Source organism: Kocuria tytonis (genome assembly GCF_003226895.2).
Classification (GTDB): Bacteria; Actinomycetota; Actinomycetes; order Actinomycetales; family Micrococcaceae; genus Kocuria; species Kocuria tytonis.
Genome location: NZ_PNJG02000005.1, coordinates 57672 through 113461, shown reverse-complemented (window position 1 = coordinate 113461; position 55790 = coordinate 57672). Strand labels below are relative to the sequence as shown.

General features: G+C 70.9%; 56 protein-coding genes, 2 tRNA genes and 1 riboswitch (1 of these 59 only partly in view). Of the genes, 49 read left to right on the top strand and 9 right to left on the bottom strand.

Annotation, left to right across the window (positions count from 1 at the left end; genetic code table 11):
• The 10 genes from C1C97_RS11750 to C1C97_RS11710 form a co-directional block, all read left to right on the top strand.
• Positions 1-11 carry the 3' portion of a sugar porter family MFS transporter gene (locus tag C1C97_RS11750; protein WP_233542920.1) on the top strand. The gene continues 1429 nt to the left of window position 1, outside the view, so the window shows 11 of its 1440 coding nt (coding positions 1430-1440); its start codon lies beyond the left edge, outside the window; its stop codon occupies positions 9-11.
• Between the two features lie 93 nt (positions 12-104).
• Positions 105-1469: a galactokinase gene (locus C1C97_RS11745; RefSeq protein ID WP_121032010.1), complete on the top strand. Its 1365-nt coding sequence runs from the start codon at positions 105-107 to the stop codon at positions 1467-1469.
• 421 nt (positions 1470-1890) lie between these two features.
• Positions 1891-2202 carry a hypothetical protein gene (locus tag C1C97_RS12220; RefSeq protein WP_147406081.1) on the top strand — a complete coding sequence of 104 codons (312 nt, stop codon included), beginning with the start codon at positions 1891-1893 and terminating at the stop codon, positions 2200-2202.
• Positions 2203-2477: 275 nt separating this feature from the next.
• Positions 2478-3179 (top strand): ABC transporter ATP-binding protein, encoded by a 702-nt coding sequence (locus C1C97_RS11740; protein WP_121032008.1) that lies wholly within the window; start codon positions 2478-2480, stop codon positions 3177-3179.
• A gap of 64 nt (positions 3180-3243) precedes the next feature.
• Positions 3244-4584 carry a hypothetical protein gene (locus tag C1C97_RS12215; RefSeq protein WP_158591156.1) on the top strand — a complete coding sequence of 447 codons (1341 nt, stop codon included), beginning with the start codon at positions 3244-3246 and terminating at the stop codon, positions 4582-4584.
• A gap of 23 nt (positions 4585-4607) precedes the next feature.
• Positions 4608-5432, top strand: coding sequence for a hypothetical protein (locus tag C1C97_RS11730; RefSeq protein ID WP_121032006.1), 825 nt, complete (start codon positions 4608-4610; stop codon positions 5430-5432).
• Between the two features lie 14 nt (positions 5433-5446).
• Positions 5447-6631 (top strand): tRNA dihydrouridine synthase DusB, encoded by a 1185-nt coding sequence (dusB, locus tag C1C97_RS11725; RefSeq protein WP_121032004.1) that lies wholly within the window; start codon positions 5447-5449, stop codon positions 6629-6631.
• A 5-nt stretch (positions 6632-6636) separates the two neighbouring features.
• A complete protein-coding gene (locus C1C97_RS11720) occupies positions 6637-7956 on the top strand; it encodes a deoxyguanosinetriphosphate triphosphohydrolase (protein ID WP_121032002.1) in 1320 nt (439 codons plus the stop codon).
• Between the two features lie 92 nt (positions 7957-8048).
• Positions 8049-10100: a DNA primase gene (gene dnaG / locus C1C97_RS11715; protein ID WP_121032000.1), complete on the top strand. Its 2052-nt coding sequence runs from the start codon at positions 8049-8051 to the stop codon at positions 10098-10100.
• A 120-nt stretch (positions 10101-10220) separates the two neighbouring features.
• Positions 10221-10296 (top strand) — tRNA-Asn (locus C1C97_RS11710).
• A gap of 231 nt (positions 10297-10527) precedes the next feature.
• On the opposite strand, the gene C1C97_RS11705 is transcribed toward C1C97_RS11710, so the two are convergent.
• From C1C97_RS11705 to C1C97_RS12365, 3 genes are all read right to left on the bottom strand, one after another.
• Positions 10528-10905, bottom strand: coding sequence for a hypothetical protein (locus C1C97_RS11705; protein ID WP_147406079.1), 378 nt, complete (start codon positions 10903-10905; stop codon positions 10528-10530).
• Positions 10906-11539: 634 nt separating this feature from the next.
• Positions 11540-12268, bottom strand: coding sequence for a nucleotidyl transferase AbiEii/AbiGii toxin family protein (locus tag C1C97_RS11700; RefSeq protein ID WP_158591155.1), 729 nt, complete (start codon positions 12266-12268; stop codon positions 11540-11542).
• Entirely contained in the window at positions 12261-12599 is a 339-nt protein-coding gene (locus C1C97_RS12365; RefSeq protein ID WP_158591154.1) for a transcriptional regulator, read from the bottom strand. Before C1C97_RS12365 ends, C1C97_RS11700 begins: the two co-directional genes overlap by 8 nt.
• A 488-nt stretch (positions 12600-13087) precedes the next feature.
• Here C1C97_RS12365 and C1C97_RS11690 point away from each other — a divergent pair, with 488 nt between their 5' ends.
• The 8 genes from C1C97_RS11690 (at position 13088) to C1C97_RS11660 (ending at position 18898) form a co-directional block, all read left to right on the top strand.
• A complete protein-coding gene (locus C1C97_RS11690) occupies positions 13088-14179 on the top strand; it encodes an AI-2E family transporter (protein ID WP_121031996.1) in 1092 nt (363 codons plus the stop codon).
• Between the two features lie 188 nt (positions 14180-14367).
• Positions 14368-14712 carry a zinc-binding metallopeptidase family protein gene (locus tag C1C97_RS11685; protein ID WP_199712259.1) on the top strand — a complete coding sequence of 115 codons (345 nt, stop codon included), beginning with the start codon at positions 14368-14370 and terminating at the stop codon, positions 14710-14712.
• A gap of 204 nt (positions 14713-14916) precedes the next feature.
• Positions 14917-15636 (top strand): DUF998 domain-containing protein, encoded by a 720-nt coding sequence (locus C1C97_RS11680; protein WP_121031994.1) that lies wholly within the window; start codon positions 14917-14919, stop codon positions 15634-15636.
• On the top strand, positions 15633-16304 hold the full coding sequence (locus tag C1C97_RS11675) for an alpha/beta fold hydrolase (protein WP_233542919.1): 672 nt from the start codon (positions 15633-15635) through the stop codon (positions 16302-16304). The genes C1C97_RS11680 and C1C97_RS11675 overlap by 4 nt, the downstream gene beginning before the upstream one ends.
• Positions 16288-16539 (top strand): hypothetical protein, encoded by a 252-nt coding sequence (locus C1C97_RS12650; protein WP_233542918.1) that lies wholly within the window; start codon positions 16288-16290, stop codon positions 16537-16539. The genes C1C97_RS11675 and C1C97_RS12650 overlap by 17 nt, the downstream gene beginning before the upstream one ends.
• Before the next feature lie 231 nt (positions 16540-16770).
• Positions 16771-17967 carry a FecCD family ABC transporter permease gene (locus tag C1C97_RS11670; RefSeq protein ID WP_233542917.1) on the top strand — a complete coding sequence of 399 codons (1197 nt, stop codon included), beginning with the start codon at positions 16771-16773 and terminating at the stop codon, positions 17965-17967.
• Entirely contained in the window at positions 17922-18599 is a 678-nt protein-coding gene (locus C1C97_RS11665) for an ABC transporter ATP-binding protein (protein ID WP_233542916.1), read from the top strand. Before C1C97_RS11670 ends, C1C97_RS11665 begins: the two co-directional genes overlap by 46 nt.
• Entirely contained in the window at positions 18596-18898 is a 303-nt protein-coding gene (locus C1C97_RS11660) for a hypothetical protein (RefSeq protein ID WP_147406078.1), read from the top strand. Before C1C97_RS11665 ends, C1C97_RS11660 begins: the two co-directional genes overlap by 4 nt.
• Positions 18899-18935: 37 nt before the next feature.
• Here the strand turns inward: C1C97_RS11660 and C1C97_RS11655 are convergent, their stop codons facing one another.
• Both C1C97_RS11655 and C1C97_RS11650 read right to left on the bottom strand, forming a co-directional pair.
• Entirely contained in the window at positions 18936-19559 is a 624-nt protein-coding gene (locus C1C97_RS11655; RefSeq protein ID WP_110920217.1) for a response regulator, read from the bottom strand.
• On the bottom strand, positions 19556-20917 hold the full coding sequence (locus C1C97_RS11650) for a sensor histidine kinase (RefSeq protein ID WP_121031990.1): 1362 nt from the start codon (positions 20915-20917) through the stop codon (positions 19556-19558). The genes C1C97_RS11655 and C1C97_RS11650 overlap by 4 nt, the downstream gene beginning before the upstream one ends.
• A 228-nt stretch (positions 20918-21145) precedes the next feature.
• On the opposite strand from C1C97_RS11650, the gene C1C97_RS11645 reads away from it, so the two are divergent.
• The 5 genes from C1C97_RS11645 to C1C97_RS11625 all read left to right on the top strand — a co-directional run bounded on the left by C1C97_RS11645 (position 21146) and on the right by C1C97_RS11625 (position 25869).
• A complete protein-coding gene (locus C1C97_RS11645; protein ID WP_121031988.1) occupies positions 21146-22270 on the top strand; it encodes an ABC transporter permease in 1125 nt (374 codons plus the stop codon).
• A 2-nt stretch (positions 22271-22272) separates the two neighbouring features.
• Positions 22273-23124, top strand: a complete 852-nt coding sequence (locus tag C1C97_RS11640; protein ID WP_110920220.1) for an ABC transporter ATP-binding protein — start codon at positions 22273-22275, stop codon at positions 23122-23124.
• A gap of 109 nt (positions 23125-23233) precedes the next feature.
• Complete coding sequence (locus C1C97_RS11635) at positions 23234-24106, top strand: phage holin family protein (protein ID WP_121031986.1); 873 nt, start codon at positions 23234-23236, stop codon at positions 24104-24106.
• Between the two features lie 376 nt (positions 24107-24482).
• Complete coding sequence (locus tag C1C97_RS11630) at positions 24483-25637, top strand: glycosyltransferase (RefSeq protein ID WP_121031985.1); 1155 nt, start codon at positions 24483-24485, stop codon at positions 25635-25637.
• Between the two features lie 158 nt (positions 25638-25795).
• Positions 25796-25869, top strand: a tRNA-Ile gene (locus C1C97_RS11625).
• 156 nt (positions 25870-26025) lie between these two features.
• Here the strand turns inward: C1C97_RS11625 and C1C97_RS11620 are convergent.
• On the bottom strand, positions 26026-26595 hold the full coding sequence (locus tag C1C97_RS11620) for a M23 family metallopeptidase (protein WP_110920224.1): 570 nt from the start codon (positions 26593-26595) through the stop codon (positions 26026-26028).
• Positions 26596-26957: 362 nt separating this feature from the next.
• On the opposite strand from C1C97_RS11620, the gene rpsB reads away from it, so the two are divergent.
• The 17 genes from rpsB (at position 26958) to C1C97_RS11535 (ending at position 44132) form a co-directional block, all read left to right on the top strand.
• Positions 26958-27833 carry a 30S ribosomal protein S2 gene (gene rpsB, locus C1C97_RS11615; RefSeq protein WP_121031983.1) on the top strand — a complete coding sequence of 292 codons (876 nt, stop codon included), beginning with the start codon at positions 26958-26960 and terminating at the stop codon, positions 27831-27833.
• Between the two features lie 115 nt (positions 27834-27948).
• Complete coding sequence (gene tsf / locus C1C97_RS11610) at positions 27949-28779, top strand: translation elongation factor Ts (RefSeq protein ID WP_121031981.1); 831 nt, start codon at positions 27949-27951, stop codon at positions 28777-28779.
• A gap of 295 nt (positions 28780-29074) precedes the next feature.
• Positions 29075-29806: a UMP kinase gene (gene pyrH, locus C1C97_RS11605; RefSeq protein ID WP_110920230.1), complete on the top strand. Its 732-nt coding sequence runs from the start codon at positions 29075-29077 to the stop codon at positions 29804-29806.
• A 122-nt stretch (positions 29807-29928) separates the two neighbouring features.
• A complete protein-coding gene (gene frr, locus C1C97_RS11600; RefSeq protein WP_110920227.1) occupies positions 29929-30486 on the top strand; it encodes a ribosome recycling factor in 558 nt (185 codons plus the stop codon).
• Entirely contained in the window at positions 30486-31463 is a 978-nt protein-coding gene (locus C1C97_RS11595; protein ID WP_121031979.1) for a phosphatidate cytidylyltransferase, read from the top strand. Before frr ends, C1C97_RS11595 begins: the two co-directional genes overlap by 1 nt.
• A 76-nt stretch (positions 31464-31539) precedes the next feature.
• On the top strand, positions 31540-32325 hold the full coding sequence (locus C1C97_RS11590) for a DivIVA domain-containing protein (RefSeq protein WP_110920360.1): 786 nt from the start codon (positions 31540-31542) through the stop codon (positions 32323-32325).
• A gap of 151 nt (positions 32326-32476) precedes the next feature.
• Positions 32477-32866 (top strand): DUF485 domain-containing protein, encoded by a 390-nt coding sequence (locus C1C97_RS11585; protein WP_110920361.1) that lies wholly within the window; start codon positions 32477-32479, stop codon positions 32864-32866.
• The gene (locus C1C97_RS11580; RefSeq protein WP_121031977.1) at positions 32863-34500 is read left to right on the top strand and encodes a solute symporter family protein; all 1638 of its coding nucleotides are present in this window, start codon (positions 32863-32865) and stop codon (positions 34498-34500) included. Before C1C97_RS11585 ends, C1C97_RS11580 begins: the two co-directional genes overlap by 4 nt.
• 151 nt (positions 34501-34651) lie before the next feature.
• Positions 34652-34915, top strand: coding sequence for a GlsB/YeaQ/YmgE family stress response membrane protein (locus C1C97_RS11575; RefSeq protein WP_110920363.1), 264 nt, complete (start codon positions 34652-34654; stop codon positions 34913-34915).
• 171 nt (positions 34916-35086) lie between these two features.
• A complete protein-coding gene (dxr, locus tag C1C97_RS11570; protein WP_407657291.1) occupies positions 35087-36346 on the top strand; it encodes a 1-deoxy-D-xylulose-5-phosphate reductoisomerase in 1260 nt (419 codons plus the stop codon).
• A 48-nt stretch (positions 36347-36394) separates the two neighbouring features.
• Positions 36395-36509, top strand: a riboswitch (SAM riboswitch).
• Between the two features lie 92 nt (positions 36510-36601).
• On the top strand, positions 36602-37486 hold the full coding sequence (locus C1C97_RS11565) for a MetQ/NlpA family ABC transporter substrate-binding protein (protein ID WP_121032031.1): 885 nt from the start codon (positions 36602-36604) through the stop codon (positions 37484-37486).
• The gene (locus C1C97_RS11560) at positions 37483-38535 is read left to right on the top strand and encodes a methionine ABC transporter ATP-binding protein (RefSeq protein WP_121031972.1); all 1053 of its coding nucleotides are present in this window, start codon (positions 37483-37485) and stop codon (positions 38533-38535) included. The genes C1C97_RS11565 and C1C97_RS11560 overlap by 4 nt, the downstream gene beginning before the upstream one ends.
• Entirely contained in the window at positions 38535-39191 is a 657-nt protein-coding gene (locus C1C97_RS11555; protein ID WP_121031970.1) for a methionine ABC transporter permease, read from the top strand. The genes C1C97_RS11560 and C1C97_RS11555 overlap by 1 nt, the downstream gene beginning before the upstream one ends.
• 178 nt (positions 39192-39369) lie before the next feature.
• Complete coding sequence (gene ispG / locus C1C97_RS11550) at positions 39370-40536, top strand: flavodoxin-dependent (E)-4-hydroxy-3-methylbut-2-enyl-diphosphate synthase (RefSeq protein WP_121031968.1); 1167 nt, start codon at positions 39370-39372, stop codon at positions 40534-40536.
• Complete coding sequence (locus tag C1C97_RS11545; RefSeq protein WP_121031967.1) at positions 40533-41390, top strand: GNAT family N-acetyltransferase; 858 nt, start codon at positions 40533-40535, stop codon at positions 41388-41390. The genes ispG and C1C97_RS11545 overlap by 4 nt, the downstream gene beginning before the upstream one ends.
• A 99-nt stretch (positions 41391-41489) precedes the next feature.
• On the top strand, positions 41490-43316 hold the full coding sequence (locus C1C97_RS11540) for a proline--tRNA ligase (RefSeq protein WP_121031965.1): 1827 nt from the start codon (positions 41490-41492) through the stop codon (positions 43314-43316).
• A gap of 27 nt (positions 43317-43343) precedes the next feature.
• Entirely contained in the window at positions 43344-44132 is a 789-nt protein-coding gene (locus C1C97_RS11535) for a TSUP family transporter (protein ID WP_121032029.1), read from the top strand.
• A 24-nt stretch (positions 44133-44156) separates the two neighbouring features.
• Here the strand turns inward: C1C97_RS11535 and C1C97_RS11530 are convergent, their stop codons facing one another.
• Complete coding sequence (locus C1C97_RS11530; protein ID WP_121031963.1) at positions 44157-45089, bottom strand: hypothetical protein; 933 nt, start codon at positions 45087-45089, stop codon at positions 44157-44159.
• Positions 45090-45156: 67 nt separating this feature from the next.
• Between C1C97_RS11530 and C1C97_RS11525 the strand changes: the two genes are divergently transcribed.
• The 9 genes from C1C97_RS11525 to C1C97_RS11485 all read left to right on the top strand — a co-directional run bounded on the left by C1C97_RS11525 (position 45157) and on the right by C1C97_RS11485 (position 53997).
• Positions 45157-45648, top strand: coding sequence for a ribosome maturation factor RimP (locus tag C1C97_RS11525; RefSeq protein WP_121031962.1), 492 nt, complete (start codon positions 45157-45159; stop codon positions 45646-45648).
• A 145-nt stretch (positions 45649-45793) separates the two neighbouring features.
• Positions 45794-46771: a transcription termination factor NusA gene (gene nusA, locus C1C97_RS11520; RefSeq protein ID WP_121031960.1), complete on the top strand. Its 978-nt coding sequence runs from the start codon at positions 45794-45796 to the stop codon at positions 46769-46771.
• Positions 46772-46898: 127 nt separating this feature from the next.
• Positions 46899-47231: a YlxR family protein gene (locus C1C97_RS11515; protein WP_110920073.1), complete on the top strand. Its 333-nt coding sequence runs from the start codon at positions 46899-46901 to the stop codon at positions 47229-47231.
• 125 nt (positions 47232-47356) lie between these two features.
• Entirely contained in the window at positions 47357-50236 is a 2880-nt protein-coding gene (gene infB, locus C1C97_RS11510; RefSeq protein ID WP_110920072.1) for a translation initiation factor IF-2, read from the top strand.
• 216 nt (positions 50237-50452) lie between these two features.
• Positions 50453-50911: a 30S ribosome-binding factor RbfA gene (gene rbfA, locus C1C97_RS11505; RefSeq protein ID WP_110920071.1), complete on the top strand. Its 459-nt coding sequence runs from the start codon at positions 50453-50455 to the stop codon at positions 50909-50911.
• A 5-nt stretch (positions 50912-50916) separates the two neighbouring features.
• Positions 50917-52047: a tRNA pseudouridine(55) synthase TruB gene (gene truB / locus C1C97_RS11500; RefSeq protein WP_110920070.1), complete on the top strand. Its 1131-nt coding sequence runs from the start codon at positions 50917-50919 to the stop codon at positions 52045-52047.
• Positions 52047-52418, top strand: coding sequence for a hypothetical protein (locus C1C97_RS11495; RefSeq protein WP_110920069.1), 372 nt, complete (start codon positions 52047-52049; stop codon positions 52416-52418). The genes truB and C1C97_RS11495 overlap by 1 nt, the downstream gene beginning before the upstream one ends.
• A gap of 50 nt (positions 52419-52468) precedes the next feature.
• Positions 52469-52945 carry a hypothetical protein gene (locus C1C97_RS11490; RefSeq protein WP_407657290.1) on the top strand — a complete coding sequence of 159 codons (477 nt, stop codon included), beginning with the start codon at positions 52469-52471 and terminating at the stop codon, positions 52943-52945.
• 38 nt (positions 52946-52983) lie between these two features.
• Positions 52984-53997: a bifunctional riboflavin kinase/FAD synthetase gene (locus tag C1C97_RS11485; RefSeq protein WP_110920068.1), complete on the top strand. Its 1014-nt coding sequence runs from the start codon at positions 52984-52986 to the stop codon at positions 53995-53997.
• Positions 53998-54062: 65 nt separating this feature from the next.
• Here the strand turns inward: C1C97_RS11485 and C1C97_RS11480 are convergent, their stop codons facing one another.
• Both C1C97_RS11480 and mtnN read right to left on the bottom strand, forming a co-directional pair.
• Complete coding sequence (locus C1C97_RS11480; RefSeq protein WP_110920067.1) at positions 54063-54935, bottom strand: aldo/keto reductase; 873 nt, start codon at positions 54933-54935, stop codon at positions 54063-54065.
• Positions 54936-55014: 79 nt separating this feature from the next.
• Positions 55015-55761 carry a 5'-methylthioadenosine/S-adenosylhomocysteine nucleosidase gene (mtnN, locus tag C1C97_RS11475; protein WP_121031958.1) on the bottom strand — a complete coding sequence of 249 codons (747 nt, stop codon included), beginning with the start codon at positions 55759-55761 and terminating at the stop codon, positions 55015-55017.
• Positions 55762-55790 lie beyond the last annotated feature (29 nt).

The following is a 55790-nucleotide window of genomic DNA, read 5'->3' as shown; positions in this document are numbered from 1 at the left end:
GCGCCGCGTAGGGGACAATGGTGTGTCGCCCCGGCGCCCGCGGCCACGCCCCACCGGGCCGCCGCGCCCCGCCACCACCGATCCACCACGTGAGGAATTCGTTCGTGTCCTGTGAACCCGCCGTCGTCACCCCGCCGGAGGAAGCCGGGTGCCCGCAGTGGGTGCCCCAGCCGGACGTCCTCGCGCGCGCCGAGCTGCTGAGCGAGCGCTTCGAGCGGGCCTACGGCCGCGCGCCAGTGGGTGTGTGGGCCGCCCCGGGACGCGCCAACCTCATGGGGGAGTACATCGACTACTCGGGCGGGATGTGCCTGCCCTTCGCCCACCAGTACGTGACGCTCACCGCCGCTGCACCGCGTACGGACGGCGTGCTGCGGGCGCTGTCCCTGCAGGACGCGGACGAGTCCGTGGCGGACCACCGGCTGCGTACCACCCCGGTGGCGGACATCGCCCCCGGCGCGATCGGCGGCTGGTTCGGCTACGCCGCCGGGGTCGCGTGGGGCATGCAACGGGTGGCCTCGGGCCGTTCGGATCACCCCGTCGCCGTCCCCGAGCTCGTCCTCTCCCGGGATTTCGGTGCGGACCTCATGGTGGACTCCACCGTGCCCATCGGTGCCGGGCTCGCGTCCTCCGCCGCGCTGGAGTGCTCGGTCGCGCTCGCACTGTTCTCCCTCTCCACGGGCGACGACGCCCCGGACGACCGCCTGCGCCGCGCCCTGGCCCGCGCGTGCATGGACGCCGAGAACCACATCGTGGGTGCCAACACGGGCGGGCTGGACCAGACCGCGTCCCTGCGCTCGCACGCGGGGGAGACCCTCGCCCTGGACTGCCGGGACTTCGAGGCCGCCCGACTGCCCGCCGATCCCTCCGCCGCCGGTCTCACGTGGCTCGCCGTGGACACCCGCGCCCCGCACCGCCTCGCGGACGGTCAGTACAGCTCCCGGCGCGAGCAGTGCGAGGCCGCCGCCGTGGTCCTGAGTGTGGCCCGCCTGCGCGACGCCCTGCCGGAACACCCCACCGAGGACGCCGCCGCCGCGGTCCTCGAGCGCTTCGACGACCTCGTCTCCTCCGGGGCCACCCTGCGCGGGAATCCGGAGGGTGTGCGCCTGCGGCTGCGCCACTCCCTGACGGAGATGGTCCGCTCGGTGCGCATCGCGGACCAGCTCTCCTCTGTGGACCCGGACTGGGCGCTCGTGGGTCGGCTGCTCGTGGCCGGCCACGAGTCCATGCGCCTGGACTGCCAGGTCACCGTCCCCGAGCTCGACGCCGCCGTGACCGCGTGCCTGGACGCCGGCGCCCTGGGCGCCAAGGTGGTGGGCGGCGGCTTCGGCGGCTCCGTGATCGCGCTCGTCCGAGCGGACGAGGCCGATGCGCTCGCCGCCTCGGTGTGTGCGTCCTTCGAGGAGCACGGTTTCCGCGATCCCCTGTTCCTCACCCTGACCCCGTCGGCCGCGGGGCGCAGGGTCCGCTAGTGCGTCCCGGGAGCAGGTGCGCGAGCGTTTCATGGTGTGGGCGCCCAGGCCGGCGGGACTCAAGGGGGAGACCCGCCTGAGCCGTTCCCAGGTGTTCATCGCAGCGGCTGCGGTTGCAGTCGTCGCCCCACCCCAGAAGATTGACTACATGCCCCCGCTCTTCAATCCAGTGCTGAGTGCTCAGAAACTCACCGGCGGCTATGCCCGGTCCCCCGCGTGGTGGAACGCCTCACCGGCACGGTGTCCGCTGGAACTGACCGGGCACGGCGGGTCAACCACTACACATCCGATTTTCTACCCGCTCATAAGTGGACGGTATTTGGTGGTCAGATGAGCGCAACAGTTGACAATTCGGGCATTCTGTAAAACCAGTAGGAACGGGACGACAAGGAACGGTATGGGCCAAATAACTCCAGGATTAGTGCTGATTGCCATTGCAGTTACGTTGGTGGTTTTTTATTATGTGGTGCGAGCTGCGTGTATCAGTGCTAACAACATTACGAGCCAAGGCACCCAGGCGTGGCAGGCTGGCAAGCGTGCAGGGGGGTTGTATCTGGACAATTTGGGGCGCATCAACGGCGGATTGGGAGTCCTGAGTCCCCACTCTGATGCGGAGAAGGAGCGGCTGCGCGATCTGAAGGACAGCAATGAGGAGTTGTGGGCCTCCGATGGGGATCCGGAGTGGGTGATGACCGAATTAGAAAAAATCAACGAAGAGGTTCGCAAATTCTGAGTAGAAGCTCTTCCCGCCACATCATATAGAAATATCGCTGTTTTATCGGCAACATGATAATTGCAGCGATTGAGCCGCTTTTGCCCACTATGCGGGATGGGAGCCCTGACCAGATGGGTACCAGGGCCTCCACAGGATTTCTGACCGTTCGACACTTGACTCGTGTGGCCGCGTGACATGCTCGGCGTAACGCGCGACTCTTGTCGGAAAGATGGCGCCTTCTCGTCAGTCCTGTTCTGGTTGCAGTTTCTGGCCCGCCCCAGAATACTGACCACATGCCCCCGCCTTCCGATCCAGTGCTGAGTGCCCGCGAACTCACCTGCGGCTACGCCGGGTCCCCCGTGGTGGAAGGCCTCACGTGTGCTGTGTCGGCCGGGGAGGCACTGGTGCTGGTGGGGCCCAACGGAGCTGGAAAGTCCACGGTGCTGCGAACGCTCGCCGGTCAGCAGCCGGCGCTTCAGGGGACCGTTGAGCTGTGCGGCCAACCCATGCGGGAGAATTCACCGTTCTACCGAGAGCACGTGAGTTCGCTCTTCGACGAGGACGCCTTTTTCCCGGGGCTTGCAGTGAGAGATCACCTCGAGCTCGTGGCACGAGGACATGGGCTTGACAACCCCGGTGACGTGGTCGAGGGGGCCCTGGAACGATTCGGGCTTCTCCCGCGTGCAGACTCCTCGCCCTATCGTCTCTCCTCGGGACAGCGTCGACGTGTCCTGTTGGCGGCCGCGTTGCTGAGACCGTCCTCGCTCCTGATTCTCGATGAGCCGGAGCAACGGCTGGACCACTCCTTCAGGAAGCTTCTTACGGGCGTTCTCCAGCAGGCCCGGGGACAGGGGACTGCGCTCGTGGTGGCATCACATGATCATGACTTCACACGAGCAGTGGCGTCCTCCGTGCTGACGATCGAGGAGTCCGGGGTGTGGTCCCTCGGTGAGAGCGTGGACCGTGGTCCGGGAGACCCCGGTGTCCATGAGTAGCGGCTTCGACGCACGGTGTTTCGTCGAGGAGCGGCAGCGGGCCGCTCGAGGTGCTTCACCAACGGTGGACCGCTGGACCAACGCGTACGTCGGTCTCCTACTCGCCCTGGTCATCGGCGCGTGGGTGTGGGGCATCGTTCATGCAACCGGGGACCAGATCGCGGCGCTTCGCGACGCCTCCACTCCGGGCGGTCCGCTGCACACGGTGCCCGCCTCATGGGTGGGCCATGGGTTCCCGGTCGCGGCCTCGGTGATTCTCGGGATTGCGCTCTGGGTCTCCCTCGTGCAGATCCTCTGCGCACTGGGCCCGGCATCTGCCACGCCTGCTGAGACGACGTGGCTGTGGCGGGTTCCCCGCGGTGGTGGGAAGGCCGTACGCCGCAGACTACGAAACCTGACTGCTCTGGTAGGGATCTCAGCGGGAGTGCTCGGATGCGTCGTCGGTTTCACCGGGCTGGTGGCCAGGTCATGGGGACCAGCTGCCGTCGTGGTCATGACACTCGTCGGCATCCTCGCGGGGTGTCTTGCGGTGGGCGCTGCAGTTTTGAGACAACGGCGCAGAAGCGGAGCCGCCCAGCACGAGCCGTTGCCGGGGTGGGAGCTCCGGCGGGCAGGACTGACCACGCGGCACCTCCGCAATGCAGTGGCCATCGGCTCGGTGGCAGGTGTGGAAGAAGCTGTTGCGGTCCGGGAACGTCGTCCGGCCCCTGCGGCCGTCAGGCGCCTCGTTGCGCGTGTCGGCGGGCCCAGAGGTGCCGTTCTGGTGGCCGCGTGTGCTGCGGAACAGTGGACCCGTCTGGGCGTGCGGTTCTTGATGACCGCAGTCATCGCCGTCACGCTGATGGTGGGATTCTCCGATGTGCTGATGCTGGCCGCGTGGATGGCGCTGGCCTTTGCGGGATGGCAGGGATTCGGCACCGGGACTGCCTATCTTCGTGACGTGCGCGCGGGTGTCTCGGCGGAGCGGCTGCTGCCAACATCGGCCAGGACCAACGCGCTCCTGAGGCTCGTGCTGCCGTGTGGTCTCAACGGCGTGCTGCTCACGGTTGTATCCGCGTTCCTGGCGCTGGCAACCCAGCAGCCGCTCGTCCCCGTAGTCCTCCTGGGGTTCCTGTCCGGAATGGGCATCGGCTGCGCCACTGTCCACCGGGTGATGAGCCCGCCAGCAGACCACACAGAGCCACTGTTGGAGACTCCCGCCGGGGCGCTTCCGGTGTCGTTCATAGCTTCCATCTTTCGGGGCTATCCGTTGGCAGCAATGCTCCTGACAGGCGTGGCACTGGGCCTGTTGGGTACACCTGCGCACGGGCCCGCTGCAACACTGTGTCTCGGCGGAACGGTTCTGGCGCTTTATTCGGCCTTGCGCTCCAGCGCGCGCTCCACCGCCCATGCCACGAATCCGTAACTACTTGAGAGCGCAGAATCAGCATGTTTGCAGCCCACACCTCCGCCCGCCGGCTCAAGCGCGCCACCGCAGCCCGTGAGCGCGGGGACCTCGTCGAGGCCCGGAGGCTGCTCGAGGACGCCCTGCGCACCGCCCGCCTGGGTGACGCGTGGTGCGCGGCGGGAGACGCGGCGTCGTCGTGGGGAGACCTGGAACGGGACGCGGGGAACCTCACCGACGCCGAGCACCACTACCGGATCGGCGCCGTGCAGTACCGCCGGGCGGAGCGCACCGCGCGGTCCGTGCGCGGGCGGGTGCGGTGCCTGGAGGAGTTCGGGGACGTGCTGCTCGCCCTCGGATGCCCGTGGGACGCATACCGGGTTTTCCAGGAAGGCGCCGAGGTGGCCGGGGTGGACCCCGACCGGCCGGCCCACGCGGGTAGCACCGGGTTCGTGACCCGCGAGGATCTGCGCTGGATCTCCCACCTGGCCACGGCGGCGCAGGCGGCCGGGCGGCGCAAGCTCGCGGAGGAGCACTACGAGGCGGTGCTGAGCGGCTGCGAGACGCGCCGGGACGTGGCCGGGCAGATCCTGTGCTGGCGGGGGCTCGCCGCGCTCGCCGCGGACCGGATGGCGTGGGCCGACGCCGCCCACGCCCTGGAGAACGCATCGAACCTGTACTCGGCCTTGTCGGACCCAGAGGCCCACACAGACGAGTGGGTCGCGTGCCTGCGGGAGCTCGGGGCAGCGTGCAAGACCCTGGGCCGCCGGGACGAGCAGGTGCGCGCGTTCAAGCTAGCGGTGCGCCTGGAGCAGCTCGCGGCGGGTGCCGCGCGCGCGGAGGACGGGAGCGCCGTCGGACGCAGGTGAGACAATGTCAGGCGATGAGCACCGAGACGACTGAGACCACGGACCGTGAGCCGGCCGTGCTGAACCTGAAGCCCCTGCACCTGGGACCGTTGATCATCGACGTCCCCGTGGTGCTGGCACCCATGGCCGGGGTGACCAACAAGTCCTTCCGCAAGCTGTGCCGGGAGTACGGCGGGGGCCTGTACGTGACCGAGATGGTCACGGCGCGAGCCCTGGTGGAGCGGCGGCCGGAGTCCCTGCGGATCATCCACCACGACCCGGACGAGACACCGCGCTCCATCCAGATCTACGGCGTGGACGCCGTGAACGTGGGCAAAGCCGTGCGGATGGTCGCGCAGGAGGACCGCGCGGACCACATCGACCTCAACTTCGGCTGCCCCGTGCCCAAGGTCACCAAGCGCGGCGGCGGCTCCGCCCTGCCGTGGAAGACGGACCTGTTCCGCGCGATCGTGAGCACCGCGGTGCGCGAGGCCGGGGACATTCCCGTGACGGTGAAGATGCGCATCGGCATCGACGACGAGCACCAAACCTACCTGGACGCCGGACGGATGGCCCGGGACGAGGGCGTGGCCGCCGTCGCGCTGCACGGGCGCACCCTGGAGCAGCACTACTCGGGCACCGCGAACTGGGATGCCATTGCTCGGTTGCGCGAGGCCCTCCCGGACATTCCCGTGCTCGGCAACGGGGACATCTTCTCCGCCGAGGACGCGGTGCGGATGGTCGAGCACACGGGTGTGGACGGCGTCGTCGTGGGCCGCGGCTGCCAGGGCCGCCCGTGGCTCTTCGGGGACCTGCAGGCCGCGTTCGAGGGCAGCCCGCGCCGCTTCCGGCCGGGCGTGCGCAAGGTCGCGGACACCGTCTACCGCCACGCGGAGCTGCTCACCGAGGAGTTCGGGGACGAGGCCAAAGGCTGCCGCGAGATCCGCAAGCACGTGTCCTGGTACTTCAAGGGCTACCCCGTGGGCGGTGAGCTGCGCGCGAAGATGGCGCAGGTCCCGGACCTCGCCGCGCTGCGCGAGCTGCTGGACCAGCTGGACCTGGACGCCCCCTACCCGGGCGCGGACGTGGAGGGGTCCCGCGGGCGCGCGGGCTCGCCCAAGAAGCCGCACCTGCCGGACGGCTGGCTGTCCTCGCGGATCCTGGGCGACGCCGAACGGCTGGGTCTCGTGGCCGCCGAACTCGACGTCTCGGGAGGCTGAGCGCCATGCACACCCCCGACCGCCTGGGCATGCTGGCCCCCGGCTACGAGCCCTCGGACACCGAGCGCTACGTCAGCGAGGACCACCACAACCGCCACCGCAGCCACTTCGAGCGGGACCGCGCGCGCGTGCTGCACAGCTCCGCGCTGCGCCGGCTCGCGGCCAAGACGCAGGTGGTCGCCCCGCAGACGGACGACTTCGTGCGCAACCGCCTCACCCACTCGCTGGAGGTCGCGCAGATCGGGCGGGAGCTCGGCAAGGCGCTGGGGTGCGACCCGGACGTGGTCGACGCCGCGTGCCTGTCCCACGACCTCGGCCACCCGCCCTTCGGGCACAACGGGGAGACCGTGCTCGCGCAGCTGACCCGGGGGATCGGGGGCTTCGAGGGCAACGCCCAGACCCTGCGGCTGCTGGTGCGGCTGGAGCCCAAGCTGGTGACGCCCTCGGGGGAGCCCGGGGGGCTGAACCTCACGCGCGCCACGCTGGACGCCACGTGCAAGTACCCGTGGTCCGCCGCGGACGCCCCGCCGCGGTCGGACGGGCGGCCCAACCGGAAGTTCGGCGCGTACGAGGACGACCTCCCCGTGTTCGAGTGGTTCCGGGAGGGCGCGGTGGAGGGCCGCAAGTGCCTGGAGGCGCAGGTCATGGACCTCGCGGACGACATCTCCTACAGCGTGCACGACGTGGAGGACGCCGTGGCCGCCCACGCCCTGCAGCTGGACCTGCTGGCGGAGCCCACCCAGCGCGGGCGGGTCATCGAGTGCACGCGCGGCTGGTACCTCCCGGACGCCACGGACGAGGAGCTCGACGCCGCCCTGCGCCGTCTCGAGGCCACGGCGGCCTGGGTGCCCCGCATGGACGGCACCCGCGGGGACCTCGCGCGGCTGAAGAACATGACCAGCCAGCTCATCGGCCGCTTCGCGATGTCCGCGGTGGACGCCACCCGGGAGGTCGCCGGGGAGGACCGGCTCACCCGGTACCGGGCGTCCCTCGTGGTGCCGCGCGAGACCGAGCTGGAGATCGGGGTGCTCAAGGGCATCGCCACCGCGTTCGTGATGACCGTGCGGGACGCCATGCCCCTGTACGAGAACCAGCACGAGATCCTCACCATCCTGGTGGAGGCCCTCATGGAGACCGACGGCCGGTTCCTCTCCCCGGAGTTCGCCGCGGACTGGCGGTCCGTGGACGACGGCCCGGGGGCGGAGGCCGCGCGGCTGCGGCTCGTGGTGGACCAGATCGCGTGCCTCACGGACCACTCAGCCGTGGCGCTGCACGACCGGATTCGAGGCACCAACTGGCGCACGGGGGACAAGCCGCTGTGGTGAGTTCTGCGGGTGACCACCCACCGTGCGGGGCGCCCTGTACACCCGCCCGAGCGGCGTCGTTCCCGGTTTGACGGGGTGCCTAAACTGGCCCAGTGGCCGGACTGATCAAGCGTGAAGACATCGACGAGGTTCGCGCGCGCACGGACATCCGCGAGGTCGTCGAGCAGTACGTGACGCTCAAGCCCGCGGGGATCGGTTCCTACAAGGGGCTGTGCCCGTTCCACGACGAGCGCTCGCCGTCCTTCCACGTGCGCCCCCAGATGGGCACCTACCACTGCTTCGGCTGCGACGAGTCCGGGGACGTGATCGCGTTCCTCATGGAGATGGACCACACCCCGTTCACGGAGACCGTGGAGCGGCTGGCCGCGCGCGTCGGCCACGAGCTGCACTACGAGCAGGGCGGGGCGCCCAACCGTGAGGAGGTGGGCCGTCGGCAGCGCCTGCTGGACGCCCACAAGGTGGCCGCGGAGTTCTTCCAGCGCAACCTCTACACCCGCCAGGCCGCCGCCGCCCAGAAGTTCCTGGGGGAGCGCGGCTTCGACCAGGATGCCGCCCGCACCTACGGGGTGGGCTACGCACCACAGGGCTGGTCCCACCTGCTGAACCACCTGCGCAACCAGGGGTTCACGGAGCAGGAGCTCAAGCTCACGGGCATGTTCTCGGAGGGCAACCGCGGGCTCTACGACCGGTTCCGCGGTCGGCTCATCTGGCCCATCCGTGCGGTGGCCGGGGAGGTGATCGGCTTCGGGGCGCGCAAGCTCTACGAGGACGACCAGGGCCCCAAGTACCTCAACACCCCCGAGACGCAGCTCTACAAGAAGTCCCAGGTGCTTTACGGCATCGACCTGGCCAAGCGGCCCATCGCCAAGACCAAGCAGGTGGTGGTGGTGGAGGGCTACACGGACGTCATGGCGTGCCACCTGGCCGGGGTCGCCACGGCGGTGGCCACGTGCGGCACGGCATTCGGCCCCGAGCACATCAAGATCGTGCGCCGCTTCCTTTCGGACGACTCCGCCGGTGGCGAGGTGGTCTTCACCTTCGACGGCGACGCCGCCGGGCAGAAGGCCGCGCTGCGCGCCTTCCAGGAGGACCAGCGCTTCGTGGCCCAGACCTACGTGGCCGTGGAGCCGCACGGCATGGACCCGTGCGACCTCCGCCTGGCCCGTGGGGACGTGGCCGTGCGGGACCTCGTGGAGACCCGCACCCCGCTGTTCGAGTTCGCGCTGCGGGCCACCATCAAGGAGCACGATGTCAACAGCCTGGAGGGACGGCTGCGCGCCATGCGGGCGTGCGCGCCCATCGTCGCCCAGATCCGCGACCCCTCCCTGCGTCCCGCCTACGCGCGGGAGCTCTCGGGGTGGCTCGGGATCGAGACGGACGAGGTGATGCGCGCCGTGAGCGCGGCGGCCAAGTCTGCGCAGCGCGGCGGTTCGGGGCCTGCCGGATCAGGCACCTCCGGTCAGGGGCACGCCGGTGCGGGGTCCTCAAGTTCTGGGCGTTCTGCGTCGGGGTACTCCGGTTCCGGGTACGACGGCGCTCGCGGCCGACAGCAGGCCCCGGCGCCTTCGCACGGGGGAGCGGACCGTGATCCGCGTGCATCCCAGGGAGCGGTCGGCGCTCGCGGCGGTTCTCCCGACGAGCCGCAGGGGCCGCGTCCTGTGGAGCTGCCCGATTCCCGGGAGCCGGTGTCCCGCATGGAGCGCGAGGCGCTGGAAGTGGTGCTGCAGGTCCCGGACCTCGTGCCGCTGGCCTACTGGGGGCACTTCGAGTCCGCGGGCATGACGTACCGGGTGCACCAGGTGATGCACGACGCCGTGGTTGGTGCCCGCGCGGACCTCGGCGAGCAGGTGCAGGGCGGACGCGTGTGGCTGGAAGCCGTGCGGAACCACCTGCCCGAACCGCTGCACGGCTACCTGGCGCAGCTGTCCGTCACGCCGCTGCCCGCGGCCACCGAGCAGCAGATGCGCAACTACGCGGTGGGGGTCATCACCTCGCTCGTGGAGATGCACATCAACCGCGAGAAGTCCGACAAGCTCGCACACCTCAACCGGCTCAACGCCCAGCGCGAGCCGGACCTCTACCAGCAGCTCAACCGCGAGCTGCTGGACCTGGAGCTGCAGCGGCGCAGCCTCATGGGGGTCTGACGCGCACCTTCGCGGTGGCAACCGGGGCGCGGTGCCTCGTTGGGGTGCCGGCCTCCAGCAAGTTGAGGAAGCCCGCAACGGAAGGTAGAGTATCGTCTCGTTGCGCGGCAACGTGCACATTCCCCCGTAGCTCAATTGGCAGAGCATTCGACTGTTAATCGAAGGGTTACTGGTTCGAGTCCAGTCGGGGGAGCCACCACGGAGGCCTCCTCCCCGGAAGGGGAGGGGGCCTTTTCCGTGTCCGCATCGAGCGACGTGAGTTCCACCGTGGTCCGCACGATCGACCGAAGGGTCGGTTTCGCATCCGATTCTCGCCCTTGGGGGACTGCCCCGCTCGACGATGCGTCTTGCGTCCTTCCGCCGCGGTGCTTGGCGAGGCGAGCCTAACCGGGTGACGGAGCGGTGGCGTGTGTCCGCCCTCTCGAGTCTAGGCGTCGCGTTTATCGCGGAACGCCCCCGCGGAGTGGAAGACGCGGTCGCCGAGAACGCCGAGACCCAGGAAGAACAGCATCAGGGTGATGTGCTGCGCCTGCTCTTTCTGATCACCGGCGATCTTTGTCTGCACTGCCAGAAGGTCGTTGGTGTACCAGCCGTTCACCACAGCCTGCTGGGGAGCACCATGCGCGCTGTCCTCCCGCAAGGTGTAATTCATGGCCGCCGAGCTCACCCCCTGTGACCAGTCACCCGACTCCCCGCTGGGGGCCAGGGGCATGGAAAAAATAAAGAACCCTAGGAGCATGAGTGCGGCCCACGAGAAGCGCACCATGCTCCAGTTGATAACTCGTTTCTTCTTGGAGCCTTTCATGGGTCTGTTGCTCTGCGAAGCTGCGGGGGAGGGGGTAGACGCTTCAGGAGAAGTGGGGTGGCTCATCAAGATGTTTCCGTTCGGAGGGGGAGGGTAGCGGGGGTGCTTGCCCAGGCAGGATTACGACAATGACAAGGCGAGGAGGCATTTGCCGCAACAACGTTGAGTTCGTCCCCTCGGTTGCTCGCTACGGAATCAACCGTGAAGACACTGTCCAGGTGGTTCGCTCTTCTGAGGTGCAGGTTTCAGCTCCGGGTCGTGACGACCACGCAGACGCCACCTAGCTCCCTGGCTACCCGAATCCACAGAGGGGCAGCTGGTTGGATTTCATCGCGGAGATTCGGCCCCACGACGGGCGCTGATCTTTGACGTGATTGATGCGGCCGGTAAATTTCGTCCTACCGCCGGGAGAACTGATGGGGATGGACGACTACGAGGATCTTTCTCGCCACGTCGAGCCCGGGGCCGTCACCCCGTACGCCGGTCGTAGGTCTTGACGAACTCATTCCCGTGAGTCACCCCCGTCCCGAAAAGAAGAGTCTTGCCCTGTCCCCGGGGAACTGAGCTATCCACCAGGAATCGGCCTCCCTAAGGAATGCGTACCTGTCTGCGGGGCCACCCCGGGCATAAGGCTTTACTGCGGGGACCTGTTCCACGGTGCATCCGGTTCTACTTGCGCAATCTTCTGTTGACGTAAGTCGGTCTGCTCTTGTGCAGGAGTAGCGATGGCTTGGGCCCACTGCCGGCACCGTTGCTGGACGGCCTGCCAGCCCGAGGGATTCGTACCGTAGGCGGCGACGTCATCAGGGGTCAGCAGGCCTACCCGGCGCAGCTGTTCTGCGAAGATTTGGCGATCGAAGCCGGGGTCGCGTTCGGCGGCGATGTAAAGGAGCTCCTTGTCGGTGAATTTTCCGGATGCGCGAATTGCATCCAGGTCGAGAAAGTCGCGTGCTTCCGCGCGGGAGTACACAGCTCCGACCTTGGCGGCGATAGCGTCGCGCACTGAGAGCACCGGGCCTACCTCCAAGCGGGCTGGTTCGTATCCGCGCCAGTCCACGCCCATGTCGACGTCGACGTGGTAGCCATCGGCGGTCGTCAAGGAGAACTGGGCGTACAGCGGTGATTGCCGAACCAGGGAGACGTCCAAGCCGTTGTCGGTCCATGCGAGGGCCACGCGTTCCACGGCTTGGTCGAATGCTGCCGAGTCCATGGAGGTGGTGAACAGGTCGACGTCTTCGGTGGGTCTGTCAGTCACACCGTGCTCTCGGATTGCACCGGAACCTGCTAGGACGAAACCATCCTCGCCAATCGTGTCCAGTGCGACGCGGGTGATGCGGCGTTGCCAATCGGTGAGCTCAGACATGCTGGGGCCTGGCAGCGAGAGCCGGAAATCGGTCCTCCCACAACTCACGGACTCGCGTCGGCAGGATGAGGTCGTCCCAGATCTCCACCAGGCGTTCGACGTTGACCAAGGCCTGGACATCGGCCAGGGTACCCTCGGCCAGCGCGGAGACGTAGACGCGCTTGAGACCGTAGTCCTCGTCGAGATTGAAGCGGCGTGATCCCGGAGCCCAGTACAGCGAATGCGAGAGTTCCACCCACCCAGAGGATGGGCCGCGCAGCTCGTCCAGAGAATCGGGTACGGCGTAGGGCTTCAGGTGGTGGAAGAACACGCGTTGCTCCGTCATGGTCATTACTCTCCTCGGGGTACATCGTAGGCGCGAGGTCGGCCGTGCTGACTGTGCACGGTTCACGTCGAGGTGTGCCGCGATCTGCGTCCCCCTGAGAGCCGACGAGCCCGACGTCGTGGTCAGCCACATTGGCCGCGGGACCGCATCCGTATCCGCTCCCCGCCCTCCGTCCCGACCCCGCGATGCTGGGCTGCGCGAGCCCGTCGGGGCGAAAGACCCGTGGTGCGCGTCCGCCCCCCCCCCGGGTCTAGGGTGTGAGAGCGCGACCGCGAGCGGACCCGGCCTCATGCTGCGGATGCTGCTCCTCGCGCCATCCCCGAGCCTCCGGCCCAAGGACATCCTCGATGACGGATTCCGGCTCCTCCGCTTCCCCCCAGTCCGCGGCTTCCACGCGCGGCGCCGCTGCGACCCGGCAGAGCCCGGAACGACAGTCCCCGGCGCCGACGGCCTCCTCGCCGCAGGCCCCGGCCCCCGCTCCCACGCCAAGGCAGATGTGGCGTGACGCCTACGGCCGGTCGGCCATCCGGGCCCTGCAGACGCTGATCCTGGTGGTGGCGATCGGGCTGGGCGTGTGGCTGGCCGTGACCCTCAAGATCGTGGTGCTGCCGATGCTCCTGGCCCTCATCATTGCCTCGGCCATGAACCCGATCATCCGGTTCCTGCGCCAACGGGCCGGCTTCAACCGCGTCTGGTCTGCCATCACCGCCCTGCTGGCCATCCTGGCGGCGCTGGCCGCCGTGCTGTTCGGCATCGCGCTGACGGTGCGCAACGAGTGGTCCGACCTTGCGCAGAAGACCCAGGAGGGCGTGAACAAGCTGGTGGAGATCCTCACCGGCTGGGGCGTCCCGCTGGACGACACCCACCTGAACGAGTACCTCTCCCAGGCCACCGAGTTCCTCAAGAACAGCGGTGCGGAATCCAGCGCGCTGTCCGGGGTCTCCGTGGCCACCGAGATCCTCACCGGTGCGCTGCTGACGATCGTGATCCTGTTCTTCTTCCTGCTGGACGGGGCGCGGATTCGGGACTTCTTGGTGGGGTTCCTGCCGGAGCGGCTGAGGGAGCGGGCCAACGAGGCCGGGCGTGCCTCCGTGCACGTGCTGGGCAAGTACATCCGCGGCACCGTGGTCATCGCCGCCTTCGCCGCGGTGTGCGACCTGATCGCGATGCTCGTCATGCAGGTGCCGCTGGCCTTCCCCCTGGCGGCCCTGATCTTCCTGGGGGCGTTCATCCCCATCGTGGGCGCCCTGGTCACTGGGTTGGCGGCCGCCCTGGTGGCGCTGGTGGCGGCCGGTCCGGTCGCCTCGGTGGTGCTGGTCATCGTGGTGATCCTGGTGAACCAGATCGAGCACCACATCCTGCAGCCCAAGGTCATGGGCACCGCGCTGAGCCTGCACGGCGTCGTGATCATCGCGGCCCTGGCCATCGGCGCGCACGAGGGCGGGGTGGCCGGTGCGCTGCTGGCGGTCCCCCTCACGGCGGTGCTCTGGGCCAGCTTCAAGACCTTCCGGGACATGCGCGACAGCGCCCCGCACCCGCTGCCCGCAGTGGACGACGACGAAGCGGCACCGGCCGTGCAGGCCTGAGCCCCGGTTGGGCCGCGGACTTCTCTCCATGGCGCCCGAATTCGTGGTGTGACGAACGCAAGTCGCGCATGGGCTGCTCGCGGCGGGGGGCGATTTCTTCGACAAGTGTTCGGACCGGAGCCCTCAGCCAGGGGAGCGAGCCACGTGTACCCGGAGGACAGCGGCGCATCCCGCGAGCAGGCCCCGGAATGCCAGCGGCTCGTCAGGAAGCGCATCCGGGGGCCGCCGAGCCCGCCCCCGATGTGGTCCCGCACCGCGCCCGCCTGGCCTACGACGCCCGCGCGGACACCATCGCCCAGCTGGAGGGCCCCGGCGGTGCCAAGGAACGGCTGATCCGCTGCTTCGAGGCCGACGCCCTGCCCACCGGCTGCTCGCTGGAGGGACACGACGACTGGCCCGCGTTCTCCGAGTTCCGCAACGACGACCCCATGAGCCGACGACGCCGCCTGGGCGGGTCCACGGACACGGCCGCGGACCCCGCACAGCGCGAGCGCCTGACCCGTACCGCGGAGGAGCTGGCGTCCCGGGACTGATCCCCGCGGCAACCACACCCTCCGGAACCCCGCGACCTCGCCGGAACCTGCGGCAGCTCAGGGTCCCGCGGCGACGCCGACCGGCTGGGGAAGGCCGGACCGGATGGCTCTCGTTGGCCCCCGGGACGGTGCACTGTCCTAGTGGAGTGAGCGGTCGCTGACGATTAGCTGTCCCATGACGATGCAGGCGGGTGACCCGGTTCCATGACCCTGGCTTCGCGCCGCCTCAGCAGCGTGGTCGCCGTCCTGTACTCCACGTGGCTCGTGGCCCCGCTGCTGGACCCGCAGCTGCACCCGTGGACGTCCTACGCCTCCGAGTACTTCGTGGCGGACCGTCCCGCGGCCACGCTGCTGCGCACCACGGACGGGATCGCCGGGATGCTGCTGATCGTCATGGCCGTCCTGTCCTACTCCCGTGCCCGCACGCTGTGGCGCGGGCTGCCCCGCGGCTCCGGTGCGACGGGCACCTCCCCGCCCACGCGGCGTCGTGCGCGCTGGGCGGTTCGCGTATGGCGCGCGGCGCTGGCCGTGGCAGGCGCGGCCACGGTGGTGGACGCCATCAACCCCATGACGTGCGCGCCCTCCGTCTCTCCCGAGTGTGCGGCGGCTGAAGCCGCGGGAACCCTGCCGCTGCAGCACCACATGCACACCGTGTCCTCCGCCATTGTGGGGATCGCGTTCGTGGGGACCATGCTGGCCTCGCTCGTGCTGAGCTCCGCCGCGGACCGGGTGACCCGGATCGCGAGCTGGGCGGGGATCGTGACCATCACGCTGTCCGGGATCGACGCACTCGTCACCAGGATTCCCACCGAGGGGATCACCCAGCGGATCTCGATGGTGGCGATCGTCGTGTGGCTGGTGGCCGCGGCGGGGCTGCCGGTGGTGGACCGGGTGCGCGCCGCGCGCCGAACGGTCCCGGCATGAGCCCGGCCCCGGGAACGCTGTGGCGGGAGCACCTGCGTGAGCTCGCGGTCATGGACGCCCCCATCCGCGTGCTGGACATTGGCGCCGGTCCCGCGGTCGTGTGCTGCTCGGGTGTGGCCTCCGTGCTGTGGGACTGGGTTCCCGTGGTCGAGCTGCTGCGCGCGGACCACCGCGTGATCGTGCTGGACCGTCCCGGCTACGCACCGGGTCAGGAGGTCCCCGAGACCCTCCCGGAGCTGGACACCGAGGCCGCGCGACTGCTCGCCGTTCTCGACGCCCTGGACGTCCCCGGCCCGGTCACCGCGGTGGGGCACTCCTTCGGCGCCGCCGTGGTCGAGGCCGCAGCCCGCCTGTATCCCGGCCGCTGGGGGTCCCTGGTGCTCCTGGACGGCTCCGTCCCCGAGGCCGAGGGTGCGGACCCGACGCACGACGCGGCCCGCACCGCCCGCCGCTCCCGCCACCGCACCCACCCCGCGGTGCGCTCCCGTGCCATCCGCAGCATCTGGCGGCTCACGGGCCCGGCCGTGTCCGTGGCGCTCGTGCCCGGGCGGCTGCGTGTGGCGCGCCTCGTGGGGGGGTCTGTGCGCCGAAGGTGCGTCCTCGAACGTCCTGCTGGCCTCCCTGCGGGACCTCGCGGGTTACGTGGGCTGCATGAACCGGCTCCGTGAACTGCGCACCCGCCTGCCCCTGGACCCCCGCGTGCCCCTCACGGTCGTGGCCGCCAACGGTCGCGTGCCCCGCCCGGGACTGACCCGGTGGGTCCGCCACGTCCTCGCGCAGGCCGGGCAGCTGGCGGGGGAGACATCTGTGCGCTGCGTGGTGGTTTCCCGCAGCGGGCACTTCGTGATGCTAGACCGGCCGCGCCGCGCCGCCGAACTGATCGCCCGCGCCGCCTCCCGCTGAGGCACCGCCGAGTCGATTCACCAGCGCCGGCCCCCACTGACGCACCGGCGCACGACGCCGCCCGCTCACCGTGCCGTCCCCGGCCCGCCCCTGCGCTCGCAGCCCGCGGGTCCGCTGCCCGGTGAACGGGTCGTCGTCGGCTCGCCCCTGCAGTGACGGTTCGCGGCGTCACGACGTCCTCCCGGTGGGGATTTTGTCCGGCTATGTGCGAATGATTATCATTACGGTGTCATGCACACTTCGCCACGCCTGTCTCCCCGCGCCCACGTGCTCGTCGTCCTTGCCCTGCTCATGGCCCTGGGAGCGTCCGTGCCCGTGGCGGTCTCGTGGGGAGCGGCCCCCATTCCGGTGGCGGACACCGCACGGTTCCTCTGGGCCGCCGTCACGGGTGGCGCCATCTCCACGGCGGACTTCACCGACTACACGGTCATCCTGCAGCTCCGCACACCGCGGGTGCTGCTGGCCGCCGTGCTCGGGGCGGGGCTGAGCGCCCTGGGCATCGCCGCGCAGGCCATGGTGCGCAACCCCCTGGCGGACCCGTTCATCCTGGGGATCTCGTCCGGGGCGGCCGTGGGCGCGAGCGCCGTCGTCTCCTGGGGACTCTTCGCGGCACTCGGGAGCCTGGCGCTGAGTGCGGCGGCGTTCGTGGGTGCGCTGGCGGCGTCGGTGCTCGTCTACCTGCTGTCGCGCACCCCGGGAGGCGTGGCGCCCGTGCGGCTGATCCTCACCGGTGTGGTGCTCTCCTTCGGCTTCCTGGCGCTGATGTCCGCAATCGTGTTCTTCGACGCCAGGGGCGACGCCGCCCGCACCGTCATGTTCTGGATGCTCGGCTCCCTGGGTGCGGCCACGTGGCAGCAGCTTCCGCTGCCGGCGGCGGCCACCGCGCTGTGCCTCGCGTGGCGCGCCCGGGACCTGGACACCCTCTCCATGGGGGACGGTTCCGCCGCGAGCCTGGGCGTGGACCCTGACCGGATGCGCGGGCAGCTGTTCGCGCTCACGGTCCTGGGAACCGCCACCCTCGTCTCCGTCTCCGGCACGATCGGCTTCGTGGGGCTGGTGGTCCCGCACGCCACGCGGATCGTGCTGGGCCCGGCACACCGGCGCGCCGTGCTGGTGGCCCCGCTCGTGGGCGCGTTGTCCATGGTGTGGGTGGACCTGCTCAGCCGGGTGGCCGTCCCACCACGGGAGCTGCCCCTGGGGGTGGTCACCGCGCTGGTCGGCGTCCCCGTGTTCCTGGTGCTGATGCGCCGCTCCGGCTACGTCTTCGGGGGCTCGCGGAGACCGCGCGCGAGACCGGCCTGGAGCTGCGGGAGGTGCGGCTCGACGTCGCCGGGCGCACCGTGGTGCCGGGCCTCTCGCTGCGGGTGGCCCCGGGGGACGTCGTGGGACTGGTCGGTCCCAACGGCTGCGGGAAGTCCACCGTCCTGAAGGCCCTGTACCGCGCCCTGGTGCCCAGGGGCGGCGCCGTGCTGGTGGACGGGGACCCCCTGCGCGGGATGCGCCACCGTGACTCCGCCGCCCGGATCGCGGCACTGCCCCAGGAGGAGCGGGTGGAGCTGGACTTCCTGGTGGCGGAGGTCGTGCGGCTGGGCGCCGCGGCCAACCCCGCAACGCCGCGGGAGGAGGTGGAACCCGCCGTCCAGGAGGCCATGGTGCGCGCCGGCGTGCACGAGCTGGCCCACCGCAGCGTGCTGGGGCTCTCCGGGGGTGAGCGCCAGCGGGTGCTCATGGCCCGGGCCCTGGCCCAGCGCACCCCGTACCTGCTGCTGGACGAGCCCACCAACCACCTGGAGCTGCGCCACCAGACAGAGCTGGTGCGCACCCTGCGCGGCACCACGGTGCACCGCCCGGCCGTGCTCATGGCGCTGCACGACCTCAACCTCGCGGCCGCGCTGTGCGACCGCGTGGTCGTGCTGGCCCACGGCGAGATCGTGGCGGACGAGGCCCTGCACCCGGACACCGTGGAACGCGTGTACGGCGTGCGGCCCGTGGTCATCACCCGTCCCGACACCGGGACACCCCACCTGCTGTTCCCCATCACCCGAGAGGACCCCTCATGAACACACCCCCTGCACCGCACCCTGCGCACCCCGTGCCGCACGGCGCGGACCCCGCAGCCCGCTCCCGGGCGGTGACCGGGCGGCGCCCGGACGGCCGAGCACGCACCGGGGCGGGCCAGAGCGCGGGGGTGTGCCTCGGGGCGAGCGTGGCAGGGGTCGGCCTCGCGGTGGCCGGGTGGGCCGGCGCCGGCGTGGGACTCGCGGTCGTGACCCTGCTGGCCGCGATCGCGGCGGTGCGGGCTGCCGTGGTCCTGCGCGCGTGGGACGAGCCGTCCGGCAGCGGGACGGGCACCGCATGAGCGCCCCGGCGGGACCCGTCCGGAGCGGGTCGCCGGCTCAGATGACGTGCTCCTCCCGGGCGCGGCTCACCGCGGCGGTGCGGTTGTCCACCCCGAGCTTGTCGTAGATGTGCACCAGGTGCGTCTTGACCGTGGCCTCGGAGATGAACAGGGACCTGGCCAGCGCCCGGTTGGAGGCCCCCGTGGCCAGCCCGCGCAGGATGTCGATCTCGCGGGGGCTCAGGGATGCACCGGGTGCGCGCACCCGGTGTATCAGCCGCGCGGTCACGGAGGGGGAGAGGACGGGGCGCCCGGACGCGGCGTCGTGCACGGCCTGCCCGATGGACTCCGGCTGCGCGTCCTTGAGCAGGTACCCCGTGGCTCCGGCCTCCAGGGCGGCCACCACGTCCGCCTGGGTGTCGTAGGTGGTGAGGATCAGCACGGGGGGTCCGCCGGCCGCCACGATCCGCCGGGTGGCCTCCAGACCTCCCATGCCCCGCCCCATCTGCAGGTCCATGACCACCACGTCCACGCCGTGCGCCGGATCGCCGAGGGCGTCCAGCGCGGCCTGCCCGTCCTGGGCCTCCGCGCACACGGTGATGTCCCCGAGGGACTCGAGCACGGCGCGCAGCCCGGCGCGCACCACGGGGTGGTCGTCCACGAGCAGGACTCGGGTGGTCATGCGGTTCCCCTGACGTCGGATCGGTGGTGAGCGGCCGCGGTGGCCGACGACGCCGCCGCGCGGCCCCCGGGGTCGGTCACCCGGGCGACGTCGTCGGGTGCAGGGGGAGCGGCCGCGTGCCGCGGCAGCGGGAGCCGCACGCTCACGGCGGTGCCGTTGCGCGGTTCGGACTCCACGGTGAGCTCGGCACCCAGCTCGGCGGCCCGGCGTCGCAGGTGGGAGATGCCGTAGGAGTCGTCATCCTCGTGGCGGGTCACGCCGCGGGGATCGAAGCCCACGCCGTCGTCCACCACGTCCAGCGTCACGGCGTCCTCCCAGCCCGCGAGCGTGACCACCACCCGGGAGGCGCGGGCGTGGGAGAGCACGTTCGCGAGCGTGGACTGCGCGGCCCGGACGAACAGGGTCCGCTGCGGACCGGTGAGATCCGGCAGCGCACCCTGCACCGAGAACTCGCACGAGAGCCCGGAGTCCGCGGCCCGGGCGCCGGCCTCGGTGCGTCGGCACACCTCCGCGAGCGCCGCGGGCAGGGACTCCTCGAGCGCGGGGGAGGCCAGGTCCCGGACGAAGCGGCGGGCCTCGGCGAGGTTCGCGGCCGCCGTGTCCTCGATGGTGGCCAGGCGGGCGGCGACGACATCCACCTCCTGCCGCGAGAGCGCCTGCTGGGCGGCGCGGGAGACCAGCACGATGGAGGTGAGACCCTGTGCAAGCGTGTCGTGGATCTCGCGGGACAGCCGTTCGCGCTCCGTCATGGTTCCCGCTTCCCGTTCCTGCCGGGCCAGTTCGGCGCGGGTGGACTCGAGCTGGCGGATCACCCGCCGGTGGCGCCGTGCGTCCCGGTAGAGGGCGCGGTACCCGTAGCTCACGAGGGCCGCCACCACGGCGCCGATGCTCGGTCCCACGGCCATGGGCGCGGTGAAGGCCCCCGCGGGGACGTGCAGCACCTGGGACAGCACCACCACGCCGGTGAGCAGCACGATGCTCGCCAGGGCCACCGCGGTGGGCAGCAGAACGGGGTAGAGGAAGAACAGCGGGAAGACCACCCACGCGAAGTCCCGGCTCATCAGGGCCAGACACGCCCAGAGCACGGTGACCGCGGCCAACCACATGGGGGTCCAGCGCAGGCGGCCCGGGTTCGCCCGGCCGCGCGCCACCCGGTTCTCCACCGTGGTGCCCAGCACGTAGGTTGCCGCGAGCAGCGCGGCCAGCACCAGGGTCGCCGTCACCAGCAGGTCGTCCGCGCCCGCGGAGCGCTGCATGACGGTGCGCAGGCACGCGAGACCGAGCAGCGCCGCGAAGCTCACGTGCAGCGTGACCCGCATGATCCGCAGCAGGGCGGGGGTGGACAGCTCCTGGCGCACAGTGTGCCTTCCTGGACGATGACCGGGTGAGGGGAACCGTGCCTCGCACGGCAGGATCCGGAGTCCGTGGTCATGGTACGCACGGTGCGCGATCCCGCATCAACCGAACGGTTGATCTGCGGATCAACCAGCCGGGCCCGGGACTTCAACCGTGGTGGCGACCCGATCCTGGGCTCGGACCGACAGACTGGTGGGTGTTCGCCGTTCCTTCGTCACGGGAGTTTCCCCATGTTCTTGTCCCTGAGGGACATCACGTTCGCCAAGGGCCGTTTCGCGCTGCTGGCCACGGTCGTGGCTCTCATCACCCTGCTCCTGGTGCTGCTCACCGGCCTGACCAACGGGCTCGGCCACCAGAACACCTCTGCGCTGGAACGCCTGGACGCCCAGCGCATCGTGCTGAGCGCGCCCCCGGCGGACTCCGGCTCGGCCTCCTTCACCACGTCCCAGATCGACCAGGAGCAGCTGGACGCCTGGCGGGACGAGGTGGAAGAGGACTCCGTGGAGCGCCTCGGCATCACGCAGACCAGCGCCCGCAGCGGTGCGGGATCCCAGGACGGTGAGAAGTCGTCGTCGCGCGCGGACAGCACGGCGGCGGCCGGGATCGCGCTGGAGCCGGGCTCGCACCTCAACTCCGGGCTGAAGGCCTCATCCGGGAACACCCACCCGGACAAGGGCCAGGTGGTGCTGAGCGAGACCCTCGCCGAGGACATGCACGCCTCCGTGGACGACACCGTGAGCATGGGTGGGACGCCCCTGAAGGTCGCGGGTGTGGTGGCGGACGAGTACTACAGCCACGTGCCCGTCGCTTGGATGAGCATCGAGGACTTCCCCGCGGTGGCCCACACCACGAGCGACGAGAAGGCCACCGCCCTGGCCCTGACCACGCAGGACTACCCGCAGGAACTCACCGGGGACACCGAGACCGTGGCCATGAAGACGCGCGAGGCGTTCTCCGCCCTGCCGGCCTACCGCTCCGAGCGCGGCTCCCTGCTCATGATGCAGGGCTTCCTGTACGGCATCAGCGCGCTGGTGGTCGTCTCGTTCCTGACCGTGTGGACCATCCAGCGCACCCGGGACATCGCCGTGCTGCGCGCCCTGGGCGCGAGCCGCGGCTACGTGGTCCTGGACTCGCTGGTCCAGGCCGCCGTGGTGCTCGCGCTGGGCGTGCTCGTGGGCGGTGGACTCGGCCTGCTGGGCGGGATGCTCGCGGGCTCCGCGGTGCCGTTCCAGCTGGGAGCGGCCAGCGTGGGAATTCCCGTGGCGGGCGTGTTCGTCCTCGGCCTGCTGGGATCCCTGCTCGCCGTGCGCCGCGTCTCCACCGTGGATCCGATGATTGCTCTGGGAGGTAACTGACCATGCATGCTTCTGACGCCGAACCCCGCCACCGCGCGGCCGACCACGACCGGCACCGCCACGGGCACGAGCCCCGGCACGAGCACGCCGCCGGGCACGAGGCCGAGCACGCGACGCAGCCGCACGACGGCGCCGTCGCCACCGCGACGGACGACGCCGCGCCCGCCCTGCGCACCCGGGACGTGTGCCTGGAGTACCCGGACGGCACCGATGCCGAGGGCAGGCCCCGGACCGTGCGGGCCCTGGACCACGTGAGCCTGGAGCTGCGGCGCGGGGTCATGACGGCGCTCATCGGGCCCTCCGGGTCCGGCAAGTCGTCGCTGCTCGCCGTGGCCGCGGCGCTCATCAAGCCCACCTCGGGCTCGGTGTTCGTGGCCGGGCAGTCCCTCACCGAGCTGCCGGAGAAGGACCTGGCCCGCATCCGCCGCGGCCACACCGGCATGGTGTTCCAGCAGCCCAACCTGCTGGCGGCGCTCACGTCCCGTGAGCAGCTCGTGTTGGCCGCCCACGTGGCCGGCGCCCGCGGCAAGGAGCTGCACGCGGCCCGCACCCGGGCGGACGAGCTGCTCGAACAGGTGGGAATGGTGGACTGCGGGGACCGCCGTCCCCACCAGCTCTCCGGCGGTCAGCGGCAGCGCGTGAACATCGCGCGCGCCCTGATGAACGATCCCCAGCTGCTGCTGGTGGACGAACCCACGGCCGCGCTGGACCAGGAGCGCTCGCGCAGCGTCATGGAGCTGCTCGCGGACCTGACCCACCGGTTCGGTCTGGCGTCCCTGGTGGTCACCCACGACACCGAGTTCGTGCCCCTCACGGACCGGTGCGTGAGCATGGAGGACGGCCGGCTGCAGTGACTCCCCGGCACGCTGTGTCGCGCTCGGCATTGCCTCCCGGTGCGCGAGCGAATGGTATTTTGAGAGCAGATCGATTCCCATTCACCACCACGTACTCATCGGAGGCGGCATGAGCCATCCAGTGGGCCCCAACAGCGGCCACTCACCCCGGGTAGGAACTCGGACCACCAGGAAGCCGGGGGCGGCGCCCATCACGGATGTCGTCAAGGTCTTCGCCCGCCTGCTCCCCAAGCAGCTCAAGGACGAGGCCCAGCTGGCCGTTCTCGAGCTGAAGGAGAAGGGCATCAAGGTGGGCGTGGGTGCCGCGTTCGCCGCGGTGGGTCTCGTCTTCCTGGGGCTCGCGGTGATCGCCCTGATCGGTGCCGCCATCTCCGGTCTCTCGCACGTCATGCCCGCGTGGCTCGCGGCGCTGCTGCTGGCCGTGGTGTTCCTGATCCTGCTGGCCGTCCTCGCCCTGATCGGCGTCTCCAAGATCAAGAGCGCCCTGCCGCTGATGCCGGAGAAGACCATCTTCGGTCTGCGCTACGACCTCGGCGTGGTCAAGGAGGGCTCGGCGTACAACGAGGGCCGCGTGCAGCGCGACATCAACGAGGCCGAGCAGAAGAAGCAGCGCGAGAAGGAGGAGGCCGCCAACGACCCGAACCAGGTCAAGCCGGTCAAGCCCACCGAGGAGCAGCTGCGGAACCGCCTCAAGCTGCGCCGCGAGCACATGAAGAGCCTGCGCGACGACGCCCAGAACCGCGCCGAGTCCGTGCAGTCCGCCACCACGGGCTTCGTGAACCGCACCACGCGCACGTTCCACTCCACCCAGGAGACCGTGAAGGCCACCTTCGCCTCCAAGGGCGGGTCCCAGGGAACGCGCCCCGCCGCCGGTTCCACCGCCGTCTCGGACACGCTCAGCGAACGCTGGCAGCCGCTGGCCGTGGCCGTGGCCGCCGGGACCGCGTTCCTCGTGTTCCTGCGCAAGCTGCTGAAGAAGTGAGCGGCCGCGGTTCCCGCGAACCGTGAGCTGCCGTGAACAGGCCGGGTCCTCGGACCCGGCCTGTTGCGTGCCCGGCCCGCCCGCGGTGAGAAGACGACGCGGACACGCGCCAGCCTGTGGTGCGGGCCCGCCGCGGTGACGTCGGCCGGAGGCGTCCGCCGCGCGCCTGCACGCCGTCCGGATCCCGCGGTCGCGGGTCTCATTGCTATAGTCGGCTTGGTCCTGCCGTCCCCGTGCCACCCCGAAATCGCCCACCGCCGCACGGCGGCTCGCGCCCACGCGGGGGAACGGGACGGCGGCACCAGTCCCCGGGGCGTCCCGGCCACCCGCCGGGGCGACCACGCCGACCAGTGACTCACGTACGGAACTCCACGCCTTGAAGATTCTGATCACCGCAGAGACCTACCCGCCCGACGTCAACGGATCCGCGCAGTTCGCCCGCCGCCTGGCACACGGGATGCTCGAGCGGGGGCACGAGGTCCACGTGGCGGCACCCATGCCCACGCACGGGCCCTCGCGGGTGATGGCCGACGACGGCGTGCAGGAGCACCGCTTCCGGTCCCACCACGCCTTCACCCACCCGTACTTCCGGCTCTGCTTCCCGTGGGAGATCGCCCGCGAGGTCTCGCACCTCTTCGACGAGGTGCAACCGGACGTGGTCCACGTGCAGTGCCACTACATCCTGGGCCGCCTGGTGATCCATGAGGCCGTGCGGCGAGGCGTCCGCGTGGTGGGCACCAACCACTTCATCCCGGAGAACATCGAACCGTTCCTGCCCTTCCCCGACTGGTTCATCAAGGGGTACCGGAAGGTCTCCTGGTGGGACATCGCCCGGGTGTACGGGCGCTGCGATGTGATCACCGCGCCCACGCCCCTGGCGGTGCGCACCATGGTGGACAACGGCGTGGCGGACCGGGCGGTGGCCGTGTCCAACGGGATCGACGCCGGTCACTACGAGGCCGCCGCGGACGAGGACGTCCGGCACCCGGATCACCCCGTGGTGCTGTTCTGCGGCCGGCTCGCCGTGGAGAAGAACGTGAACGAGCTGATCGAGGCCATCGCCCTGATCCCGCGCGCGAAGAACGTGCACGCGGAGATCGTGGGGGAGGGCGAGCAGCGGGAGAGGCTCGTGCGGCTCGCGCACGAGCGCGGTGTGGCCGACCGGGTGCAGTTCCTCGGCTTCCTCACGGACGAGGAGCTGCGCCGGGCCTACCTGCGGGCGGACGTCTTCTGCCAGCCGGGCACCGCGGAGCTGCAGTCCCTCGTGACGCTCGAGGCCATGAGCGCGTCCACCCCCGTGGTGCTCGCCAACGCCCGGGCGCTGCCCCACCTCGCGGAGGAGGGCCGCAACGGCTACCTCTTCACCCCTGGGGACCCCGCGGACCTCGCGGCCAAGCTGCAGCTCGTGCTGGACGCCTCCCCGGAGCAGCAGCGGGCGATGGGCGCCCACAGCCGCGCGATGGTCTCCCAGCACTCGTTCACCCGCACCCTGGACACCTTCGAGCGGATCTACGGTGGCGCCAACCGCTGACGCCACGGCCGGCGACGTCGCCGGGTCGCCCGTGGTGACCCGGTGCGCACTCCGCCACCGCTGGGTGCGCGCCGGGACAGCGCAACGCGCCCGGAGATCACGGTCCGCGGACACCGGTGCGGTACCGTGGTGCGGCGGCCGGTACCCGGCCGCGACAGGGGGCGGTAGCTCAGCTGGTCAGAGCAGAGGACTCATAATCCTTGGGTCGTGGGTTCAAGCCCCACCCGCCCTACTCGAGGGGTCTTCCCCCGATCGCCGGTGACGACGGCGCCCCGGCCGCGACCGGCGGCGCGGCCACGAACGGCGGCGCGTCCACCGGCCACGGGTTCCGCCGAGGGGTGTCGTCCACCACCGGCCCCGGCGCGTGCCGGACGGCCGCGGTGGCGCATCACGTGCGCTCCGGAACGGGAAGCAGCACCGACGGTCGCAGGTCCGCCACGAACTGCAGCGGGTTCACGTACTCCCCGTTCTCCCGCACGCCCCAGTGCACCGCGGAGCCCGCCGGCCCGTGACCCGGGTCCGCCACGCGTGCCACGACCTGACCCCGGACCACACGCTCGCCCCGGTGCACGGCGGCCGTCACGGGCTCGAACGAGGACTTGTGCCCGCCCCCGTGGTCGATGGTGAGCACCTCACGGTCCACCACCACTGCGGTGAAGCTGACGACCCCGTCCTGCGGGGCACGGACCGGCGTTCCGGGTGGCGCGTGCAGGTCCGCGCCGCGGTGCCCGGGCAGCCACTTCTTCGCGGGGGCCTCGAAGTGCCGTTCGACGCCCGGGCGCGGGGCCACGGGCCACGCCCACCCGGCTCCCGCCGCGGCCGCGGGCGGGGGACCCCATCCGACCGGGACGCACAGCAGCACGAGCAGCAGGACGGCGAGCAGCCGGGCGCGCGCGGCGGGAGGCTCGGTGGACCGGGTGGTCCGTGCGGCGCCGGTACCGGGGGCGAGGGGAGTCATGGCACCCAGCCTGGCCGTGCGGCGTCGTCAGCGGGGAGAGCGGGCCGGCATGTGGAGCGGGCGTGCCGCGGGATGCGGTAGGCTGGCCCGTGCAGTTGCTCTGCCATCGGTTCTCCATGCCCGTTCCCGGGCGTGCGCCGTGGCGGACGGCTGACTTCGCGCGCGAGGGAACCCGGCACGGACCTGCTCCGTCCGGGTGCGCATCCCCTCGGTCCGGACGTCCCAGGGGACATTCCGGTCTGGGATGCGAGGGTCCGGCTTCCACGAATCGGACCCCGAACCGCGCCAGGGACCGGTTCACCGGTCGACAACCGTCAACCCATGGCGGCCCCCGGGCCGTCAGATACTCATGAGGAGACGACATGCCTGTCGTTACCATGCGCCAGATGCTCGACAACGGCGTCCACTTCGGTCACCAGACCCGCCGCTGGAACCCGAAGATGAAGCGCTTCATCTTCACCGAGCGCAACGGCATCTACATCATCGACCTGCAGCAGTCGCTGGGCTTCATCGACAAGGCCTACGAGGCCGTCAAGGCCACCGTCGCCCACGGCGGCACCATCCTGTTCGTCGGCACCAAGAAGCAGGCGCAGGAGGCCATTGCCGAGCAGGCCACGCGCGTGGGCATGCCCTACGTGAACCACCGCTGGCTCGGTGGCATGCTCACCAACTTCCAGACCGTCTCCAAGCGCATCGACCGCATGAAGGAACTGGAAGAGGTCGACTTCGACGACGTCGCCGGCTCGCAGTACACCAAGAAGGAACTGCTGCTGCTGCGCCGCGAGAAGGAGAAGCTGGAGCGCACCCTGGGTGGCATCCGCAACCTCACCAAGACCCCGTCCCTGATCTGGATCGTGGACACCAAGAAGGAGCACCTCGCCGTGGACGAGGCGCAGAAGCTCGGTGTGCCGATCGTCGCGATCCTCGACACCAACTGCGATCCGGACGAGGTCGCGTTCCCCATCCCGGGCAACGACGACTCCATCCGCTCCGTCTCCCTGCTGACCCGCGTGGTCGCCGACGCCGTGGCCGAGGGCCTCATGGAACGCCACAACGGCAAGTCCAACGCCGCCGAGGAGCCCATGGCCGAGTGGGAGCGCGAGCTGCTCGAGCAGCACGAGGAGCAGAAGTCCGAGGAGTCCGCCCCGGCCGAGCAGGCCGCTCCGGCTGAGCAGGCCGCCCCGGCCGCCGAGGCGCCCGCCGAGACCGAGCAGAAGGACGCCCCCGCCGCCGAGTGAGGCCGCGGGAGGTGTTCACCTTCCATTCTTCCCGGTGACCCACAGTGGTGACCGGAACCGCGCCGGGTGTCCACGGACGCCCGGCGCGGACGCAACCGACAACAGAGGAGTTCACATGGCGAACTACACCGCTGCTGACATCAAGGCCCTGCGCGAGCGCACGGGCGCGGGCATGCTGGACGTGAAGAAGGCCCTGGACGAGGCCGACGGCGACGCCCAGAAGGCCCAGGAGATCATCCGCGTCAAGGGTCTCAAGGGTGTGACCAAGCGCGAGGGCCGCTCCACCGCCGAGGGCATCGTGGTGGCCCGCACGGAGAACAACGTGGGCTACATGGTCGAGGTCAACTCCGAGACCGACTTCGTGGCCAAGTCCGCCCCGTTCGTGGAGTTCGGCACCAAGGTGCTCGACGCCGCCGTGGCCGCCGACGCCGCGGACCTGGACGCCCTGCTCGCCGCCGAGGTGGACGGCAAGCCCGTCTCCGAGCTCGTCACCGAGACCGGTGCGCTGCTGGGCGAGAAGGTCGTCGTGCGTCGCGTGGCGCGCGTGGCCGGCGACCACGTGGCCGTGTACCTGCACAAGACCTCCAAGGACCTCCCCGCCCAGGTGGGTGTCCTGCTGGCCGTGTCCGGTGCCGATGCCGAGACCGCCGCCCACGACGTCGCCGTGCACGTGGCCGCGATGTCCCCGGCCTTCCTCTCCGAGGAGGACGTTCCCGCCGAGACGGTGGAGAACGAGAAGCGCGTGGCCGAGGAGACCGCTCGCAACGAGGGCAAGCCGGACAAGATCATCCCGAACATCGTCCAGGGTCGCCTCAAGGGCTACTACAAGGACGTCGTGCTGGTGGACCAGGACTTCGCCAAGGACTCCAAGAAGACCGTGGGCCAGGTGCTGTCCGAGGCCGGCGCCACCGCCACCGCCTTCGCGCGGTTCCGCGTGGGAGCCTGATCGACTCACCACGGCCCCCGCGCGTCGCTGATCCGACGCGGTGGGGGCCGGCGGCGTCGTGGACGGGGAACCGTTCGCGCGTCCCGCTCCGCGGCGGCGGGGCACCACCGGGGGACCGGGGGTGCCCCGCCGCTTCTGTATGCTGGAGGGCGGTCCGCCACGCGCCGACCGTGCCTGCGAACGGCTCGCCGCGACCGCGGGACGCACGGACGAGGCACCACCCTGACCACACATCGCCCCGGGAGGATCCATGCCCACCACCAACGAATCCGAGCCCCAGGACGAAGCCATCCGCATGAGCCGGGAGGCCCGCCGGGCGGAGCCCGCGCGTCGTCGCGTGCTGCTCAAGCTCTCGGGCGAGGTCTTCGGCGGTGGCAGCGTGGGCGTGGACACCGCGGTGGTGCGCCAGATCGCCGAGCAGATCGCGGCCACCGTGGGGCAGGTGGAGACCTCCGTGGTGGTGGGCGGCGGCAACTTCTTCCGCGGCGCGGAGCTCTCGCAGGCGGGCATGGACCGCTCCCGCGCGGACTACATGGGCATGCTGGGCACCGTGATGAACTGCCTGGCGCTGCAGGACTTCCTGGAGCAGTGCGGCGTGGACACCCGCGTGCAGTCCGCGATCAAGATGGAGCAGGTCGCGGAGACCTACATCCCGCGGCGCGCCATCCGCCACATGGAGAAGGACCGCGTGGTCATTTTCGGGGCCGGGGCGGGGCTGCCGTACTTCTCCACGGACACCGTGGCCGCCCAGCGTGCGCTGGAGGTGCACGCCACCGAGGTGCTGATGGCCAAGAACGGCGTGGACGGCGTCTACACCGCCGATCCCCGCAAGGACCCGGGCGCGCAGCGCCTGGCGAGTCTCACCTACGACGAGGCCCTGGCCCGGGACATCCGCGTGATGGACCAGACGGCCTTCGCGCTGTGCCGGGACAACAACGTGACCATGCGCGTGTTCGGCATGGAGGGCGCGGGCAACGTGACCCGCGCGGTGCTGGGCGAGGAGATCGGCACGCTCGTCACCCCCTGAACCGCCTCGCCGAGCCACGGGTCGCGGGCGCCCGGCCCGGACCCGACCGTTAGAGTGGAAGCTACGTTCCGTTGCCGCCGGGGCAGTGCCACCGGCCGGCCGTCGCCTAAGGAGAACCACCCGTGATTTCAGATGTCCTCTCGGATGCCACCACCAGGATGAGCAAGGCGGTGGACGCGGCGAAGTCCGACTTCTCCAACGTGCGCACCGGCCGCGCGAACCCGGCGCTGTTCTCGAGCCTGCTCGTGCAGTACTACGGCACGCCCACCCCGCTGCAGCAGCTCGCCTCGTTCCAGACCCCCGAGGCCCGCACGCTGCTCATCACCCCCTACGACCGCGGTGCGCTCAACGACATCGAGAAGGCCCTGCGGGACTCGGACATCGGGGCCAACCCCGCGAACGACGGCAACGTGATCCGCGTGGTCATGCCCGAGCTCACGGAGGAGCGCCGCAAGGAGTACGTGAAGATCGTCCACGGCAAGGCCGAGGACGCCCGCGTGTCCGTGCGCAACGTGCGCCGCCACGCCAAGGAGGCCATCGAGAAGCTCGTCAAGGACGGCGACGTGGGCGAGGACGACGGCAAGCGCGGCGAGAAGGACCTCGACGCTGCCACCAAGAAGCACATCGACCAGGTCGACGAGCTGCTCAAGAACAAGGAAGCCGAACTGCTCGGCGCGTGATGCATCCGGCTGACTCCCCCCGCCCGTCCGGCCCCGCACCCGCCGCACCTCCCGAGGTGCCGGCGGGGGAGGGGACGGCGGGCCACGATCCCCACGCGCTGGCCACCGGTTCCCTGCGCCACGTCCTGGCGCGTCCGTTCCAGCGCAGCACCGAGCACAGGGCCCCGTCCAGGGCGGGGCGCAACCTCCCGGCGGCGGTGGCCGTCGCGGTGGTGCTGATCGCCACCCTGGTCACGGGTCTGTTCTTCGTCCCGCTGGTCCTCGCCCTGCTGGCCGGCGCCGCCGCGGGCATCGGCGTGGGGGAGATCGCCCGCTCGCTGACGTACAAGGGCGTGCTGATCCCGCGGGTCCCGGCGGTCCTCGCCGCGGTCCTGATGCCGCTCTCCGCGTTCTTCGGCGGGGCCGAGGCCCTGTCGATGGCGCTGGTGCTGGCGGTCACGCTCGTGGTGGTGTGGCGGGCGTTCGGCCCGCGCCATGGGATGATGCTGTCCATCATGGGCTCGGTCTTCGCCCTCGTGTGGGCGTCCTTCCTGCTGAGCACGGCCGTGCTGCTGTACCACTCGCCGGACGGACCGCAGAAGGTCCTCACGGTCATCCTCCTCGCGGTCAGCTCCGACACCTTCGGATACGCGGTGGGCGTGGTGTGGGGCAAGCACCCCATGGCACCCAGGATCTCCCCGAAGAAGTCCTGGGAGGGCTTCGCGGGTTCGGCGGGCGGTGCCGTGGTGGTGGGCATCCTGTGCGCCACCCTGCTGCTGGGCATCCCGTGGTGGCAGGGCGCCGTCCTGGCGGTCGCCATCGTGGCGGTGGCCACACTGGGGGACTTCTCCGAGTCCATGATCAAGCGTGAGATCGGGATCAAGGACATGGGGACCCTGTTGCCGGGGCACGGCGGCGTGATGGACCGCATCGACTCCATTCTCTTCGCCGTGATCACCGGCTACGTGATCTTCGAACTGTTCACCGTGCTCGCATGACACCGGGGCCCGGTTCCGCGTCCGCTGCCGGCCGCGGTGGCGCGCGGTCCGACACCCTCGCCGTGAAAGGGCTCGCATGACTTCTCAGGACCGTTTCCCCCGCGTCGCGGAGCGCGCATGGGGGTACGACCCCGCCCAGGTGGACGACTTCCTGGACCGGGTGGCGGCCGTGCTCGACAGCTCGACGCCGCCGTCCCCCACCCCCGCGGACGGCGCCGGTCCGCACCCCGGGTCGGAGAACGCCGGGACGGGATCCAACCGGACCGGGAGCGGCGCGACGGGACCCGAGCGGGCCGAGGACGGCGGGGCGGGAAGTGACCGGACCGGGAGCGGCGCGGCGGGATCCGGTCGAACGGGGAGCGGCGCGTCGTCGAGCGCCGACCCCGGCGGGGCCGCGCGGCGCATGGGCAGCCGCCAGGTCAGGGAGCGGGTGTTCGACCGCGTGCAGGGCGGGTACGACCCCGTGGCCGTGGACCTCCACCTGGACGAGGTGGAGGACGACCTGTTCGCCCGGGAGCACCGGGCCTTCGTGGCCGAGCACGGGGTGCAGCGCTGGAACGAGCACGTGGAGCTGCTGGGCCAGCTGCTGCTGGGCCGGCTCAACAGGCCCCGCTCCGAACGCTTCCGTCGGCCCGCGAAGCACCGCACCGTGGGCTACTCGGCCGCGGACGTGGACGTGCTGTGCGACAGGCTGATGGAGCAGCTGCGCGACGCACCGGACGTGGACCCCCGGCTGCTGCGCACCGCGGTGTTCCGTCCCGCCCAGGGCCAGCGCTGCTACGAGGAGCAGCAGGTGGATGCGTTCCTGGACCGTGCCGTGGAGTTCATCCTGGCCGTGCGAGTGGTGTCCCGCGCGTCGTGAGCCGCCGTTTGTATACAAAAAGCCCCGAAAAATGTGAGGTCGACTAACCAAACCGCGTAATATCGCGGTTTTTTGGAACGCAGGAGCACAGCCTCTTGTCTCTTTGGATACACAGTCCCTAATGTGGTGATCATCACACTAGGAGGCACACATGGCATCCACGTCCTCTGTCGACCCCGACGGTTCCCCGGCAACCTTCGGCATCGACTTCCCCGCGGCGCAGCGCTCCGAGGAGTTCCAGCGCCTGCGCTCCACACACCGATCCTTCGTCTTCCCGCTGGCCGTGGCCTTCCTGGTCTGGTACCTGCTCTACGTGGTGCTGGCCATCTACGCACCGGCCTTCATGTCCACCCGGGTGCTGGGCAACGTCAACCTGGGACTCGTCCTCGGGCTGCTGCAGTTCGTCACCACCTTCGGCATCACGGCGGCCTACGTCCGGTTCGCCAACCGCAGGCTCGATCCGCAGGCCACGGCGCTGCGTGAGGAGCTCGAAGCGTCCGAGATCCACCGGTCCGAGACCCACGAGGAGGTTCGGCCATGATCGCCGTTCCCACCGTTTCCCTGCCGGCGGTCCACCTCGCGGAGAAGTCCGCCACCGTGGGCAACCCCGCCATCAACATCTCGATCTTCCTGGGCTTCGTGCTCGTGACCCTGGTGGTCGTGATCCGGGCCTCCAAGTCCACCGCCACCGCCGCGGACTACTACGCCGGGGGCCGTTCCTTCTCCGGCACGCAGAACGGCCTGGCCATCGCGGGGGACTACCTCTCCGCGGCATCCTTCCTGGGGATCGTGGGGGCCATCGCCCTGCAGGGGTACGACGGGTTCCTCTACTCCATCGGGTTCTTCGTCGCGTGGCTCGTGGCGCTGCTGCTGATCGCCGAGCCCCTGCGCAACACGGGCAAGTTCACCATGGCGGACGTGCTGTCCTTCCGGCTGCGCCAGCGCCCGGTGCGCGTGGCGGCGTCGATCTCCACGATGGCCGTGACGTTCTTCTACCTCCTCGCCCAGATGGCCGGTGCGGGCGCACTCGTGTCCCTGCTGCTGGGCATCAGCTCCAAGACCGGGCAGTCGCTGGTCATCGTGATCGTGGGCGTGATCATGATCGTCTACGTGCTCGTGGGCGGCATGAAGGGCACCACCTGGGTGCAGATCATCAAGGCCTGCCTGCTCGTGACCGGCGTGGCCGTGATGACCGTCTGGATCCTGGGCATGTTCGGCTTCAACTTCTCGGCCATCCTCGGCGCCGCCGTGGAGACCAACCACAACCCCAAGCTGCTGGATCCGGGGTTGAAGTACGGCATGAACGAGACCTCCAAGCTGGACTTCATCTCGCTGGGCATGGCGCTGGTGCTGGGCGCGGCGGGTCTGCCGCACGTGCTGATGCGCTTCTACACGGTGCCCACGGCCAAGGAGGCCCGCAAGTCCGTGGTGTGGGCCATCTCCCTGATCGGCCTGTTCTACCTCTTCACGCTGGTCCTGGGCTTCGGCGCCGCCGCCCTCATCGGCGCGGACCGCATCAAGGGCGCTCCCGGCGGGGTGAACTCCGCGGCCCCGCTGCTCGCGTACGAACTCGGCGGCTCGGTGCTCATGGGGCTCATCGCGGCGGTGGCCTTCGCCACCATCCTGGCCGTGGTCGCGGGACTGGCCATCACGGCGTCGGCGTCCTTCGCCCACGACATCTACACGTCCGTGATCAAGAAGGGGAACTCGGACCCGCGGCAGGAGCTGCGCGTGGCCAAGACCACCGTGGTCGTCATCGGCCTGATCTCGATCGCCGGCGGCATCGGCGCCCAGGGCCAGAACGTGGCGTTCCTCGTGGCGCTGGCCTTCGCCGTGGCCGCCTCGGCCAACCTGCCCACCATCCTCTACTCCCTGTACTGGAAGCGCTTCACCACCCGCGGTGCCGTGTGGTCCATGTACGGCGGGCTGATCCTCTCCGTGGTGCTGATCGTCTTCTCGCCGGTCATGTCCGGGGCGGAGACGTCCATGATCCCGGGCGCGGACTTCGCCGTCTACCCGCTGGCGAACCCGGGCATCGTCTCCATCCCGGCCTCGTTCCTGCTCGGCTTCCTGGGCTCCGTCACGGAACGGCGGCGCGAGGACCCCCTCAAGCAGTCCGAGATGGAAGTGCGTTCCCTCACAGGCGTGGGTGCCGAGAAGGCGGTGTCGCACTGATCCGGCGCCATTCGGCGCACCGGTTGTCGACCGGGCGAGCGTTGCGGGCCCTGTAGTCCGCCAGTCTGGTAGTAAACTGAATGACGGTTCGCTGACCAGAGCGACTGCGGGCAACCGCAAGCTTGAGCAACGAAAAACTTGAGGTGGAGAAATGGGCATTATTAGCTGGATCATCCTCGGTCTGATCGCTGGCGCTCTCGCCAAGCTGATCCTGCCGGGCAAGCAGGGTGGCGGAATCATCGTCACCATCATCCTGGGCATCGTGGGCGCGTTCCTCGGTGGCTGGCTGGGCTCCTTCATTCCGGGCCTGAGCAACGGCATCAACCACATCAGCATCGGTTCGATCATCACGTCCGTCATCGGCGCGATCATCGTGCTGCTCATCTACGGCGCCGTCGTCGGCCGCCGTCGCTGAACCGCACACGGGTCCTGAGGGATCCACCGACAAGGGCGTCACCTCCGGGTGGCGCCCTTGTTGCATGCCCGGGGGAGCCGCGGCCGGTCCCGGGGCCGCTCCCGGGGGCCCGACGACGCACGCGGACGCGAGAGCGGGCGCCATACTGGTCGCATGACTGCGCAGCCCACCATGACCCCCGATCTCGACCTCGCTACGCGGGAGGCTCCCCGCCGGCTGGCGATCCTGGGCGCCACCGGATCCATCGGCACCCAGGCCCTCGAGGTCGTCGCCGCCGCCGCGACCCTGGGCCGGCCGGCCACCGACGCCTCCCACCCGCCGTTCCAGGTGCGGGCCCTCGCCGCCGGCGCGGGCCACCTCGAGCTGCTGGCCCAGCAGGCCCTGCACTTCGGGGTCGAGGCCGTGGGCACCAGCGGCACCTCCGACGACGCCGCGCGGTTGCGCGAGCTGCTCGCGGACGGTGCGCGGGCGGCGTCGCGCCCCGTGCCCGAGGTCTTCCACGGACCGCACGCGGCGGAGCGGATCGCCGAGTGGGCCGGGGTGGACCTGGTGCTCAACGGCATCACGGGGAGCATCGGACTGGCCCCCACCCTGGCCGCGCTGGCCGCCGGGCGCCGAGTGGCGCTGGCCAACAAGGAGTCGCTGATCGCCGGCGGACCCCTCGTGAAGCGCGCGGCGGCGGCCACGGGGCTCACGGACGCCCTGATCCCCGTGGACTCGGAGCACTCGGCGATCGCGCAGGCGCTGCGCTCCGGGAGCCGCGGTGAGATCGACCGGCTGGTCCTCACCGCCTCCGGCGGACCGTTCCGCGGCTGGACCCGCGAGCGGCTCGCGGCGGTGACCCCGGGGCAGGCGCTGCAGCACCCCACGTGGGACATGGGTCCCATGGTGACCACCAATTCCGCGACCATGGTCAACAAGGCGCTCGAGGTGCTCGAGGCGAGCCTGCTGTTCGACGTCCCCCTGGAGCGGATCGACGTGACCGTGCACCCACAGTCCGTGGTGCACTCCATGGTGCAGTTCGTGGACGGCTCCACCCTGGCCCAGGCCTCACCCCCGGACATGCGGCTGCCCATTGCCCTGGGTCTCGGCTGGCCCCACCGTGTGAGCGGGGCGGCCGCACCGTGCGACTGGACGCGGGCCGCGCAGTGGAGCTTCGAGCCGCTGGACTCCCGGGCCTTCCCCGCGGTGGAGCTGATGAAGCACGCCGGCGGCTTGGGCGGCACTTGGCCCGCGGTGTTCAACGCCGCCAACGAGCAGGCCGTGCTGGCGTTCCACCGGAGGGAACTTGGATTCACGCAGATCGTGGAGGTGGTGGAACGGGTGCTGGACGACCACCGGGGAACCCGGGAGCCGGCACTGCAGGACGTCCTGGCGGCGGAGGAGTGGGCCCGTGCGCGCGCCGACGAGCGGATCGCACACTCCTCTTGACACCGTCCGGGATGCCGCTACGCGCGGACCGTGTTAGGCTCGTGCGTGGATGACGAGATCCGGCGCGAAGCTCTGGCTGGCCGGACGGCAACCCTCTCCCGTAGCGGGGTGCCCCAGATGACCATCCGGCCGCGGTTCGAACGGATCACGGCAAGTGCGGTTTTCCCCGGAATGGCATTTGTCTGATCGTCGTCCTCCTCCAGGTGGGATCGTTTGCACCGCGCACCCGTATCCCGACCCCGGAAAGGCATGATCGTGCGCACCAGAGCCCTCATTCCCGTCGTACTGGCCACCACCCTGGGCCTCACCCTCACCGCGTGCGGTGGCGGGTCCGAGAACACGGACCCGGCCGCCGACGGCAAGATCACCATCGGCATCGTGGGATCCACCCCCGTGCAGAACGCACTGAAGGACGTCGCCGCGCAGCACGACGTGACGGTCGAGTACGTGGACTTCAGCGACTACAGCCAGCCGAACCCCGCCCTGAAGAGCGGCGACGTGGACATGAACTGGTTCCAGCACATCGCCTACCTCGCGGACTACAACAACGCCTCCGGGGACACCATCACCCCGGTGGGCTCCACCTCCATCTTCCCGCTGGGCCTGTACTCCAAGTCCGTGAAGGCCGTCTCGGACTTCAAGAAGGACGACGAGATTGCGGTCCCCAACGACTCCATCAACCTGTCCCGGTCGCTGAACCTGCTGAAGCAGCAGGGCCTGGTGTCCTTCACCAAGGACACCATCGCCCCCACGGAGCAGGACATCGACAAGGAGAAGTCGAAGGTCAAGGTCCGCCCGGTCTCCGCGGAGCAGACCGTGCTGTCCATGGACTCGGTGGCCGGGTCCGTGGTGAACAACGACTTCCTGGACCGCGCGAACCTCGAGCCGAAGTCCGCCCTGGCCCAGGACGATCCCACCGCGGACAGCGCCAAGGTGTACGACAACCTCTTCGCCGCCACCGAGGCGAACGCGGACAACGAGACGCTGAAGAAGGTCGCCGGCTTCTACTACGACGACAAGGTCCAGGAGGCGGAGAAGAAGGAGACCAAGGGCACCGCGGTTCCCACCAGGGTGGACCAGCAGGAGCTCAAGGACCTGCTGGCCCGCTACGCCAAGGATCTCCAGGAGCAGAGCAAGTGAGCCCTGCCGCCGCGGCCGACACCCTGGTCAGCATCCGGGACGTCAGCAAGGTCTTCGTGACCGGCCCCAGACGCCGCCCCCGCACGGTGACCGCGGTGGACTCCGTGAACCTGGAGATCCGGCGCGGTGAGGTCTTCGCCGTGATCGGCTACTCCGGGGCGGGCAAGTCCACGCTGGTGCGTCTGATCAACGGGCTCGAGTCCATCACCTCCGGCACCCTGGAGGTCGCCGGGCGTCGGGTCGACGGCCGCTCCGAGACCCAGCTGGCGCCGATCCGCCACGACATCGGGATGATCTTCCAGCAGTTCAACCTCTTCACCTCGCGCACGGTCGCGGGCAACGTGGAGTACCCCCTCAAGCGCGCCGGGTGGAAGGCGGAGGACCGCAGGGCGCGGGTCGCCGAGCTGCTCGAGTTCGTGGGGCTCACCGAGCGCGCCGGGAACTACCCCGAGCAGCTCTCGGGCGGTCAGAAGCAGCGCGTGGGCATCGCACGGGCGCTCGCCACCAGTCCCGAGCTGCTGCTCGCGGACGAGTCCACGTCCGCCCTGGACCCGGAGACCACGCAGGAGGTCCTGGGGCTGCTGCGCAGGGTCAACAGGGAGCTGGGGATCACGATCGTGCTGATCACCCACGAGATGGACGTGGTGCGCGCCGTCGCCGACCGCGTGGCGGTCATGGACTCGGGCCGCGTGGTGGAGGTGGGCACCACCGCGGAGGTGTTCGCGCACCCCACCGCCGAGACCACCCGCAAGTTCGTTTCCTCGGTGATGCGCACCGTGCCCCGCCCGGACGAGCTCGCCAAGCTGCGCGCGGAGCACCCCGGCCGGCTCGTGATCGTGGACGTCACGGATCGCAGCCGGATCGGCGCGGTCCTCTCGGACGCCGCACGGGACGGTGTCAGCTTCGACATCGCGTTCGGCGGGATCTCCATCCTGCAGTCCCAGTCATTCGGGACGCTCACCCTCTCCCTCACGGGTTCGGACGACGCCGTGTCCCGGACCGTCCACGCGCTGCGTGCCGTGACCACGGTGCAGGAGGTGTCCCACTGATGAATTTCTCCACTCTCGGACCGCAGCTGCTGAGCGCGACCGGGCAGACGCTGTACATGGTCTCCGTGACCCTGGTCCTCGCCGGACTCGTGGGTCTGGCGGTGGGCATGGGGCTCTACGTCACGCGGCGGGGAAGCATCATGGAGAACAGCGTGGTCTTCACCGTGCTGAACCTGCTGGTCAACTTCGTGCGGCCCATCCCGTTCATCATCCTGCTGGCGGCCCTGGGGCAGGTCACGGAATCCGTGGTGGGTTCCCGACTGGGTCCGAACGCCGCGATCTTCACCATGACCATCGGCGCCACGTTCGCGGTCGCCCGGATCGTGGAGCAGAACCTCATGACGGTGGAGCCCGGGGTGATCGAGGCCGCGCGGTCCATGGGGGTCTCGCGGTGGAAGATCATCACCACCGTGATCCTGCCCGAGGCGCTCGGCCCGCTCGTGCTCGGGTACACGTTCCTGGTCATCGGCATCACGGACATGTCCGCGATGGCCGGCGCGATCGGTGCCGGCGGTCTGGGTGACTTCGCGCTGCGCCTGGGCTACCAGCGCTTCAACGACGAGGTCACGTGGGCCGCGGTGATCGTGATCATCGTCCTGGTCCAGCTCGTGCAGTTCTTCGGCAACTGGCTGGCGCGCAAGATCATGCGCCGCTGAGACCCGGGCCCCGCGCCACTGCGCCGCCCCGTCCGTGCCCCGGCACGGGCGGGGCGGTTTCGTGTTCGGCGTGTCACGGACCGCCGCCGGGGCGGCAGGTCTGGGGCACAATGGAGACAGCACCACACGCGGGGCACGCGTCACGGGCCCCGCTCGCCCATTCCCCTGGAGGAAATTCGTGACCTCGGTCAATCTCGGCATGCCCGCAGCACCCCAACCCGTCCTGGCCCCGCGGCGCCCCACGCGCCAGATCCGGGTGGGTTCGGTGGGGGTGGGCTCCGACTCCCCGATCAGCGTGCAGTCGATGACCACCACGCCCACCACGGACATCAACGCCACCCTGCAGCAGATCGCGGAGCTGAACGCGGCCGGTTGCGACATCGTGCGCGTGGCGTGCCCGTCCCAGGACGACGCCGACGCCCTGCCCATCATCGCGAAGAAGTCCCCGATCCCGGTGATCGCGGACATCCACTTCCAGCCCAAGTACGTCTACGCCGCGATCGACGCCGGCTGCGCGGGCGTGCGTGTGAACCCGGGGAACATCCGCAAGTTCGACGACCAGATCGAGGGCATCTCCCGGGCCGCGGAGGCGGCCGGGGTGTCCATCCGGATCGGTGTCAACGCCGGCTCCCTGGACAAGCGGCTGCTCGAGAAGTACGGCAAGGCCACCCCGGAGGCCCTGATGGAGTCCGCCGTGTGGGAGGCCTCGCTGTTCGAGCAGCACGACTTCCACGACTTCAAGATCTCCGTGAAGCACAACGACCCCGTGACCATGGTCCGGGCCTACCAGCTGCTCGCCGAGCGCGGTGACTGGCCCCTGCACCTCGGGGTGACCGAGGCGGGCCCGGCGCTGCAGGGCACCGTGAAGTCCGCCACGGCGTTCGGCATCCTGCTGTCCCAGGGCATCGGGGACACCATCCGCGTCTCCCTGTCCGCTCCTCCCGTGGAGGAGGTCAAGGTGGGCAACCAAATCCTGCAGTCGCTGGGCCTGCGCCCGCGCAAGCTGGAGATCGTGTCCTGCCCCTCCTGCGGCCGCGCCCAGGTGGACGTCTACAAGCTCGCGGAAGAGGTCAACGAGGGCCTGGCGCACCTGACGGTCCCGCTGCGCGTGGCCGTCATGGGCTGCGTCGTCAACGGCCCGGGGGAGGCCCGCGAGGCGGATCTCGGGGTGGCCTCCGGCAACGGCAAGGGCCAGATCTTCGTCAAGGGCGAGGTGGTCAAGACCGTCCCCGAGGACCAGATCGTGGAGACCCTGCTGGCCCAGGCCAACGAGATGGCCGAGGGCATGGAGCTGGACGAGAACGGTCAGCCGGTCGAGGGCGCCCCGGTCGTGACCGCCGGGTGATCCTGCGCCGTTCCCCGCGGGTGCTGGCGCCCGCGGCCGTGGACCCGGCCGCCCTGGACCGGGTGCTCGCGCAGGACCCGGTCTCCTCGGTCTTCGTCGCCGCGCACGTGCAGCGCATCCGTGCCCACGGCGGGAAGCGACCCCCGGTCTACGGGGTGTGCGACGCCGCCGGGCGGCTCGTGGGGGCCTGCTGGGTGGGCACCAACGTGGTGCCCGTGCGGCTCGACGAGCGGGGGGTCGAGCTCGTGGCGGACGAACTGGCGCGCGGTGGCCCGCGGTTCGCCTCCCTCTTCGGTCCCGCGGAGCCCGTGCTCGGGCTGTGGGAGCGGTTGCGGGGATCCTGGCCGGACCCGTTCGACGTCCGGCCCGTGCAGCCCCTGCTCGTCATGGACCGGGACCCGGAGCCCGAGCTGCTCACGGGCCCGGGCGCGGGGGTGCGCTGGGCCGCCGTCGACGACTTCTCCCGGGTGCTGCCCGCGGCCGCCGCCATGTTCACGGAGGAGGTGGGGTACTCACCCCTGACCACCGGGGCCGAGGGCTACCGCCGCCGGATCCGCTCCCTGCTGGAGGAGCGTCGCACGGCCGTGCTGACGGCCGAGGACGGCACCGTGGTGTTCAAGGCGGACATCGGGTCCCTCCACGCGGGGGTGTGCCAGATCCAGGGGGTGTGGGTGCATCCCGAGCACCGCGGCCGGGGACTGGCCGTGCCGTGCATGGCCGCCGCCGTGGCGCTGGCCCGGACGCAGGCACCGGTGGTCAGCCTCTACGTCAACTCGTTCAACGCACCGGCACTGGCCACGTACCGCCACGTCGGTTTCCGGCGCCACGGGGACTTCGCCACGGTCCTGCTGTGAGACCGGGGCGTGCGGCGCCCCACGGTCCCGTCCAGCGATAGACTCGCGGGGACATCCCCAGCTTCGACCGGCCCGGTGACGGGTAGTGAGGACCTTTTCGTGCCGCTCCGCCTGAGTTCCCTGTTCCTGCGCACCCTGCGCGAAGACCCGGTCGACGCCGACGTCGACAGCCACAAGCTGCTGGTGCGCGCGGGGTACATCCGCCGCGCCGCGCCGGGCATCTACACGTGGCTGCCCCTGGGCCTGGCCGTGCTGCGGCGCGTGGAGAACATCGTGCGCGAGGAGATGGACGCGATCGGCGCCCAGGAGGTGCACTTCCCGGCGCTGCTGCCGCGCGAGCCCTACGAGGCCACCAACCGCTGGACCGAGTACGGCGAGAACCTCTTCCGGCTGCAGGACCGCAAGGGTGCGGACTACCTGCTGGCCCCCACGCACGAGGAGATGTTCACGCTGCTGGTCAAGGACATGTACTCGTCCTACAAGGACCTGCCGGTGATGCTCTACCAGATCCAGACCAAGTACCGGGACGAGGCGCGCCCCCGCGCGGGCCTGCTGCGCGGTCGCGAATTCATCATGAAGGACTCCTACTCCTTCGACGTGGACGACGCCGGGCTCGACGACGCCTACGCCAAGCACCGGGCCGCGTACGTCCGCATCTTCGAGCGTCTCGGCCTGCCCGTGGTCGCGGTCTCCGCCACGTCCGGTGCCATGGGCGGTTCCCGCTCCGAGGAGTTCATGCACCCCTCCGCGGTGGGTGAGGACACGTTCGTGCGCTCGGCGGGCGGCTACGCCGCGAACGTGGAGGCCGTGACCACCGTGGTGCCGGATCCCGTGGACTACACGGATGCCCCCGAGGCCCAGGTGCATCCCACCCCGGACAGCCCCACGATCGACACCCTCGTGGCCCGCTCCAACGAGCTGCACCCGCGGGAGGGCGAGCCGTGGACCGCCGCGGACACCCTCAAGAACGTAGTGCTCTCGGTCTCCCTGCCCGAGGGCCGCAAGCAGCTCGTGGCCGTGGGCGTGCCCGGGGACCGCGACGTGGACCTCAAGCGCGTGGAGGCCGGGATCGGCGCGGCACTGGGCGAGGGCGGCGAGCTCGAGGTCGAGGCCGCCACCGAGGAGCAGCTGCGCGCCGTCCCCGAGCTCGTGAAGGGGTACATCGGCCCGGGCCTGAACCGGGAGGACGCCCTGCTGGGCGCCACGTCCCGGACCCGCATCCCGTACCTCGTGGACCCCCGCGTGGTGCCGGGCACCCGCTGGATCACGGGCGCGAACGCCCCCGGGGCCCACGTCTACGACCTCGTGGCCGGACGCGACTTCACCTGGGACGGCACCATCGAGGCGTGCACCGTGCGCGAGGGCGACCCCGCCCCCGACGGCTCCGGGCCCCTCGAGATCGCCCGCGGCATGGAGATGGGACACGTGTTCCAGCTCGGGCGCAAGTACGCCGAGGCCCTGGGCCTGAAGGTGCTGGACAGCAACGGCAAGCTCGTCACGGTGGCCATGGGCTCCTACGGCATCGGCGTGACCCGGGCGCTCGCGGCCGTGGCCGAGTTCTACCACGACGACAAGGGCCTGCTGTGGCCCCGCGACCTCAGCCCGGCGGACGTGCACGTGGTGGCCACGGGCAAGGGACCGGAGGTGCTGGAGGCGGCGGAGGAGATCGTCGCCCACCTCGAGGCCGCCGGGATAACCGTGCTCTTCGACGACCGTCCCAAGGTCTCCCCGGGCGTGAAGTTCCGGGACGCCGAGCTGCTGGGCGTGCCCACCATCCTGGTGGTGGGCCGTGGACTGCAGGACGGGCTGCTGGAGCTCAAGGACCGCCGCACCGGCGGCAGCCGTGACATTGCGCGGGACCGGGTGGTCGCCGAGCTCACGGCCGAGCTGCAGGGCCAGGACGGTCCCTCCGCCGAGACCCGGTAGCGCGACCGCGTGGATCCCTCCCTCCTCGTGGGCTCCGGGCTGGAGTCCGTCACCCCCGGTCTGATCGCCCTGCTGGCGGTCACCGGACTGGCCGCCGGGTTCATCGACGCCGTGGTGGGCGGCGGTGGCCTGCTGCAGCTGCCCGTGACGCTCCTGATCCCCGGGCTCAGCCCGATGCAGGCCCTGGCCACCAACAAGATGGGCTCCGTGTTCGGCACGGCCACGTCAGCGGTCACGTTCTACGGCAGGGTCCGCCCCGACCTGCGCACCGCGCTGCCCATGGCCCTGGTGGCGCTCGTGGCCGCCGGGGCGGGGGCTGCGGTGGCCGCGGCGCTCCCCGCGGCCGTCTTCAAGCCGATCATCGTGGTGGTGCTGGTCGCCGTCCTGCTCTTCACCGTCCTCAGACCGGGCATGGGCCAGCTCACGGCCCTGCGGCACGCGGGTGCCCGCCACTACGGACTGGCGGTGGCCCTGGGCGGGGTCATTGGCTTCTACGACGGCATCATGGGCCCCGGCACGGGCTCGTTCCTGATCATCGGGCTCGTGTCCGTGCTGGGGTACAGCTTCCTCGCCGCGAGCGCCAAGGCCAAGATCGTGAACCTGGCCACCAACATCGGTGCGCTCGCGGTGTTCAGCGCGCACGGCTCGGTGCTGTGGGGGCTCGGGCTGGTGCTCGGGATCAGCAACATGGCCGGGGGCTACATCGGTGCCCGCACGGCCGTGGCCCGGGGCAGCGCGTTCATCCGGGTGGTGTTCTTCGCGGTGGTCTCGGTGCTGATCGTCAAGCTCGGCTGGGACGTCCTCACGGGTCGGTGACGTCCCGCGCCGCGGCCCGGTGGTTCACGGCCGCCCGGGCAGCGCGGCCACCGGCTCCTGCGGGTCCAGTGCCTGGGCGCTGCGCGCGGCGTCACGCAGCGCGCCGACGAGCCACTCCCGCTCCTCGGACGATGCCGCCGGCAGCGCCCGGACCACCGCCTCGCCCGCCTCGCGCTGCGCGGTCCCCACGGACCGGGCAGGGTGCTCCTCGAATCCGGCGGGGAGGTCGTGGCGGGCCGCGGCGGGCCGGGGTTCGCACCGCAGCAGCGGCACCACCCGGGAATCCTCCAGCACGCGGTGGGAGCTGTGCGCCACGGCGTCCACGGTTTTCGTCGCGTCCCGGTCGAGCGCGTCCCGGCGGGCGCTCGCGGCCTCGGCCACGAACCCGGAACGGTCCAGGGCGCGCAGCGCCGCGAGGACCTCGGCGGTGCAGGAGGAGGACCCCGCGGCTGCGCCGTCCTCGTCCGGCCGCGCCGACTCGTCCGGGTCCGGGACGGTCCCCGCGGCGGCCTGGTCCGCGGCCCACCACGACGCCGCGACGGCGCCGGCGGTGGCCGCGAGGTCCCCGTCCGGCGCGGTCACCGCGTCGCGGCCGAGCGCGTCGGCGGCCTCGGACAGCGACCCGGGGGAGGGCGGCGCGGTCCCGCGCTCGTCCAGCCGGCGCTGCTGGGCGGGGCTCGCGGCGGGTCCCAGCGCGTCGAGCTGCCGGTCCAGGGCGTCGTCGGTGAGCCACCGGGAGGCGGAATGCAGGTCCGAGCGCACGGAGGCGACCGTGGCCCGTGCGCGCAGGCGGGCGGCGTCGTCGTCCGGCAGCGGACGCCAGCGCGCCCACGCGCCCGCGGCCAGCACGAGCACCAGGAGCAGCGCGAGGACGAGGGCCACGGCGTGCCACGCGCGGGTGGGTGCTGACGGCGGGTGCGGGCTCACGAGTTCCTCCGGGGGATGGGTCTGCTCCATGATAGGGAGGAGCACGGACCCGCACAGCCGTCCCGGCGCCGCCCGGGGCACACGAAGGAGAGGACGCATGACCTCAGATCGCAACGCACCCATCCGCGCCACGGTGGAGCCGGTGGTGGCGGCCGCCGGGCTGTTCCTGGAGGAGTGCGAGCTCAAGGGCGAGGGGGCCACGCGCACCCTGCAGGTGCTCGTCGACCTCCCGGACGGCACGGACTCGCTGAGTTTGGACCGGGTCGCTGCGGTGGCCCAGGAGATCTCCGACGCCCTGGACCGGGACGATCCCGTCCCGGGCCCGCCCTACGAGCTCGAGGTCTCCTCACCGGGTGCCACGCGCACGCTCGAGACCCCGCGGCACTGGCGACGCACGGTGGGACACCTGGTGCGGATCCGCCCCGTGGTGGGGGAGCGCTACACCGCCCGGCTGCTGGAGGCCCACGACGACCACGCCGTGGTGCAGCGCTCGCACCAGCCCAAGAAGGGCATGCCCGTCAAGCTGCTGGAACCCGAGCGCGTGGTCTACGCCGAGGTGCGCGGCGCCAAGTCCGAGGTGGAGATCTGAGGCGTCGGCCGCACTGTAGGATTGCCGTCAACAGATCACGACGACACACCCATGCAGCAGCGCACCGCACCCATCGTGCGGGGCGCTGTTTGGTTCCCGGCCACCCGGCGCGGAGCCCGGCGTGGCGCGGAGGAAGGCCGGACACATGGACATCGACATGAGCACCCTGCGGTTGCTGGAGCGGGAGCGCGACATCCCCGTGGACGTGCTGATCCCCACCATCGAGCAGGCGCTGCTGCTGGCCTACATGCGCTCGCCGGGTGCCATCGACGGCGCCCGTGCGGAGGTGGAGCGCCGCTCGGGTCACGTGACCATCTGGGCACCGGAGCTGGACGAGGACGACCAGCGCATCGGCGAGTTCGACGACACCCCCTCCGGGTTCGGGCGGATCGCGGCGGCCACCGCGCGCCAGGTCATCCTGCAGAAGCTGCGGGACGTCGATGACGACGCCGTCCTGGGCCACTTCAAGGGCCGCGAGGGCGAGCTGGTCTCGGGCCAGATCCAGCAGGGCAACAACCCCAGGATGGTCCAGGTGAACCTGGGCACCGTGGAGGGCCTGCTGCCTCCCCACGAGCAGGTTCCCGGTGAGACCTACCGGCACGGGGACCGGATCCGTGCCCTGGTGGTGGAGGCCAAGCGCGGCTTCAAGGGTCCGTCCATCACGCTGTCCCGCTCCCACCCGGACCTCGTGCGCCGGCTCTTCGAGATGGAGGTCCCCGAGATCGCGGACGGCTCCGTGGAGATCGTCACACTGGCCCGTGAGGCCGGGCACCGCACCAAGATGGCCGTGGTGGCCACCCGTCCCGGCGCGAACGCCAAGGGCGCGTGCATCGGTGACATGGGTTCGCGCGTGCGCGCGGTCATGAACGAGCTCGGCAGCGAGAAGATCGACATCATCGACTTCGCCGACGACCCCGCCGAGTTCATCGGCAACGCGCTCTCGCCCGCGCGCGTGTCCCGGGTGCTCGTGCTCGACGACGCCGCACGCTCCGCCCGCGCGGTCGTCCCGGACGCGCAGCTGTCCCTGGCGATCGGCAAGGAGGGGCAGAACGCCCGCCTGGCCGCGCGACTGACGGGCTGGAAGATCGACATCGTCCCCGAGTCCCGCGCAACGGAGCGTTGAGAGCCCCGCAATTCGGGGGATTCCTCCGGGGCGCGCTAGACTGTGCTCTGATCAGGTCGCCCGGCTGCCGTGATCGTGCGCGCCCCGGCGCCGGACGGTCCACGGGGACGGCACACGAGGAGCAGGGATGAGCACCACGAGCCTTCGCACCTGCGTGGGATGTCGCACCGTGACGTCCCCCGATCAACTCGTCCGCGTGACGACGGAGAACACCGCCGACGGCCCCCGGGTGGTCGCGGATCTCCACCGTCGACTGGGAGGCCGTGGGGCCTGGGTGCACGCCACCCGCCAGTGCGTCGACCGCGCGGTCCGGAAGCGGGCGTTCAACCGCTCCTTCCGCACCGCGGTCACCGCGCAGCACCTCACGGAGCAGCTCCGCGTGCTCCTGCCCGCGCAGGAGGGCGAACACAAGGAAAGCGAGTCAGAAGACCATGGAAAACCGATGAGTGCCGGCCGATGAGTACCTCCACGTACTCACCCCGCGGCCACGCGGGACGCGCGCACGCCGTGCTCGTGTCCGGTGGCTGCTTCAACGGAAGATAAACGGTTCGTACCTGTTTCGGTGCGGACCGAGACAGGAGAACAGTGGCCAAGCCCCGTGTCCACGAGCTCGCGAAAGAGCTCGGAATCACGTCCAAGGAAGCAATTTCCAAACTGCAGGAACTCGGCGAGTTCGTGCGCGGCGCATCCTCCACGGTGGAGCCGCCCGTAGCCAAGAAGCTGCGCACCGCATTCCCCGCCGGCGGCGACACCGCCGCGGCGTCCAAGCCCGCTCCCGCGGCCAAGGCTCCCGCACAGGGGACCAAGAAGCCCGCGTCGTCGGCCCCCAGGCCCGGTGGCAGGACGTCGGCAAAGCCCGCCACGTCCGCCGATGCCGGCAAGCCCGCCGCCACGCAGGATGCCCCCGCGGCCGATGCCGCGAAGAGCGACCGGAGCTCCGCGTCGGCCGACGCGACGCCTGCGGCGGAGACCGCTGCGCCGAAGTCGCCGGCGAGCAGCGCCCCGCGCCCCGGCACCACCCCCGGTCCTCGCAAGAGCCCGGCCTCCGGCGCCAAGCCGGGCCAGTCCGCACCCCGTCCGGGCAACAACCCGTTCGCCTCGCAGCAGGGGATGGGCCGTTCCGAGGGCGGAGCCCAGCGCGGCGGCCCCCGTCCGGGCGGTCAGCAGCGTTCGGGCAAGCCCGGCGCCCCGCGCCCCGGCAACAACCCGTTCGCCGCCCAGCAGGGCATGCGCTCCGCGAACTCCGGGCAGGGCGGCCCCCGTCCGGGCGGGCCTCGCCCCCCGGCGGCGGGTCAGGGCGGTCCGCGTCCCGGTGCCCCCCGCACGGGTGCCCCGCGCCAGGGCCAGGGCCAGGGTGCCCCGCGTCCCGGCGGAGCACGACCCTCTCCGAACATGATGCCCGGTCACACCACGGGTGTGGCTCCCATCGGCAGCCGCCCGGCCCCGGGCAGCGGCCCCCGTCGCGGTGGCGGTGGCCCCGGCGGCACGGGTGGCCCCGGCGGCGGCTTCCGCGGCCGCGGCGGTCGCGGCGGCACCCAGGGTGCGTTCGGTCGCGGCGGAGCCCGCGGCAAGCACCGCAAGTCGAAGCGGGCGAAGCGCCAGGAGCTCGAGCAGATGTCGGCACCCGCCGTCGGCGGTGTGTCGGTTCCCCACGGCGACGGCACCACCGTGGTGCGGCTGCGCCGCGGCGCGTCCCTCACGGACTTCGCCGAGAAGATCAACGCCAACCCGGCGTCGCTCGTGACCGTGCTCATCCACCTGGGTGAGATGGCCACGCAGACCCAGTCCCTGGACGAGGAGACATTCCAGCTGCTGGGTGCCGAGCTCGGCTACCAGATCCAGGTGGTGTCCCCGGAGGACGAGGAGCGCGAGCTGCTCGAGTCCTTCGACATCGACCTCGACGCCGAGCTGGAGGCCGAGGGCGAGGACGTCCTCGCGCCGCGTCCGCCGGTCGTCACCGTCATGGGTCACGTGGACCACGGCAAGACCCGTCTGCTGGACGCCATCCGGAACACCAAGGTGATCGAGGGCGAGGCCGGCGGCATCACCCAGCACATCGGTGCGTACCAGATCGCCACCGAGGTGGACGAGCAGGAACGCCTGATCACGTTCATCGACACCCCGGGTCACGAGGCGTTCACCGCCATGCGTGCCCGTGGCGCCCAGGTGACGGACATCGCCGTGCTGGTGGTCGCCGCGGACGACGGCGTCATGCCGCAGACCGTGGAGGCGCTGAACCACGCGCAGGCGGCCAATGTTCCGATCGTCGTCGCGGTGAACAAGGTGGACAAGCCGGACGCCAACCCGGAGAAGATCCGCGGTCAGCTCACCGAGTACGGCCTGGTGCCCGAGGAGTACGGCGGCGACACCATGTTCGTGGACGTCTCCGCCCGGGAGAACCTGAACATCGACGGTCTGCTGGACGCCATCGTCCTCACGGCCGACGGTGCCCTGGAGCTGCAGGCGAACCCGGACAAGAGCGCCCGCGGTGTGGCCATCGAGGCCAACCTGGACAAGGGCCGCGGTGCCGTGTGCACCGTGCTCGTGCAGTCCGGCACGCTGAAGGTGGGCGACTCCATCGTCGCTGGTGCCGCGTACGGTCGCGTCCGGGCCATGTTCGACGAGATGGGCCGCACCGTGGAGGCGGCGACGCCGTCCCGTCCGGTGCAGGTGCTCGGCCTGTCCACCGTGCCCCGCGCGGGCGACACGTTCTTGGCCACCCAGGAGGAGCGCACCGCGCGCCAGATCGCCGAGAAGCGCGAGGCCGCGGACCGCAACGCCCAGCTGGCCAAGCGCCGCAAGCGCGTCACCCTGGAGTCCTTCGACGAGGCCGTGGCCGAGGGCAAGATCGACACCCTCAACCTCATCATCAAGGGCGACGTGTCCGGTGCTGTGGAGGCGCTCGAGGACTCGCTGCTCAAGATCGACGTGGGCGAGGAGGTCCAGTTGCGCGTCATCCACCGCGGTGTGGGTGCCATCACGCAGAACGACGTCAACCTGGCCACGGTGGACAACGCCGTGATCATCGGCTTCAATGTGCGTCCCGCGGAGCGGGTCACGGACCTCGCCGAGCGCGAGGGCGTGGAGATGAAGTTCTACTCGGTGATCTACAACGCCATCGACGAGGTGGAGAGCGCGCTGAAGGGCATGCTCAAGCCGGAGTACGAGGAGGTGGAGCTCGGCACCGCCGAGATCCGCGAGGTGTTCCGCTCCTCCAAGTGGGGCAACATCGCCGGCGCGTACATCACCAAGGGCACGGTGCGCCGCAACGGCAAGGCCCGTCTGGTGCGCGACGGCAGCGTGGTGCAGGACAACCTCACCATCGACTCGCTGCGCCGTTTCAAGGACGATGCCACCGAGGTGCGTGAGGGCTACGAGTGCGGTATCGGGCTCGGCTCCTTCAACGACATCCACGAGGGTGACATCATCGAGACCTGGGAGATGCGCGAGAAGCCGCGCGACTGACAGGTCCGCCCGACCGCCGCGCCCGCACGGGTGCGGCGGTCGGCACACACGACAGCGTGGCCGGGTGCCCGGGTTCTCCGCAGGGGACCCCGGGCACCCGGCCACGCACCGGCGGACGTCCGCGACGGACGGCCCGCCCCGGGTGGCGACGCCGCGGCGTCGCCACCGCAGGATCGTGCAGCGCTCCGGCGTTGCCAGGACACGAGGAGTTCCACCATGGCCGACGCCGCACGCGCCGCCCGCCTGGCCGATCGCATCAAGGTGATCGTGGCACAGGCACTCGAACGCAGGATCAAGGACCCGCGCATGGGTTTCGTGACCGTCACGGACGCCCGGGTCACCAACGACCTGCAGCACGCCACGCTCTACTACACCGTCTACGGGGACGAGACCCAGCGCGAGGACACCGCACGGGCGCTGGAGTCCGCCAAGGGCATCCTGCGCGCCGAGGTGGGCAGGAACATCACGGCCCGTCTGACCCCCACGCTCACGTTCGTGGCGGACGAGATCCCCGCGGACGCCGCCCGGTTGGAGTCCCTGCTGCGCACCGCGCGCGAGAAGGACGCCCGGGTGGCCGAGCAGGCCGAGGGCGCCCAGTACGCCGCGGGGGAGGACGCGTACCGCACCTCGGACGAGGACGCCGCCGAGGCCCCCGAGGCCCGGTCGCAGGACTGAGTTCGGTGAGCCCACGAGACGACGTCCCGAGCCCGGCCCCCTCCCTGCCGAGGGTGGCCGGGCTCGTCGTCGTGGACAAGCCCCTTGGGTGGACCTCGCACGACGTCGTGGCGCGCATGCGCCGTCTCGCGGGCACCCGCAAGGTGGGCCACGCGGGCACGCTGGACCCGGCGGCGTCGGGCGTGCTCGTGATCGGGGTGGAGAAGGCCACCAAGCTGCTGACCTGGGTGACCGGAACGGACAAGACCTACGAGGCCGAGATCCGTCTGGGTGCGGCCACCGTGACCGACGACGCCGAGGGAGACGTCACTCGGACCGCGGCACCGCAGGAACTGGCCGGGATCACGGACGAGCGGATCATGGCCGCGGTGGCGGAGCTCACCGGTGAGATCCAGCAGGTCCCCTCCGCGGTGAGCGCCATCAAGGTGAACGGGCAGCGCTCCTACGCCCGGGTGCGCAGCGGCGAGGACGTGCAGCTGGCCGCCCGCCCCGTGACGGTATCGCGGTTCGAGGTGCACGAGATCCGGCGCACACCCGCCGAGGCCGCCGCGGGGGAGTCCCCGGACGCCACCGGGGCAGTGCGGTCCATCGACGTGAGCGCCACCGTGACGTGCTCCTCCGGGACCTACGTCCGCGCTCTGGCCCGCGACCTCGGCGAGGCGCTGGGGGTGGGAGGCCACCTCACGGCGCTGCGGCGCACCCGGGTGGGCTCCTTCACCCTGGACCACGCGCACACGCTCGATGAGCTCGCCGAGCGGGTGCGGGCGGGCGGTACGGTGGACACCCTGGGCATCGCGGACGCGGCGCGGCTGCTGTTCCCCGTGCGCGAGCTGGACGCGGCGGAGGCCACGGACCTCTCGCACGGGCGGCGGATCGGCCCGACCCCGCTGAGCGACGTCCCCGGGGGTGCTGCGCCGTCCGCCAGGGGCGGCGACGAGACCGTGGTCGCGTGCTTCGCCCCGGACGGGACCCTGGTGGCCCTCGCGGCGAACCGCGGCGGTGCGGACACCCGGTACGCCACCTCGGTGCTCGGCATCACGGCGGGCGTGCGGTTCGCGGCCGCGGGCGGCGTCGGCGGGGCCCCCGAGGAATCCATGACACGAGAGACGACGGCGGAAGAGCGGGCGCACGAGTGATGCTGTGGGGATACGACGGATGGTTCTGGGCCGCGGTGGTGCTGGGGGTGATCTCGAGCGCGGTCTGCCTGGTGCAGGCGCTGCGCGGACGTGCCCCGGACGACTACTCGCAGGGCTCGGTGCTTGTGCTCGAGGCGTTCCTGCTGGCGTACTGCGTGGGCTCGGTGCTGCTGCCGATCCTCGGCCCCTCGGCCTCGGGCAGCGTGCTCGAGTACTGGGGCTACCTGCTCACCGCGCTGCTGATCCCCGCCGGGACGTTCGTGTGGTCCCTCGTGGAGCGCTCCCGCTGGTCCACGCTCATCCTCGCGGCGGCAGGGCCCGTGGTGATCGTGATGGTGTACCGGATGAACTACATCTGGTACTACCAGTGAGCGCACGCCGGGACGGCCCGCCCGAGAGCCACCCCGCCGACGAAAGGACGATGATGGACCGCGAGTCCTCCCACAGCACCCTGCAGCAGCGTTTCGGCCGCTCGAACACCCCGCGGCGCACCGACCGCAAGAGCACCGGGTTCGGCCGGGTGCTGATCGTCGTGTACTGGGTGTTCTCCCTCTCCGCCGGGGTGCGCTCCCTCTACCAGCTGGCCACGGAGTTCAGCCTGGCCCCGCTGGCCATCCTGCTCTCCACACTCTCCGCGGCGATCTACGTGGTGGCCACGGTGGCGCTGTCCCGGACCGGGCCGGGGTGGCACCGTGTGGCCACCGCCGCCGTGTCGGCGGAGCTGGTGGGTGTGCTGGGGGTGGGTCTGCTCAGCGTGTTCGAGCCCCAGTTGTTCCCCAAGGCGAGCGTCTGGTCCGACTTCGGTGCCGGCTACGGCTACATCCCGCTGGTCCTGCCCGTCGTGGGCCTCGTGTGGCTGTGGCTCACCCGGCCCTCCCGGCGGAGCGGTAGGCTCTAGTCGTTGCGCCACACCCCCAGAACACATCGAGGAGAACCGTGATTCGTTGGAGAAGCCTGGACGAGGTCACCCCGGGATTCGGTCCCTCCGTGGTGACCATCGGCAACTTCGACGGTGTCCACCGCGGTCATCAGGAGGTCTTCACCAGGCTGCTGAACACGGCTCGGGAGTACGCCGCGCACTCCGTGGTGGTCACGTTCGACCCCCATCCCGCGCTCGTGCACCGGCCCGAGTCCCACCCGGGACTCATCATGGGGCTCGAGGACAAGCTGGACGCCCTCGAGCACACCGGGGTGGACGCGGTGCTCGTGCTCCCGTACAGCCTCGAGTTCGCGGAGCTGACCCCCGAGCAGTTCGTGGTGGACTACCTTGTGCGTCCGCTCGGGGCGGTGGCCCTGGTGATCGGCTCGGACGTCCGGCTGGGACGCAACAACTCGGGCGACCTGGCCGCGATCACCGAGCTGGGCCGTGAGCACGGCTTCGACGTGGTGGTCGTGGACGATGTCCCCGGCACCCCCGCCGCGGACGACGACGCCGGCGCCCGCCCCGAAGGTCGGCGCACCGAGCGGCGCTGCTCCTCCACGTGGGTCCGCTCGTGCCTCGAGGCCGGGGACATCGAGGGTGCCGCACAGCTGCTCGGCCGCCCGCACCGGATGCGCGGTGAAGTGGTCCACGGAGCGGCACGCGGGCGCCGGCTCGGTTTTCCCACCGCCAACCTGGCCCCGGAGGCCACGGGGTTCATCCCCGCGGACGGGGTGTACGCCGGGTGGCTCGTGGACGAGGCGGGTGCGCGCTGGCCCACCGCCATCTCGGTGGGCTCCAACCCCACGTTCGAGGGCGTCTCCCGGCAGGTCGAGGCGCACGTGATCGACCGTCCGGAGGAGGCCGTGGAGGCCTTCGACCTGTACGGGCAGACCGTGGTGGTGGAGTTCGTGGAGCGGCTGCGCGGCATGGTCACCTACCGCGGCATCGAGTCCCTGATCCTGCAGATGCGCGACGACGTCAACCGCACCCGCGACATCCTCCGCAGGCACTCGGCCGACGCCGACTGAGCACGCGCGGGGGACACCGCCCCGGGGAGGAACCGGCCGCGGAACGCTCCGCGGCCGGTTCCGTCTCACATCTCCTCGTGGACCGCGGGGTCGAACCCGGAGCCGCTGATCCCGGTGTGCATCATGCGCAGCCGTTCCATCTGCTCGTTCGTGAGCTCCCACTCGAAGACGTCGATGTTCTCCGCCAGCCGCTCGGTGCTGGAGGACTTTGGAATGGGCACGATGCCCGACTGCACGTGCCAGCGCAGCACCACCTGCGCGGGGGTGCGGCCCTGCTTCCGGGCGATCTCCGCAAGCCACTCGCTGCGCAGCAGGTCCGTCTTGCGCCCCAGGGGGGACCACGCCTGCGTGAGGATCCTGTGCTCCTCGTGGAACGCGCGCAGGGTCTCCTGCTGGTACTGGGGGTGCAGCTCCACCTGGTTCAGCACGGGCATCTCCCCGGTCTCCCGCTCCAGGCGCAGCAGGTGCTCGGGGAGGAAGTTGGAGACGCCGATGGAGCGGACCAGACCCTCGTCCCGCGCGGTCATCAGCTCCCGCCACGTCTGCACGTACCGGTCGGTCCCGGGATTGGGCCAGTGGATCAGGTAGAGGTCCAGGTAGTCCGTGCCCAGCCGCTGCAGGGTGCCCTCCAGGGAGGGGCGCACGGAACCGGTCCCGTGGTCGCGTCCCGGGATCTTGGAGGTGAGGAAGAGGTCCTCGCGGGGGATGTCGCAGTGGCGCAGACCCTCGCCCACCCCGCGTTCGTTGCCGTAGTTCACGGCGGTGTCGATCAGCCGGTAGCCCCGCCACACGGCCTCGGGGACGATGGCCTCGGCCTCGGCGTCGTCCATGGGATAGGTGCCGAGACCGAGCTGGGGGATCTCGTGGCCGTCCCGCAGGACGTGCCGGGTGACGTCCGGCGCGGTGTCCCGCAGGTCCTTGGTCTTGTCGTCGCTCATGGGTTCCTCGTTCTCCTCGACGTGTCGATGGCTGGTCGCTGGGGTTCTTCCCGCGACAGTATCCCCCGGACGGGCGTGCTCACACCCCGGCGGACCGGGGGAGTCCGCGCAGCACCTCGGCCACCGCCGTGGCGCTGATGCGGGCCACGACGTCCAGCTCCATGTGGAACTGCTGGTCCGCGGCCGGGCCGCACAGGTCCGAGATGCTGCGCAGGGCCAGGAAGGGCCGCCCGTGGCTGTGGCACACCTGCGCCAGTGCGGTGCTCTCCATGTCCGTGCTCAGCGCCTCGGGGAAGAGCTCGCGGGTGGCCCCCACGTTCTCCGCCGTGACGAACGAGCCGCCCGAGAGCATGGTCCCGCGCCACAGGGCGTGTCCCTGACGGGCCGCGAGCGAGGCGGCCGCCGCCACGAGCTCGGTGGACGCGCGGTACGCCTCGGGCATGCCGGGCACCTGGCCGGGGGCGTAGCCGAAGGCCGTGGCGTCCGCGTCCGTGTACCGGAACTCGGTTCCCACCACGAGGTCGCCCACGTTGACGTCCGAGCGCAGGCCGCCGCACGATCCCGCGGAGACGACCGCGCTCGGCTCGAAGCGCTCCAGCGCGGCGGTCACGGCCGACGCCGCGTTGACCAGTCCGATCCCCGTGCGCACCAGCAGCACGGGCGAGCCGTCCAGGACCAGTGCGGACAGCTGCGCACCGCCCACGGGCTGCGGCACCGTGCCGACCTCGGATGCGAGCTCCAGGAACGGCTGCGCCTCCGCGGGCATGGCGACCACCACGGCGGGTGCGCCCACGCATGCGGCGAACAGGGCGGCGTCGGCGGTCATCGGGCGAGCTCCGATCCGTGGGCGGGGCC

Excerpts from the sequence above, each read along its gene's own strand:
- rpsB (WP_121031983.1), top strand. The coding sequence starts at position 26,958 with ATGCCTGTCGTTACCATGCGCCAGATGCTCGACAACGGCGTCCACTTC.
- C1C97_RS11640 (WP_110920220.1), top strand. The coding sequence starts at position 22,273 with ATGCATGCTTCTGACGCCGAACCCCGCCACCGCGCGGCCGACCACGAC.
- C1C97_RS11525 (WP_121031962.1), top strand. The coding sequence starts at position 45,157 with ATGACCTCAGATCGCAACGCACCCATCCGCGCCACGGTGGAGCCGGTG.
- dxr (WP_407657291.1), top strand. The coding sequence starts at position 35,087 with ATGACCCCCGATCTCGACCTCGCTACGCGGGAGGCTCCCCGCCGGCTG.
- C1C97_RS11580 (WP_121031977.1), top strand. The coding sequence starts at position 32,863 with ATGATCGCCGTTCCCACCGTTTCCCTGCCGGCGGTCCACCTCGCGGAG.
- C1C97_RS11690 (WP_121031996.1), top strand. The coding sequence starts at position 13,088 with ATGTGGCGTGACGCCTACGGCCGGTCGGCCATCCGGGCCCTGCAGACG.
- C1C97_RS11575 (WP_110920363.1), top strand. The coding sequence starts at position 34,652 with ATGGGCATTATTAGCTGGATCATCCTCGGTCTGATCGCTGGCGCTCTC.
- C1C97_RS12650 (WP_233542918.1), top strand. The coding sequence starts at position 16,288 with ATGAACCGGCTCCGTGAACTGCGCACCCGCCTGCCCCTGGACCCCCGC.
- mtnN (WP_121031958.1), bottom strand. The coding sequence starts at position 55,761 with ATGACCGCCGACGCCGCCCTGTTCGCCGCATGCGTGGGCGCACCCGCC.
- C1C97_RS11515 (WP_110920073.1), top strand. The coding sequence starts at position 46,899 with ATGAGCACCACGAGCCTTCGCACCTGCGTGGGATGTCGCACCGTGACG.
- C1C97_RS11680 (WP_121031994.1), top strand. The coding sequence starts at position 14,917 with ATGACCCTGGCTTCGCGCCGCCTCAGCAGCGTGGTCGCCGTCCTGTAC.
- C1C97_RS11670 (WP_233542917.1), top strand. The coding sequence starts at position 16,771 with ATGCACACTTCGCCACGCCTGTCTCCCCGCGCCCACGTGCTCGTCGTC.
- dusB (WP_121032004.1), top strand. The coding sequence starts at position 5,447 with ATGAGCACCGAGACGACTGAGACCACGGACCGTGAGCCGGCCGTGCTG.
- C1C97_RS11490 (WP_407657290.1), top strand. The coding sequence starts at position 52,469 with ATGATGGACCGCGAGTCCTCCCACAGCACCCTGCAGCAGCGTTTCGGC.
- C1C97_RS11590 (WP_110920360.1), top strand. The coding sequence starts at position 31,540 with ATGACTTCTCAGGACCGTTTCCCCCGCGTCGCGGAGCGCGCATGGGGG.
- rbfA (WP_110920071.1), top strand. The coding sequence starts at position 50,453 with ATGGCCGACGCCGCACGCGCCGCCCGCCTGGCCGATCGCATCAAGGTG.
- C1C97_RS11720 (WP_121032002.1), top strand. The coding sequence starts at position 6,637 with ATGCACACCCCCGACCGCCTGGGCATGCTGGCCCCCGGCTACGAGCCC.
- C1C97_RS11740 (WP_121032008.1), top strand. The coding sequence starts at position 2,478 with ATGCCCCCGCCTTCCGATCCAGTGCTGAGTGCCCGCGAACTCACCTGC.
- nusA (WP_121031960.1), top strand. The coding sequence starts at position 45,794 with ATGGACATCGACATGAGCACCCTGCGGTTGCTGGAGCGGGAGCGCGAC.
- C1C97_RS11730 (WP_121032006.1), top strand. The coding sequence starts at position 4,608 with ATGTTTGCAGCCCACACCTCCGCCCGCCGGCTCAAGCGCGCCACCGCA.
- C1C97_RS11685 (WP_199712259.1), top strand. The coding sequence starts at position 14,368 with ATGCCAGCGGCTCGTCAGGAAGCGCATCCGGGGGCCGCCGAGCCCGCC.
- C1C97_RS11700 (WP_158591155.1), bottom strand. The coding sequence starts at position 12,268 with ATGTCTGAGCTCACCGATTGGCAACGCCGCATCACCCGCGTCGCACTG.
- C1C97_RS11530 (WP_121031963.1), bottom strand. The coding sequence starts at position 45,089 with ATGGAGCAGACCCATCCCCCGGAGGAACTCGTGAGCCCGCACCCGCCG.
- C1C97_RS11705 (WP_147406079.1), bottom strand. The coding sequence starts at position 10,905 with ATGAAAGGCTCCAAGAAGAAACGAGTTATCAACTGGAGCATGGTGCGC.
- pyrH (WP_110920230.1), top strand. The coding sequence starts at position 29,075 with ATGAGCCGGGAGGCCCGCCGGGCGGAGCCCGCGCGTCGTCGCGTGCTG.
- C1C97_RS11595 (WP_121031979.1), top strand. The coding sequence starts at position 30,486 with ATGCATCCGGCTGACTCCCCCCGCCCGTCCGGCCCCGCACCCGCCGCA.
- C1C97_RS11655 (WP_110920217.1), bottom strand. The coding sequence starts at position 19,559 with ATGACCACCCGAGTCCTGCTCGTGGACGACCACCCCGTGGTGCGCGCC.
- C1C97_RS11555 (WP_121031970.1), top strand. The coding sequence starts at position 38,535 with ATGAATTTCTCCACTCTCGGACCGCAGCTGCTGAGCGCGACCGGGCAG.
- C1C97_RS11585 (WP_110920361.1), top strand. The coding sequence starts at position 32,477 with ATGGCATCCACGTCCTCTGTCGACCCCGACGGTTCCCCGGCAACCTTC.
- C1C97_RS11675 (WP_233542919.1), top strand. The coding sequence starts at position 15,633 with ATGAGCCCGGCCCCGGGAACGCTGTGGCGGGAGCACCTGCGTGAGCTC.
- C1C97_RS11480 (WP_110920067.1), bottom strand. The coding sequence starts at position 54,935 with ATGAGCGACGACAAGACCAAGGACCTGCGGGACACCGCGCCGGACGTC.
- C1C97_RS11620 (WP_110920224.1), bottom strand. The coding sequence starts at position 26,595 with ATGACTCCCCTCGCCCCCGGTACCGGCGCCGCACGGACCACCCGGTCC.
- C1C97_RS11645 (WP_121031988.1), top strand. The coding sequence starts at position 21,146 with ATGTTCTTGTCCCTGAGGGACATCACGTTCGCCAAGGGCCGTTTCGCG.
- tsf (WP_121031981.1), top strand. The coding sequence starts at position 27,949 with ATGGCGAACTACACCGCTGCTGACATCAAGGCCCTGCGCGAGCGCACG.
- C1C97_RS11635 (WP_121031986.1), top strand. The coding sequence starts at position 23,234 with ATGAGCCATCCAGTGGGCCCCAACAGCGGCCACTCACCCCGGGTAGGA.
- C1C97_RS11495 (WP_110920069.1), top strand. The coding sequence starts at position 52,047 with ATGCTGTGGGGATACGACGGATGGTTCTGGGCCGCGGTGGTGCTGGGG.
- C1C97_RS11660 (WP_147406078.1), top strand. The coding sequence starts at position 18,596 with ATGAACACACCCCCTGCACCGCACCCTGCGCACCCCGTGCCGCACGGC.
- C1C97_RS12365 (WP_158591154.1), bottom strand. The coding sequence starts at position 12,599 with ATGACCATGACGGAGCAACGCGTGTTCTTCCACCACCTGAAGCCCTAC.